Annotated in this window: 55 protein-coding genes (2 of these 55 running past the window's edge); 24 read left to right on the top strand and 31 right to left on the bottom strand. The window is 71.1% G+C overall.

From position 1 onward, the window contains the following. From ABZ194_RS10220 to ABZ194_RS10250, 7 genes are all read right to left on the bottom strand, one after another. On the bottom strand, positions 1-603 hold the 5' portion of the coding sequence (locus ABZ194_RS10220; protein WP_355594451.1) for a MerR family transcriptional regulator. Its footprint begins 18 nt before the window's first position; only the first 603 of its 621 coding nucleotides appear in the window; the start codon lies at positions 601-603; its stop codon lies off the left edge, out of view. A 144-nt stretch (positions 604-747) separates the two neighbouring features. Further along, the gene (locus ABZ194_RS10225) at positions 748-1,218 is read right to left on the bottom strand and encodes a bifunctional nuclease family protein (protein ID WP_355594453.1); all 471 of its coding nucleotides are present in this window, start codon (positions 1,216-1,218) and stop codon (positions 748-750) included. 79 nt (positions 1,219-1,297) lie between these two features. Continuing rightward, positions 1,298-1,933 carry a MerR family transcriptional regulator gene (locus tag ABZ194_RS10230; RefSeq protein WP_355594455.1) on the bottom strand — a complete coding sequence of 212 codons (636 nt, stop codon included), beginning with the start codon at positions 1,931-1,933 and terminating at the stop codon, positions 1,298-1,300. 41 nt (positions 1,934-1,974) lie between these two features. Beyond that, on the bottom strand, positions 1,975-2,487 hold the full coding sequence (locus ABZ194_RS10235) for an FHA domain-containing protein (protein ID WP_355594457.1): 513 nt from the start codon (positions 2,485-2,487) through the stop codon (positions 1,975-1,977). Between the two features lie 296 nt (positions 2,488-2,783). Then, positions 2,784-5,285 carry a mannose-1-phosphate guanyltransferase gene (locus ABZ194_RS10240; protein WP_355594459.1) on the bottom strand — a complete coding sequence of 834 codons (2,502 nt, stop codon included), beginning with the start codon at positions 5,283-5,285 and terminating at the stop codon, positions 2,784-2,786. 3 nt (positions 5,286-5,288) lie between these two features. Continuing rightward, positions 5,289-5,885, bottom strand: coding sequence for a CDP-alcohol phosphatidyltransferase family protein (locus tag ABZ194_RS10245; protein ID WP_355594461.1), 597 nt, complete (start codon positions 5,883-5,885; stop codon positions 5,289-5,291). A 193-nt stretch (positions 5,886-6,078) separates the two neighbouring features. Continuing rightward, on the bottom strand, positions 6,079-6,498 hold the full coding sequence (locus ABZ194_RS10250; protein WP_355594463.1) for a hypothetical protein: 420 nt from the start codon (positions 6,496-6,498) through the stop codon (positions 6,079-6,081). A 285-nt stretch (positions 6,499-6,783) separates the two neighbouring features. Between ABZ194_RS10250 and ABZ194_RS10255 the strand changes: the two genes are divergently transcribed. Further along, positions 6,784-7,392, top strand: a complete 609-nt coding sequence (locus ABZ194_RS10255; protein WP_355594465.1) for an NAD-binding protein — start codon at positions 6,784-6,786, stop codon at positions 7,390-7,392. Between the two features lie 34 nt (positions 7,393-7,426). On the opposite strand, the gene ABZ194_RS10260 is transcribed toward ABZ194_RS10255, so the two are convergent. Continuing rightward, a complete protein-coding gene (locus ABZ194_RS10260; RefSeq protein WP_355594467.1) occupies positions 7,427-8,116 on the bottom strand; it encodes a gamma-glutamyl-gamma-aminobutyrate hydrolase family protein in 690 nt (229 codons plus the stop codon). A gap of 492 nt (positions 8,117-8,608) precedes the next feature. Here ABZ194_RS10260 and ABZ194_RS10265 point away from each other — a divergent pair, with 492 nt between their 5' ends. Next, positions 8,609-9,721 carry an FAD-binding oxidoreductase gene (locus tag ABZ194_RS10265; protein WP_355594469.1) on the top strand — a complete coding sequence of 371 codons (1,113 nt, stop codon included), beginning with the start codon at positions 8,609-8,611 and terminating at the stop codon, positions 9,719-9,721. Positions 9,722-9,860: 139 nt separating this feature from the next. Further along, the gene (locus ABZ194_RS10270; RefSeq protein ID WP_355594471.1) at positions 9,861-10,175 is read left to right on the top strand and encodes a molybdopterin synthase sulfur carrier subunit; all 315 of its coding nucleotides are present in this window, start codon (positions 9,861-9,863) and stop codon (positions 10,173-10,175) included. Between the two features lie 171 nt (positions 10,176-10,346). Here the strand turns inward: ABZ194_RS10270 and ABZ194_RS10275 are convergent, their stop codons facing one another. Next, positions 10,347-10,793 (bottom strand): protein-tyrosine phosphatase family protein, encoded by a 447-nt coding sequence (locus ABZ194_RS10275; protein ID WP_355594473.1) that lies wholly within the window; start codon positions 10,791-10,793, stop codon positions 10,347-10,349. A gap of 359 nt (positions 10,794-11,152) precedes the next feature. Here ABZ194_RS10275 and ABZ194_RS10280 point away from each other — a divergent pair, with 359 nt between their 5' ends. From ABZ194_RS10280 to ABZ194_RS10305, 6 genes are all read left to right on the top strand, one after another. Next, positions 11,153-13,564: a M4 family metallopeptidase gene (locus ABZ194_RS10280; RefSeq protein ID WP_355594475.1), complete on the top strand. Its 2,412-nt coding sequence runs from the start codon at positions 11,153-11,155 to the stop codon at positions 13,562-13,564. Positions 13,565-13,733: 169 nt separating this feature from the next. Then, on the top strand, positions 13,734-14,102 hold the full coding sequence (locus ABZ194_RS10285; protein WP_355594477.1) for a DUF488 family protein: 369 nt from the start codon (positions 13,734-13,736) through the stop codon (positions 14,100-14,102). Positions 14,103-14,529: 427 nt separating this feature from the next. After that, positions 14,530-15,837: an ArgE/DapE family deacylase gene (locus ABZ194_RS10290; RefSeq protein ID WP_355594479.1), complete on the top strand. Its 1,308-nt coding sequence runs from the start codon at positions 14,530-14,532 to the stop codon at positions 15,835-15,837. Beyond that, positions 15,834-16,706 (top strand): FadR/GntR family transcriptional regulator, encoded by an 873-nt coding sequence (locus tag ABZ194_RS10295; RefSeq protein ID WP_355594481.1) that lies wholly within the window; start codon positions 15,834-15,836, stop codon positions 16,704-16,706. The genes ABZ194_RS10290 and ABZ194_RS10295 overlap by 4 nt, the downstream gene beginning before the upstream one ends. 55 nt (positions 16,707-16,761) lie before the next feature. Next, positions 16,762-17,580 carry an alpha/beta hydrolase gene (locus ABZ194_RS10300; protein ID WP_355594483.1) on the top strand — a complete coding sequence of 273 codons (819 nt, stop codon included), beginning with the start codon at positions 16,762-16,764 and terminating at the stop codon, positions 17,578-17,580. 16 nt (positions 17,581-17,596) lie between these two features. Continuing rightward, positions 17,597-19,069, top strand: a complete 1,473-nt coding sequence (locus ABZ194_RS10305; protein ID WP_355594485.1) for an APC family permease — start codon at positions 17,597-17,599, stop codon at positions 19,067-19,069. A 37-nt stretch (positions 19,070-19,106) separates the two neighbouring features. Here ABZ194_RS10305 and ABZ194_RS10310 read toward each other — a convergent pair whose 3' ends face one another. Further along, complete coding sequence (locus tag ABZ194_RS10310) at positions 19,107-21,395, bottom strand: FdhF/YdeP family oxidoreductase (RefSeq protein WP_355594487.1); 2,289 nt, start codon at positions 21,393-21,395, stop codon at positions 19,107-19,109. A 307-nt stretch (positions 21,396-21,702) separates the two neighbouring features. On the opposite strand from ABZ194_RS10310, the gene ABZ194_RS10315 reads away from it, so the two are divergent. The 7 genes from ABZ194_RS10315 (at position 21,703) to cas2 (ending at position 28,033) form a co-directional block, all read left to right on the top strand. Next, a complete protein-coding gene (locus ABZ194_RS10315; RefSeq protein WP_355594489.1) occupies positions 21,703-22,644 on the top strand; it encodes an HEXXH motif-containing putative peptide modification protein in 942 nt (313 codons plus the stop codon). A 5-nt stretch (positions 22,645-22,649) separates the two neighbouring features. After that, positions 22,650-24,047, top strand: a complete 1,398-nt coding sequence (locus ABZ194_RS10320) for a pitrilysin family protein (RefSeq protein ID WP_355594586.1) — start codon at positions 22,650-22,652, stop codon at positions 24,045-24,047. Beyond that, entirely contained in the window at positions 24,044-25,390 is a 1,347-nt protein-coding gene (locus ABZ194_RS10325) for a pitrilysin family protein (RefSeq protein WP_355594491.1), read from the top strand. Before ABZ194_RS10320 ends, ABZ194_RS10325 begins: the two co-directional genes overlap by 4 nt. A 113-nt stretch (positions 25,391-25,503) precedes the next feature. After that, on the top strand, positions 25,504-26,565 hold the full coding sequence (locus tag ABZ194_RS10330) for a LuxR C-terminal-related transcriptional regulator (protein WP_355594493.1): 1,062 nt from the start codon (positions 25,504-25,506) through the stop codon (positions 26,563-26,565). Next, entirely contained in the window at positions 26,555-27,175 is a 621-nt protein-coding gene (locus ABZ194_RS10335) for a 2'-5' RNA ligase family protein (protein ID WP_355594495.1), read from the top strand. The genes ABZ194_RS10330 and ABZ194_RS10335 overlap by 11 nt, the downstream gene beginning before the upstream one ends. A gap of 189 nt (positions 27,176-27,364) precedes the next feature. Beyond that, positions 27,365-27,763, top strand: a complete 399-nt coding sequence (cas1, locus tag ABZ194_RS10340) for a CRISPR-associated endonuclease Cas1 (protein ID WP_355594497.1) — start codon at positions 27,365-27,367, stop codon at positions 27,761-27,763. 6 nt (positions 27,764-27,769) lie between these two features. After that, positions 27,770-28,033: a CRISPR-associated endonuclease Cas2 gene (gene cas2, locus ABZ194_RS10345; protein ID WP_355594499.1), complete on the top strand. Its 264-nt coding sequence runs from the start codon at positions 27,770-27,772 to the stop codon at positions 28,031-28,033. Positions 28,034-28,319: 286 nt separating this feature from the next. On the opposite strand, the gene ABZ194_RS10350 is transcribed toward cas2, so the two are convergent. Both ABZ194_RS10350 and ABZ194_RS10355 read right to left on the bottom strand, forming a co-directional pair. Then, on the bottom strand, positions 28,320-28,862 hold the full coding sequence (locus tag ABZ194_RS10350) for a GNAT family N-acetyltransferase (RefSeq protein ID WP_355594501.1): 543 nt from the start codon (positions 28,860-28,862) through the stop codon (positions 28,320-28,322). Next, positions 28,859-30,166 (bottom strand): helix-turn-helix domain-containing protein, encoded by a 1,308-nt coding sequence (locus tag ABZ194_RS10355; RefSeq protein ID WP_355594503.1) that lies wholly within the window; start codon positions 30,164-30,166, stop codon positions 28,859-28,861. Before ABZ194_RS10355 ends, ABZ194_RS10350 begins: the two co-directional genes overlap by 4 nt. A gap of 176 nt (positions 30,167-30,342) precedes the next feature. Between ABZ194_RS10355 and ABZ194_RS10360 the strand changes: the two genes are divergently transcribed. Both ABZ194_RS10360 and ABZ194_RS10365 read left to right on the top strand, forming a co-directional pair. Then, positions 30,343-31,185 carry an SAM-dependent methyltransferase gene (locus ABZ194_RS10360; RefSeq protein WP_355594505.1) on the top strand — a complete coding sequence of 281 codons (843 nt, stop codon included), beginning with the start codon at positions 30,343-30,345 and terminating at the stop codon, positions 31,183-31,185. After that, positions 31,182-31,433 carry a hypothetical protein gene (locus ABZ194_RS10365; RefSeq protein ID WP_355594507.1) on the top strand — a complete coding sequence of 84 codons (252 nt, stop codon included), beginning with the start codon at positions 31,182-31,184 and terminating at the stop codon, positions 31,431-31,433. The genes ABZ194_RS10360 and ABZ194_RS10365 overlap by 4 nt, the downstream gene beginning before the upstream one ends. 76 nt (positions 31,434-31,509) lie before the next feature. Here the strand turns inward: ABZ194_RS10365 and ABZ194_RS10370 are convergent, their stop codons facing one another. The 3 genes from ABZ194_RS10370 to ABZ194_RS10380 all read right to left on the bottom strand — a co-directional run bounded on the left by ABZ194_RS10370 (position 31,510) and on the right by ABZ194_RS10380 (position 33,510). Beyond that, positions 31,510-32,304, bottom strand: a complete 795-nt coding sequence (locus ABZ194_RS10370) for an AAC(3) family N-acetyltransferase (protein WP_355594509.1) — start codon at positions 32,302-32,304, stop codon at positions 31,510-31,512. Between the two features lie 44 nt (positions 32,305-32,348). Continuing rightward, a complete protein-coding gene (locus ABZ194_RS10375) occupies positions 32,349-32,513 on the bottom strand; it encodes an ATP:cob(I)alamin adenosyltransferase (protein ID WP_355594511.1) in 165 nt (54 codons plus the stop codon). A gap of 88 nt (positions 32,514-32,601) precedes the next feature. Then, on the bottom strand, positions 32,602-33,510 hold the full coding sequence (locus ABZ194_RS10380) for a phosphotransferase (RefSeq protein WP_355594513.1): 909 nt from the start codon (positions 33,508-33,510) through the stop codon (positions 32,602-32,604). 352 nt (positions 33,511-33,862) lie between these two features. Here ABZ194_RS10380 and ABZ194_RS10385 point away from each other — a divergent pair, with 352 nt between their 5' ends. Both ABZ194_RS10385 and ABZ194_RS10390 read left to right on the top strand, forming a co-directional pair. Then, entirely contained in the window at positions 33,863-34,738 is an 876-nt protein-coding gene (locus ABZ194_RS10385) for an NAD(P)H-binding protein (protein ID WP_355594515.1), read from the top strand. Positions 34,739-34,987: 249 nt separating this feature from the next. Next, on the top strand, positions 34,988-35,497 hold the full coding sequence (locus tag ABZ194_RS10390) for a DinB family protein (protein WP_355594517.1): 510 nt from the start codon (positions 34,988-34,990) through the stop codon (positions 35,495-35,497). Positions 35,498-35,662: 165 nt separating this feature from the next. Here the strand turns inward: ABZ194_RS10390 and ABZ194_RS10395 are convergent, their stop codons facing one another. Then, a complete protein-coding gene (locus tag ABZ194_RS10395; protein WP_355594519.1) occupies positions 35,663-37,849 on the bottom strand; it encodes a polysaccharide lyase 8 family protein in 2,187 nt (728 codons plus the stop codon). Positions 37,850-38,357: 508 nt separating this feature from the next. Between ABZ194_RS10395 and ABZ194_RS10400 the strand changes: the two genes are divergently transcribed. From ABZ194_RS10400 to ABZ194_RS10410, 3 genes are read left to right on the top strand one after another with little or no spacing between them, the layout of a single operon-like run. Continuing rightward, the gene (locus tag ABZ194_RS10400; RefSeq protein WP_355594521.1) at positions 38,358-39,419 is read left to right on the top strand and encodes a carotenoid biosynthesis protein; all 1,062 of its coding nucleotides are present in this window, start codon (positions 38,358-38,360) and stop codon (positions 39,417-39,419) included. Beyond that, a complete protein-coding gene (gene crtI / locus ABZ194_RS10405) occupies positions 39,412-40,842 on the top strand; it encodes a phytoene desaturase family protein (RefSeq protein ID WP_355594523.1) in 1,431 nt (476 codons plus the stop codon). Before ABZ194_RS10400 ends, crtI (ABZ194_RS10405) begins: the two co-directional genes overlap by 8 nt. After that, on the top strand, positions 40,839-41,963 hold the full coding sequence (locus tag ABZ194_RS10410; RefSeq protein ID WP_355594525.1) for a glycosyltransferase family 2 protein: 1,125 nt from the start codon (positions 40,839-40,841) through the stop codon (positions 41,961-41,963). Before crtI (ABZ194_RS10405) ends, ABZ194_RS10410 begins: the two co-directional genes overlap by 4 nt. On the opposite strand, the gene ABZ194_RS10415 is transcribed toward ABZ194_RS10410, so the two are convergent. After that, positions 41,905-42,510, bottom strand: coding sequence for a glycerol-3-phosphate acyltransferase (locus tag ABZ194_RS10415; RefSeq protein ID WP_355594527.1), 606 nt, complete (start codon positions 42,508-42,510; stop codon positions 41,905-41,907). The two genes, ABZ194_RS10410 and ABZ194_RS10415, sit on opposite strands and share 59 nt — an antisense overlap. On the opposite strand from ABZ194_RS10415, the gene ABZ194_RS10420 reads away from it, so the two are divergent. Next, the gene (locus tag ABZ194_RS10420; protein WP_355594529.1) at positions 42,485-43,210 is read left to right on the top strand and encodes a spheroidene monooxygenase; all 726 of its coding nucleotides are present in this window, start codon (positions 42,485-42,487) and stop codon (positions 43,208-43,210) included. The genes ABZ194_RS10415 and ABZ194_RS10420 overlap by 26 nt on opposite strands. Before the next feature lie 92 nt (positions 43,211-43,302). Here ABZ194_RS10420 and plsX read toward each other — a convergent pair whose 3' ends face one another. From plsX to ABZ194_RS10490, 14 genes are all read right to left on the bottom strand, one after another. After that, a complete protein-coding gene (gene plsX / locus ABZ194_RS10425) occupies positions 43,303-44,274 on the bottom strand; it encodes a phosphate acyltransferase PlsX (RefSeq protein ID WP_355594531.1) in 972 nt (323 codons plus the stop codon). An 83-nt stretch (positions 44,275-44,357) separates the two neighbouring features. Further along, complete coding sequence (locus ABZ194_RS10430) at positions 44,358-45,257, bottom strand: phytoene/squalene synthase family protein (RefSeq protein WP_355594533.1); 900 nt, start codon at positions 45,255-45,257, stop codon at positions 44,358-44,360. After that, entirely contained in the window at positions 45,254-46,714 is a 1,461-nt protein-coding gene (crtI, locus tag ABZ194_RS10435; RefSeq protein WP_355594535.1) for a phytoene desaturase family protein, read from the bottom strand. The genes ABZ194_RS10430 and crtI (ABZ194_RS10435) overlap by 4 nt, the downstream gene beginning before the upstream one ends. Before the next feature lie 210 nt (positions 46,715-46,924). Next, positions 46,925-48,073 (bottom strand): hydrogenase expression/formation protein HypE, encoded by a 1,149-nt coding sequence (hypE, locus tag ABZ194_RS10440; RefSeq protein WP_355594537.1) that lies wholly within the window; start codon positions 48,071-48,073, stop codon positions 46,925-46,927. A 153-nt stretch (positions 48,074-48,226) separates the two neighbouring features. Beyond that, positions 48,227-49,354, bottom strand: a complete 1,128-nt coding sequence (hypD, locus tag ABZ194_RS10445) for a hydrogenase formation protein HypD (protein WP_355594539.1) — start codon at positions 49,352-49,354, stop codon at positions 48,227-48,229. Between the two features lie 6 nt (positions 49,355-49,360). Continuing rightward, positions 49,361-49,612 (bottom strand): HypC/HybG/HupF family hydrogenase formation chaperone, encoded by a 252-nt coding sequence (locus tag ABZ194_RS10450; RefSeq protein WP_355594541.1) that lies wholly within the window; start codon positions 49,610-49,612, stop codon positions 49,361-49,363. Further along, entirely contained in the window at positions 49,587-49,979 is a 393-nt protein-coding gene (locus tag ABZ194_RS10455; RefSeq protein ID WP_355594543.1) for a hydrogenase maturation nickel metallochaperone HypA, read from the bottom strand. Before ABZ194_RS10455 ends, ABZ194_RS10450 begins: the two co-directional genes overlap by 26 nt. A gap of 208 nt (positions 49,980-50,187) precedes the next feature. After that, positions 50,188-50,691 (bottom strand): hydrogenase maturation protease, encoded by a 504-nt coding sequence (locus ABZ194_RS10460; RefSeq protein WP_355594545.1) that lies wholly within the window; start codon positions 50,689-50,691, stop codon positions 50,188-50,190. Then, entirely contained in the window at positions 50,688-52,070 is a 1,383-nt protein-coding gene (locus tag ABZ194_RS10465) for a hypothetical protein (protein WP_355594547.1), read from the bottom strand. Before ABZ194_RS10465 ends, ABZ194_RS10460 begins: the two co-directional genes overlap by 4 nt. Continuing rightward, complete coding sequence (locus ABZ194_RS10470) at positions 52,067-52,699, bottom strand: DUF6084 family protein (protein WP_355594549.1); 633 nt, start codon at positions 52,697-52,699, stop codon at positions 52,067-52,069. The genes ABZ194_RS10465 and ABZ194_RS10470 overlap by 4 nt, the downstream gene beginning before the upstream one ends. Next, positions 52,692-53,396, bottom strand: a complete 705-nt coding sequence (locus ABZ194_RS10475) for a DUF5947 family protein (protein WP_355594551.1) — start codon at positions 53,394-53,396, stop codon at positions 52,692-52,694. The genes ABZ194_RS10470 and ABZ194_RS10475 overlap by 8 nt, the downstream gene beginning before the upstream one ends. Next, positions 53,393-53,950 carry a NifU family protein gene (locus ABZ194_RS10480; RefSeq protein ID WP_355594552.1) on the bottom strand — a complete coding sequence of 186 codons (558 nt, stop codon included), beginning with the start codon at positions 53,948-53,950 and terminating at the stop codon, positions 53,393-53,395. Before ABZ194_RS10480 ends, ABZ194_RS10475 begins: the two co-directional genes overlap by 4 nt. A gap of 58 nt (positions 53,951-54,008) precedes the next feature. Beyond that, positions 54,009-55,811, bottom strand: a complete 1,803-nt coding sequence (locus ABZ194_RS10485; RefSeq protein ID WP_355594554.1) for a nickel-dependent hydrogenase large subunit — start codon at positions 55,809-55,811, stop codon at positions 54,009-54,011. Between the two features lies 1 nt (position 55,812). After that, positions 55,813-56,334: the 3' end of a hydrogenase expression protein HypE gene (locus tag ABZ194_RS10490; protein WP_355594556.1), read on the bottom strand. 555 nt of this gene lie beyond the right edge of the window; only the last 522 of its 1,077 coding nucleotides appear in the window; its start codon lies beyond the right edge, outside the window — the gene reads right to left on this strand; the stop codon is at positions 55,813-55,815.

Here is a 56,334-nt window from a genome sequence, read left to right on the forward strand (position 1 = left end):
TCGCCGACGACGGGCCAGCTCATCCGCGTGGTGCTCGCCTAAAGGGCCCTGGCCTGACTCCGCCCGCTCGCCGGGAAGATCCGCGAGGGAGCCCTCCACCTCCTGCCAGACCCGGCCGAGCGCGATGCCGAACACTCCCTGACCGCCCTGGAGCAGGTCGATGACCTCGTCGGGCGACGTGCACTCGTAGACGCTCACCCCGTCGCTCATCAGGGTGATCTGGGCGAGGTCGTTGACGCCGCGGTCGCGCAGGTGCTGCACGGCGATGCGGATCTGCTGCAGGGACACGCCGGTGTCGAGCAGCCGCTTGACGACCTTGAGCACCAGGATGTCGCGGAAGCCGTACAGCCGCTGGGAGCCCGAGCCGTGCGCGGCCCGCACCGTGGGCTCGACCAGGCCGGTGCGCGCCCAGTAGTCCAGTTGCCGATAGGTGATGTCGGCCGCGGCGCAGGCGGTGGGGCCGCGGTATCCGATGTCGGCGGGCGGTTTCACCGGCTGCCCGTCGAACAGCAGACCCTCTTCACCCGCGCGCTGGCGTGCCGACTGGCGCCGTTCCGGGTCATCCTGGTCGGCGTTTCTACCCTCGCCGCTGCTGACCGCCACGCGGACCTCCGGCTTTCTCTCATCCCACGGCCTGATCTGGGGGTTTGTGCACGACCGCGGGTTTCACTTGCACCGTAGGACTGGGGCCAAGATCAGTCAACGACCCTACCCGGCGCGTCGTGAAGCGTAAATGCACCGAAATACCTACCCCGCGCGGCCGAAGTCCTCGGGCGTGATCGTGTCAAGGAACTCCCTGAACTTCTCCACCTCGTCCTCCTGGTCGTCGGGAAGGATCACCCCTGCCTCCCTGACCACATCCTCGCTGGCGAAGATGCGGGCACCTGTGCGGAGTGCCAGGGCTATGGAGTCGGACGGACGGGCGCTCACCTCGACCCCGTTGGAGAACACGAGGTCGGCGAAGAAGATCCCGTCCCGGAGCGCGACGATGTTCACCGTGCTCAGCCGTACACCGAGCGCGTCGAGCACGTCACGGAACAGGTCATGGGTGAGCGGCCGGGGCGGCGGCTCGTCTGCCTGGGCCATGGCGATCGCCGTCGCCTCCGCCATGCCGATCCAGATCGGCAGGTAGCGCTCCCCATGTGCTTCCTTCAGCAGGACAATAGGCTGGTTAGAGGGCATTTCAACCCGAACGCCCACGACCTCCATCTGCAACACGGGCTGCTCCGTCTTCGCTGGATTACGACCGGTTCGTTCAACGTAACACTCGTAGGGGTACGAGTGGCTGGTCAGGTTCTCACCGGCCCAGAACCCCACGCACGCCGGAACGCAGCAGGGAGGCGTGTAATTCCAGCAGGAGGCCGGAAATCTCCCTGGCCGTCTCATCGGCCCGATCGATGGCGCCGGGTCCCCTGCGGCGCAGCAGCGGCGCGACCGCCTGCTCCACGAGCCCGGCCTCGCGCTCGGCCGCGGCCTTGACCGCCCGCAGATGACGCGCGCGCAGCCCGAAGGCGGCCAGGGCCCCGACACTGCGGGCCACGGCCAAGGCCTCGGCGTCGTAGTAGCGGGCCACGGCCGCCAGCAGGCCGAAGTCCTCAAGCTCGGCGAGGGTCTCCTCGTCGAGCTCGGCGGCGGCCAGCAGCTCCTCGCGGGTGAGGCGGACCTCGGTGGTCACGTCGCCGGGGACGGCACGCGGGCGGGCGACCGGGCGCTCGTCACGGTCGGCGGCCTCAAGCCGGTCCTTGATCACGCGGAGCGGCAGGTAGCGGTCACGCTGCTCACCGAGGATGTAGCGGAGCCGCTCGACGTCGGCGTAGCTGAACTTCCGGTAGCCGGAGGGACTGCGCTCCGGCTCGATCAACCCCTCGCCCTCCAGGAAACGGATCTTGGAGATGCTCACGTCGGGGAACTCACCCTGCAGGAGGGCCAACACTTCCCCGATGCTCATGTGCGAACGAGCCGCCTGGGAGCTCATCATCCTCCAGCGGCGCCACGGGTGAGGAAGACCAGCCGGAACTTGCCGATCTGCACCTCGTCGCCGCCGTACAGCGGAACCTCCTCGATCCGCTCGCGGTTGACGTAGGTGCCGTTCAGGCTGCCGACGTCACGGACGGTGAACACGCCGCCACCACGCCGGTAGAACTCCACGTGCCGGCGCGAGACGGTGATGTCGTCGAGGAAGATGTCACTCTCGGGGTGACGGCCCACCGTGGTGAGGTCGCTGTCGAGCAGGAAGCGGCTGCCCGCGTTGGGACCGCGCATGGCGACCAGCAGGGCGGTGCCCGGCGGCAACTGCTCGACCGCCTGCCTCTCGGCGAGAAGCGTCTCTCCGGTCTCCGCCTCGTAGGCCTCGATCCCGGAGAGGGAGATCGTGGAAGTGCTGTCTCCGGGGGTCTCGGTCCTGGTCAGCGGCGACCCGCACCGTGAACAGAAACGGGCATCCTCAGGATTGGCATGACCGCACTGCGTGCAGTAGACGCTGGGCATCGATCGGCTCGGCCTCCTACCGCGAAGACGCGGCAACGGTACTCAGTGATGCGCGCCTCGCTATCATCGCTTCTCACGTATTTGCTCAGACTGCGAATGCCGCAACATACACCGATGAGACGCAAAGATCAAGGTAGACGCTCGACCGCGGGTTCGGTCGGTGACAAAGTTACCGCCGGTCGGCGTCCCGGGTCCATGCCGCCGCGCTGGGTTTTCGCACTCGGCCCGCCGGAGAGGGACCGGATCCGCCCGCCGGGACTCCCGCGGGCCCCGGATGCACCCGCCGGGACGGCCCGTCAGCTGGCCGCGGCCTCCTCCACGATCCGGGCCCAGTGCTCCAGCAGGCTCTGCGCGGAGTCGGCGTCGCCCCCCTCGGCCCACAGGTGGGTGACCGCCTCGGCCGGGTCGGGCAGCACCAGCGCCCAGCTCCCGTCCTCGGCGACGACCCGCACCCCGTCGGTGGTGTCTATCCGGTAGCGCTCGGCGGCCTCGACGACCGAGCGCATCACCGCCCCCTTGGCGGCCCAGGGGGTCGGGACTGTACGGCGCAGCAGCCTGGCCTCCGGGATCCTGGCGTCGATCTGGCTGAGCGAGAGCCGGGTCCTGGCGACCAGGCCGAGCAGGCGCAGGAAAACCGCCATGCCGTCCACCCTGGGACCGAACTCCGGCACGACGAAGCCGCCGCGGCCGTCGGCGGCGAAGATCATGCCCTGCTCCCCGGCGGCGGCGGTCAGCGCGTCGGTCGCGGTGGAGGTCCACTCGACCCGCACCCCGTGGAACCGGGAGACCTGCTCGGCCACCCGGGTGGTGGTGACCGGCAGCGCCACCCGGCCACCGCGCCGCTCGGCCGCGACCAGGTCCAGCACGACCAGCAGGGCACGCTCCTCGCTGATCAGGTGACCCGTCTCGTCCACGAGGGCGACCCGCTCCCCCACCGGGTCGAACCGCACCCCGAAGGCCGCCCTGGAGGAGCCGACCAGCTCCGACAGCCGTTGCAGGGCACGGCGGCGCTCGGCGAGGGTCTCGGCGGGCGACGCCTCGTCCAGCCGGTTGTTGACGGTGAGCACCTCCACGCCGACCCGGCCGAGAAGGCTGGGCAGCGCCAGCGAGGAGGTGCCGCCCGCGCAGTCCACCACGACCTTCATCCCGGCGTCGCGGACCCCGTCGACGTCCACGCGGCGCAGCAACTCGTGGGTGTAGTCCTCGATCGCCCTGGCGGGAAAGCCGAGCTCGGCGATCTCCCCGGGGAACGCGCGGCGGTACTCCTGGCGGGAGAAGACCCGGTCCAGCCGGCGCTGGGCCGCCGGGGACAGGTCGGCGCCGTGCTCGTCCATGAAGACGATGTCCACGCTCTGCGGGTCACCGGGGGTGGTGCGCAGCGCGATGCCGCCCACCGCGTTCTCCCTCGCGGTGTGGAAACGGGCGACCGGCAGCGGGGCCGCCTCCAGGTCGAGCACGTTGATCGCGCTGGCGTTCAGGGCGCTGATCACCGCCCGCTTCAGCGCCCTGGCGGCCCTGGAGGAGTCCCGGGAGGTGATGACCGAGGCGCCCTTGCGCAGCGTGGTGGCGTAGGCGCCGGCGAGCCGTACGCACAGCTCGGGGGTGATCTCCACGTTGACCAGGCCGGACACCCCGCGCGGGCCGAACAGGCTGCGCTGGCCGCGCGGCTCCCAGATGAGGCTGGTGTTGATCACCGCCCCCGCCTCGATGGTCTTGAAGGGATAGACCTTGACGCCCGAGGAGACGTACGCCTCGGCCTCGATGACGCACTCGTCGCCGACGACGGCGCCCTCCTCGATCCTGACCCCGGTCATCAGGTCGGTGTTCTTGCCGACGACGCAGCCGCGCAGGTGGGCGCCCGGCCCCACGTAGACGTTGTCGTGGATGACCGCGCGATGCAGGAACGCGCCCCCGCGGACCACCGCGTTGCTGCCGAGCACCGTGTACTCGCGCAGCTCGGCCCCCGCCTCGACCTTGGCGTAGTCGCCGATGTAGAGCGGCCCCTTGAGCACGGCGTCGGCGTCCACCGATGCCCCCTCGGCCACCCAGACGCCCGGTGAGACCTCAAAGGCGTCGATCTCCACCTCGACCCGGCCGGACAGCGCGTCGGCCTGGGCCTTGAGATAGCTCTCGTGGGTGCCTACGTCCTCCCAGTATCCGTCGGCGACGTAGCCGTACAGCGGGGCGCCGCGCGTCAGCAGGCGGGGGAAGACGTCCGCCGACCAGTCGACCGGCAGGCCCGCGGCGATCTCGTCGAGAACCTCCGGCTCCATCACGTATATGCCGGTATTGACGGTGTCGGAGAAGACCTGGCCCCAGGTCGGCTTCTCCAGGAAGCGCTCCACCCGGCCGCGGTCGTCCACGATGACGATGCCGAACTCCAGAGGGTTGGGCACGCGTTTGAGCCCGATGGTGACCAGGGCGCCGTTCTCGCGGTGGAACCGGACCATGTCGGTCAGGTCGATGTCGGTGAGCGCGTCACCGGAGATGACCAGGAAGCGGTCGTCACGCAGCCTGTCGGCGGCGTTCCCGACGCTGCCCGCGGTGCCGAGCGGAGTCTCCTCGGTGGCGTAGTACAGGCTCACGCCGAGCTCGTCGCCGTCGCCGAAGTAGTTGCGGACGAGGGGCGCCAGGAACTGCACGGTCACCACGGTCTCGGTGAACCCGTGCCGTCTCAGCAGGCGCAGCGCATGCTCCATGATCGGCCGATTGACCACAGGTAGCAGCGGTTTGGGCTGGTTCGCGGTCATGGGCCGGAGCCGTGTTCCCTCCCCGCCCGCCATCACGACGGCCTTCACACATCACCTCTTAATGCGTCTGGCTCCTCGGACGAGCTGACGCACCTGTACCCAATACAGCACCCCCGACCACCAGTACAGGCCGGTGCCCCAGATGGCCAGCGACCATCCCACGATCCGGGCCGGGTCGGCGTACCAGGCGTCGTGGTGGGCGAGGAAGAGCAGCGGGAAGGCGTAGAGCAGGTTGGCGGTGGCGGCCTTGCCGAGGAAGTGGACCGGCAGCGCCGGGCCGTACCCCAGACGGCGCAGCACGAGCGGGATGCCCAGCAGCATGACGTCCCGCAGCGGGATCGCCAGCGCCAGCCACCAGGGGATGATCTCGCGCATGGCCAGCCCGAACAGGGTCGCCAGGATGTAGAGGCGGTCGGCCAGCGGGTCGAGCAGGCGGCCGAGCCTGCTGGTCTGGTTCCACGCGCGGGCGATCTTGCCGTCGAGCCAGTCGGAGAAGCCCGCCAGCATCAGCAGGGCGACCGCCCAGCCGTCGGCCTTGGGGCCCAGCACCAGCCAGAGGAAGACCGGCACGCCGAGCAGCCTGGCCAGGCTCAGCGCGTTGGGAACCGTCCAGACGCGGTCTTCCGCCGCCGATGCCTCCGGCTCCACCCGTGCCTCCCTCCCCGGACCTGATGCCGACCCTACTGCGTCGGATCGCGGTGCCCGCCAGGTGGCCGGGAAGGACCCGGCGGAGACCGGGGCCCGGGGACGCGGGCCCGGGTGGGGCCGGAGCGCCGCGCCCGGGGCACGGAGGCGGGGAGGCGCCCCGCCCGGGGGCGGGGCGTGCCGGGGGCTGGGCGGGTCAGGAGCGGCGGACCCCGGCGCGCGGCGACCAGACCCAGACCAGCACGGCCACGGTGAGACCGAACAGGGTGAGACCGCTGGGCACGTGGGCGCCGAGCAGGTCCCAGCTGAAGTGCTGGCCCATGCCCACTAGGAACAGGCCGAGGCTGGCCAGGGCGGGCCAGCCGGCGCCCCGGCCCGGCCGCCAGACCAGCACGGCCGCGACGACCTGGAGCAGTGCGATCAGGTGCACCACCATCCCGGCCATGACGTGGGTCTCGGCCGGATCCGCCCCGCCCCGCACGGCCTGGCCCGCGAAGGAGGCCGCGACGACCAGGGCGACCGCCTGGGCGGTGACCAGGACGCGCAGGCCGTACAGCAGGCCCGCGGAGACAGAGGGGCCCTGGGACGCGGGCACCTGGGAGATGACCTCCTGCATGAGATGTGTCCTTCCTGTGGTGATCGATGAACACATCGTGGCCACGGGTGACCCGCCGGGTCGTCAGCCTGGGGGCTGACCGCCCGATCCGCCTCGTGGTGGATTCACCGCCGCCGCACCGCCCGCCGGGCCGCGGAGGTTCACGGTCGAATCATGGGGAAAAAATGACCGGACCGCGGGGAGGGCTCCTCCTCCTGAGGTAGGGGGCGGATCCTCCTCCGAACGGCCGCGAAATCGGCCGAATGGCTGGGTCACACGCTCGATTCAGCATCTACCCTTCACACCATGACCAATGACACCACGCTCTTTCTGGGGCAGTGGCTACGTTCCCCGGGGACCGTCGGGGCGGTGGCGCCGAGCTCGCAGCGGCTCGCCGAGACAGTGACCACCCCGGTCCCCCATAGGGGCGACCCCGTGGTCGTCGAGCTCGGTCCGGGAACGGGGGCGTTCACCGGGGAGATCCAGCGGCGGCTGGCCGGCCGGGGGCACCATCTGGCGGTTGAGATCAATCCGAGGCTGGCCGCCTTTCTGGCGGCCCGGCATCCGGGAGTGGACGTCGTGGTCGGCGATGCCGCGCGGCTGCCTCAGCTGCTGCGGGAGCGCGGTCTCGACCGGGCGGACGCGATCGTGAGCGGGCTGCCCTGGGCGGCGTTCTCCGAGGAGACGCAGGCCGGCCTGCTGAACGCGGTCACCGCGATCATGGGGCCGAACGCGGCCTTCACCACCTTCGCCTACAGCTTCGCCAAGCGCATGCGGCCCGCGCGGCGCTTCCGGCGGCGTCTGCACGACACCTTCGAGGAGGTCGTCGCGGGCAGGACCGTGTGGGGCAACCTTCCCCCCGCCTTCGTCTATCACGCGCGCAGGCCGCGGACCTCCCCCGCCGAGCCCGCCTGAGGACCGGGGCGGGCGGCGCGGCCGGCCGCCACGGTCAGCGCCCGGCCGCCTCGACCAGCGCCTCGACGAGCCGGTTGTCCTCGGTGCGCTCCGGGTGCCACTGGACGCCGACCGCGAACGGGTGTCCCTGAAGTTCGACGGCCTCGACGATCTGGTCGTCGGCCCACGCCACCGCGAGGAGGTCCGCGCCGAGCCGTTTCACCGCCTGGTGGTGTGACGCGACCACCTCGGCGTGGTCGCCCATCGCCTTGCCCACCTTGCTCGACACGCTGATCTGGACGAGGTGCGTACGGCCGGCCTCGGCGTGGCGGTCGTGCCCGACCTCGTCGGGCAGCCACGGGATCAGGGAGCCGCCCTGGGCGACGTTCAGGACGTGCATGCCCCGGGCGACGGCGAGCAGCGGCAGACCGGCCCGGACGGCGGCACGGGCCAGGGCCAGCTCGAAACGGTCGCGATGGGGCTGCGGCTCCTCGACCCGTTCCTCGTGGGCCGCGCCGTACAGGGTGGGGTCCAGTTCGCCGCCCCCGGCGAGGATCAGGCCGGACAGGGTCCGTACGTAGTCGTCGATGCCTCCGAGGTTCAGCGGGGGCAGCAGCACCGGGGCCCCGCCCGCCCTCTCGACCACGCGGGCGTAGGAGGGTGGCGACAGGGCGGCCTCACGGACTCCGTCGCCCCAGCGGGCGGCCTCAAGGTAGGCGGTTATACCAATCAAGGGTCGGGACATGCGTTCTCCAGAGGGCCATGCGGAACGCGGTGCCTCCTGTTCCGGGCGGCACCCATCCCATCTCCAGCAGCTCCCCCATCATGGCGTACATCATTTCGGTTATGTCACGCATTTCGGATATCAGTGTCGTCTCACCTGGAGCCGGCCCGGCGTCCGGGACCGGGCTGACCGACCTCCGGGCACCCCCGCGGAGCGGCACGACAGAGATCCACAGAGCGGATAAATCATGGGTCGCGAGTAAATGTCACCTTTACTCGCCCAGCTCTACCACCACACAATGACATGGTCACTCAAAATCACATATCAATTACAGATAGTTTTAACCCCTATCATATTGCCGAGAAACCATTGTGACCCCCACAAGGTGATGGAAGACTCAAATTTGAGCGTTCTGGTGCGCCGGGGCCGCCGGACGCTCTTCACCCGGAGCCGTCAGGAGGTTGATCTGCGCGACCGGATTTCGGTCCGGTCGATTAGGGTGGGTTCTATTCCATGTCTTTGAATCCGCGTCTCGTCAAGGAAAGCTTCGCCGTCGTCGAACCCGTCGCGGACAAGGCCGCGGCGTACTTCTACGGCCGCCTGTTCGCCGAGAGCCCGCACCTGCGGGGGATGTTCCCGCCGGCGATGGACATCCAGCGCGACCGCCTGTTCAGCGCACTGACCAGGATCGTCTGGAGTCTCGACAGCCCGGACAGCCTGTCCCCCTTCCTCAACCGGCTCGGCAGGGACCATCGCAAGTACGGGGTCGTCGCCCAGCACTACACCGCCGTCGGCAACGCGCTGCTGGCCACGGTCCGGCGCTTCGCCGCCGAGATCTGGAACCCCGAGATCGAGGCCGCGTGGGTGGCCGCGTACAGCGCCGCGGCCACCATCATGATCGACTCGGCGGAGTCGGAATCGGACTCCCCCGCCTGGTGGCCGGCCGAGGTGATCGACCACGAACTCCGTACCCCGGACATCGCCGTGATCACCCTGCGGACCGGCGAACGCCTGCCGTACCTGCCCGGCCAGTACGTCAACGTGCAGACCCCGCGCTGGCCCCGGGTCTGGCGCGCGTTCTCCATCGCGAACGCGCCCAGAAAGGACAACACCATCCGCCTGCACGTCAGGGCGGTTCCGGGCGGCTGGGTCTCCACCACCCTGGTCGGGCACACCCGGGTCGGCGACACCCTGACGCTCGGCTCCCCGCTCGGCGCGATGACCCCCTCGGGCTCCGGGCGCGACATCCTGTGCGTGGCGGGGGGCACCGGACTGGCCCCGCTCAAGGCCATCCTGGAGCACGTGATCGAGTCGGGCCGGCGGCCCAGGGTCCACCTGCTGCACGGCGCGCGCACCGCGCGCGAACTCTACGACCTTCCCGACCTGACCAGGATGGAGTCGGACTTCCCCTGGCTGAGGGTGGTGCCCGTGGTCTCGCGCGACCCCCGCTACGACGGCGTGCGAGGGCAGGTGCCCGAGGTGATGGAACGGTTCCACCACTGGAACGGCCACGAGGTCTATGTCTGCGGTCCCGCCGCCATGGTCGACGAGACGGTCCGCAGGCTCCAGCGGAACGGGGTGCCGTCCGCCGACATCCGGCGAGACCTCGTCCCCGGCGAACGCTGAGGACCGTTCCAGGTTCGGCACCGGGCCGGCTCCGGCCGGTTGACCGGCCGTCCCGGGCCCCGCCGCGTGATTCGCCGGGCCCGGGACGGGACAGGTCGCGACATGGCAGCATGAGACCGCATCCGGAGGGAGATGGTCGATGGCCAGGCCCGTCACGCTCGTGAGGTTCGTGCTCCCCTCCGCCCTGGGCCCCTGGGCGGGCGACATGGTGGAGGTCCGCCTCTTCGCCGTCGCCGACCGCGACGGCGGCCACCCCACGCTGGGCGCCGCCCTCGACAGGCTCCGCCGTACGCATCCGTCGCTGGAGCGGCGGATCCGCGACGACCGCGGAGACGTCCGCCGCCACATCAGCGTGTTCGTCTGCGGGGAGAACGCCCGGGATCTCGGCGGCCTCGACTGTGCCCTGCCTCCGGCCGCCGAGATCTACGTGCTGCCCGCCCTCAGCCGGATCTAGAGCGCCGGTCGTGTGACATCCCCCGTGTAAGGCGCTGGGGGTGATCGCGCATCGGCCGCCGAAGACCGCCGGGCCCGCCACCGCGGCGCCCGCAAGAACCTGCTCGACCCGCTCCGCACCGCCGTGGTCCACACCCTCCGCGCCGTCGCCCGGCAGCCGGCCGCCTGACGGCTACATGAACGGCGCCCCAGGGTCGAAGCGACTGACGAAGCGACGTTGCCAGGGGGTCTCCACCGCGTGCCGGGCGTAATGCTCCCGGACGTAGGCGACCGCCTCCCCCGCGGGCACCCTGTCGAGCACCGCCATACAGGCCAGCGCCGTTCCCGTCCGCCCTCGCCCCCCGGAGCAGGCGATCTCCACCCGCTCGCCCTCGGCGCGCTCCCACGCCTCCCGGAGCGCCTCCGCCGCCGCGCCCGGGTTCGACGGCAGCCAGAAGTCCGGCCAGCGCACCCACCGGCTCTCCCACTCGACATCCGGCGGCCGGCGTCCCAATAGATAAATCCCAAAGGCCGGCTTGGGCCCGGGAGGAAGCGGCCGGCGCAATCCTCGTCCCCGTATCAATCGCCCCGACGGGAACCGCAGAACACCCGAACCCTCCGAATCCCAGGTGATGCCCATCGCGTCAGCCTAGCAACGCCATAGGACACCCGGGCGGAACCTTCCCTCCGGGTTAGGGCCGGCGCGGCGACCGCGGGCCGCCTTCACCACGCCGGACCGGCACGGCGCAGCGGGTAACAAATTCACTCATAAACCGTGAATTTCACACTATTGATTGAAATATTGACACAACTCTGCGAAGAGAGTCAAATGCGGATCAGCCCCATCAGAACCAACGGGCCCTTCCGCCCCACCGCGCATGGTCACAAGCACATGGCATCCGTGGACGCGCCGACGGGCTCGTATCCCGCTCATCCGACGGGTCGTGATCCCCCACCGGCATCGGACCGTGGCCCGTCGCTCATCAGAAGGAGCACCGCGTGAGAAGCTCTCTCGCGTTTGCGCTAGTGGCCACCTCGACAAGCGTGGTCGTGGCACTGTCCACCGCATCGGCCGGAGCCTCGGGACTGACCGCTCCCGCCCCGCCCACCGCTCCTCCCGTCGCCGCCGCCCAGTCGGCCGACCGCCTGGTCGAGGCCCGGCCGGCCGCATTGCGGGCATCCGCCAAGGACCGCTTCCTCCGCCGTGACGCCGTCGCGGGCAGGGGAGGGCTCACCTACGTCTCCTACACCCGCTCCTACTCCGGCCTGCCGGTCCACGGCGGTGACTTCGTCGTCGTCACCAACGCGAGCGGCGGCGTGCTGAGCACATCGATCGCCCAGACCGAGAGGCTGAACGTCGGAACCACCCCGAAGGTGCGGGCGCGGCGGGCCGCGGAGATCGCCAAGGCCGAGATCGACAAGGCCGCCCAGGTCTCCACGCCGAAGCTGTCGGTGATGGCTCAGAGCTCGGGCCGGCTCGCCTACGAGGTCGTCGTCAGCGGCACCAGCAGAGGCCGCGAGAGCAGGCTGCACGTCTTCGTCGACGCCCTGACCGGCAAGGTCGTGGAGAAGTCCGACGAGGTCATGGACGGCCAGGGGACGAGCTACTACAACGGCCCGGTCACCATCGGCACGAGCGGCTCCGGCGGCTCGTACTCGATGACCGACCCGGTCCGCAACGGCCTCGGCTGCGGCGAACAGGACGGCTACGCCTACACCGGCGTCACCGACGTCTGGGGCAACGGTTCCGGGACCGACCTGGAGACCGCCTGCGTGGACGCGCTCTACGCGGCCCAGCAGGAGTGGGACATGCTGCGCGACTGGCTCGGTCGCGACGGCATCGACGGCATCGGCGGCGGCTTCCCGGCCCGGGTGGGCCTGCCCGACGTCAACGCCTACTGGAACGGCAGCTACACCAACTTCGGCCGTTCCCAGGACGGCGGCCGCCAGGCGACGCCGATCGACGTGGTGGCCCACGAGTACGGCCACGCCGTCTTCCAGACCACGCCCGGCGGCTCGAACGGCGGCAACGAGAAGGGCGGCCTCAACGAGTCCACCGGTGACATCTTCGGGGCGCTGACCGAGTACTACGCCAACGAGCCCGCGCAGTACGACCCGCCGGACTTCAGCGTCGGCGAGGGGGTCGACCTGGTCGGCAGGGGGCCGATCCGCTACATGCACAAGCCGTCACAGATCGCCGGTCACCCCGACTGCTACTCCGCCTCGGTTCCGAACCTGGAGGTGCACGCCGGAGCCGGCGTCCAGAACCACTGGTTCTACCTGCTCTCCCAGGGCACGAACCCGACCGACGGCCAGCCGGTCAGCCCGACCTGCGACAACTCCACCGTCGCCGGGCTCGGCATCCAGAAGGCCGGACAGATCTTCATGGGGGCGCTGCAGCGCAAGACCACGACCTGGACCCACCAGCTCGTCCGCAAGGCCTCACTGGAGGCCGCGATCCAGCTCTTCCCCGGATCCTGCAACGAGTTCAACGTGACCAGGGCCGCCTGGACCGCGGTCAACGTCCCGGCCGCGGCGGGCGAGCCCACCGGCTGCGCGGCGGCCGGCGACTTCTCGCTGACGCTCAGCCCGGCCTCGGCGAACGTGCAGCCCGGCGGGCGGGCGGCCACGACGGTCAGCACCCAGACCACCTCGGGGGGCGCGCAGAGCGTGGCGTTCTCCGTGTCCGGCCTGCCCACCGGCGCGACCGCCTCCTTCGACCCGGCGTCGATGTCCTCGGGCGGCTCCTCCACCCTGACGATCTCGGTTCCGGCGGATACCGCGCCCGGCTCCTACAACGTGATCGTCACCGGTAACGGAACCGGCGTCGACAGGACGGCGACCTTCGGGCTCACCGTCGGCTCCACGGCCGGCGCCGTCTTCGGCGACACCTTCGAGACCGGCCTCGGCTGGGCGGCGAACCCCTCCGGCACCGACACCGCCGTCAGCGGAGCGTGGGAGCGCGGCGACCCCGAGGCGACCGCCTCGGGTGCCACGGCCCTCCAGCTCGGCACGACCGTCAGCGGAACCAACGGGCTGGTCACCGGCCGCCTGGCCGGCGTCTCCCCCGGTGACCACGATGTCGACGGCGGGGTGACGAGCATCCGCTCACCCGAGATCGTACTTCCCGGCGGCACGCCCACCCTGTCGTTCTCCTGGTATCTCGCGCACCTCAACAACTCCGGCAGCGGCGACTACCTCCGGGTCCGTGTGGTGTCCGGCTCGGCGAACAGCGTGGTGTTCCAGCAGCTCGGCGCCGCCTCCAACCGGGCCGGTGCCTGGCGGGCCGCGACGGCCGACCTCTCCGGCTTCGCAGGGCAGCCGGTCCGCATCCTGATCGAGGCGGCCGACACCTCCACCCCGAGCCTCCTGGAGGCCGGAGTCGACGACGTGAAGATCACCAATTCCTGACCTCCCCCGCGGCCCCGGTTCCCTCCCCAGGGAACCGGGGCCGCGTCGTACCCGGCCCCCGATCACGCCTCCCGGGTGCCGACGTGTGACGCGGACGGCACGTGGTCGCACCCGCCTCGCGGCGTACGGGTCCTGGGTAGGCGCGGGAGATCCTGGGTAGGCAGGCAAGATGGGGGACATCATCATCAGCCGGGCGTACGGTACGGAGCCGACCGAGGGGGCGGTGTTCCTTGTCGACGGGATCTGGCCTCGCGGCGTCCGCAAGGAGGATCTCAAGCTCGCGGGATGGGCGCGTGACGTCGCCCCCTCGCCGGAACTGCGGCTCTGGTTCGGGCACCGCCCGGAGCGTTTCGACGAGTTCCGCCTCCGCTACCGGCGGGAGCTGGACGGGAAACCGGACGCGGTGCGCCCGCTGCTGGAGGCCGCGCGTCAGGGGCCGGTCACCCTCCTCTACGGGGCGAAGGACACCGAGCACAACAACGCCGTGGTGCTGAGGGAGTTTCTCCGGGACCGGCTCACGGCGAGCGCCCGGCGCTGAACCCCGGCGGGGTCTTCCGGCACTCGTCCGCCACCTCGCCCCGCCGTCGGCACGGGTGAGACACCGACGTCACGGGGAGACATCCGGTGACGCCGCCGCCTCCGCCGGCCCGCGGGATACCCGTGCGACCGGCCCCACCGCCGCTCATATCGCCACCCACATCTCCGGACCGCCACCGGGGCGCGAGCCGATCACCGACGGCGGGTGTTTTCCCTCCCCCCGGCCCGCGTGGACCCTGCTCCGACCCATGAGGACTCCGTGCCGCCCTGCGGGGCCACCGCGGGGGGGACCGCGCGGTCCCGGGGCCGGGGTCGAAGGCGGCTTCGTCGGCCGATGTCGAAGTCCGCGGCCGAGACGTCTTGACGACCCTTCCCAGCCCATGGATTAATAGCCTGAACTTTGGACCATTTAGCGAGACGGGGTTTCCATGAGGGGCGCGCTCTCCGAGCGGGACGTAACACGGGTCGACGACGCCGTCACCCGGCACGCCGAAGACGCGTTCGGCTTCCTGGAGCGCCTGATCGCGGCGCCGAGCACCGTCGGTCAGGAGGCCGGGGCGCAGGAGGTGGTCGCCGAGGAGCTCGCCCGCCTCGGCTTCAAGGTGCGCAGCGTCCCGATCCCCGCCTCGATCACCGACGACCCCGCCTCGGGTGTGCCGCAGATCCCCTACACCGGTCAGCACGACGTCTACGGCGCCACCGGCGGTGACGGCGCTCCGAGGCTGCTGCTGAACGGGCACATCGACGTGGTGCCCGCCCAGGACGCCGACCTGTGGGGATCCTCCCCCTTCGTGCCCGTCCGGCGCGACGGCTGGCTGTACGGCCGGGGCGCGGGCGACATGAAAAGCGGGTTCGCGATGGCCGCCCTCGCGATCGACGGGTTACGGCGGGCCGGAGTCGGCCTGCCGGGGCCGCTCGGTTTCCTCAGCGTGGTGGAGGAGGAGTGCACGGGCCACGGGACGCTCGCCGCCGGACGTGCCGGCATCCTGGGCGACAACGTGCTGCTCATGGAGCCCACCGGTCTCGACATCCTGGTGGCCGGGATCGGGATTCTCTGGGTCGACGTCGAGGTGGGGTCGGCGGGCGGTCACGCCGAGGTGGCCGACCGCTCCGGCAACCCGGTCGCCTCCCTCATCCTGCTCCTCGACGCCCTGCGCCGTTTCGAGCGCCGGCTGAACGAGGAGACCGCCGACCCGGTGTTCGCCTCGATCGCCCACCCCTACAACATCAACATCGGCAAGGTGTCCTCGGGCGACTGGACGTCGAGTGTTCCCGCCCGCGCCCGGGCGTCGGTCCGGATCGGATTCCCCCGGTCCTGGTCACCGGCGCGCGCCGAGGAGACGGTGCGCGAGGCGATCCTCCGGGAGGCGAAGTCCGATCCCTGGCTCGCCGAGCACCCGCCGACCGTCCGCCCCTCGGGCTTCAGGGCCGAGGGCTACTCCCTGGACCCCGGCCACCCCCTCGTCACCGCGGTCGCCACCGCGCACCGGGCCGCGCACGGCACCGTCCCGCGCGCCTACGCGATCGGGTCCACGACCGACGCCCGCTTCTATCTCAACCAGTTCGGCCGCCCCGCCCTCTGTTACGGACCGAACGTGCGCAACATGCACGGTGTGGACGAGGCCGTGGAGCTCGCGAGCATCGTCGCGGGTGCCCGTACCCTCGCCCGCCTCATCCCCACCCTGCTGTCGGAGGACACCCGCCTCCGGCACCACGAGCGTGAGGACGCCCGGTGACCACGACCGACTCCCCCACCCCGCCCGGCGGCCCCTCCGCCGAGATCTCCGGATCCTCCGAGGCGCCGGCGACCGGGGACCTGTTCGCCGAGATCTTCGTCGAGGCCGAGCCGACGGGCATCGACGCGCTGCTACAGCCCCTGGACATGCCCTCGGCCGGGGAGCGGATCGCCGACCGGCTCGTCACCGCGATCGCCCTGGGCGGTTTCGTGCCCGGTCAGCGCCTGCCCAGCGAACGCGAACTCTCGGCGATGCTCGGGGTGAGCCGCTCGTCGGTCCGGGAGGCGATCCAGCGCCTGGCCGCGGAGGGCTACGTGACCGTACGGCGGGGCCGCACCGGGGGCGCCTTCGTCGCCACGGCCTGGGGCCCGAACTCGCCGCAGAAGATCCGCAGGACACTGCTGCCGACCTGGCGGTCGATGGAGGAGATGCTCGACTGCCGCGCCTGCGTGGAGGAGATGATCGCCGGGGTGGCGGCCCGCCGCAGGACCGGCGAGGACGTGGCCGCCATCGAGGGCGCGCTCAGGGCGTACCGCGAGGCCGGTGACGACCGGGAGGCGTCCCGCGCCGCCGACGAGGCCCTCCACCTGGCGATCGCCCGGTCCACCCACAACCCCTACCTGGTGAAGCTGAGCCAGCGCATGCGGGACGCGGTCAACCTCGGTTTCCGGAGCGAACCGTACAACCTCGACCTCCGCCGGGCCGCGCTGGACCAGCACGCCGCGCTGGCGGAGGCGATCATCGAGGGACGTGACCAGGCCGCGGGCACCATCGCGGCCCAGCACTTCACGCTGACCACCGAGTCCACGCTCCGCGACCTCGTCGCGCGGATCCGCGACGAGGAGCCCCACCCGGGTGAGCCCACCTGAGATCACCCGCCCGACACCCCCGACCCACCATCCGGCCCGACAGAGAGGAATCCCCGTGCCAGTCGCGGCGGTCAACGACATTGAGATCAACTACCGGCTCGAAGGAGACGGGCCCGAGACCATCGTCCTGGTCAACGGCTTGGCCGACGACCTGACGACCTGGGACTACCAGGTCCCGGCTCTCCTTGAGGCGGGCTACCGCGTCCTGCGTTTCGACAACCGGGGCGTGGGCCGGACGAGCAAGCCGGCCGGCGCCTACACCAGCCGGATGCTCGCCGATGACACCAAGGCGCTCGTCGACCGTCTCGGCGTCACGGACTTCCACCTGATGGGCACCTCGATGGGTGGCATGATCGCCCAGGAGTACGCCATCAACCACGGCGCCGACCTGCGATCCCTCGTGCTGTCGTGCACCTACGCCGAACCGGGCCCCTTCTGCTCCCGCCTGTTCAAGGGGTGGGAGGAACTCGCGCCGGTGAAGGGCGTGCCGTTCATCATGCGCGAGGTGACGCTCTGGGCGTTCACCCAGGACTTCTTCGAGACCCGCCCCGCGGATCTCGCGGAATTCGAGACCGAGATGGCCGCCATGCCCTGGCCGGTCGAGGCCTATCTGTCCCAGCTGAACGTCATCCAGCGGCACGACACGACGGACCGGCTGCCGGGAATCACCGTCCCGACGCTGGTGCAGGCCGGTGAGGAGGACATCCTCATCCCGGTCAGACTCTCCCGCCGGCTGTGCGAGGCCATCCCGGACGCCGAGTGGGCGACCACTCGCGGGGGTCACGCATGTCTGTGGGAGCACCCCCAGGAGTTCAACGCCGCACTCCTCCAGTTCCTCACCAAGCACCGCCGCGCCGACTCACCGGCCGGATGAAGCAGGGAGCACCACCTTGTCACAGCAACCGACCCTCGAAAACGAGGAGGAGTTCGAGCACCGCAAGCTCGGTCTCCTGGGGGTGATGATGCCGGGCCTGGCGCAGGTCGGCCCGTTCTTCAACATCCTTTTCAGCACAGTACTGGTAGCCGGACTGGTGGGGGTGTCCACTCCGCTAGTCTATCTCATCGCCATGTTCGGGATCGGCGCGACCGCTAACACCTTCGCGCAGTTTTCCCGTAAATATCCAAGTTCAGGGTCCTTTATCACCTTCATCACCCGAGCCCTGGGCGCGCCCATGGGCGTGGTGGCCGGGGTGGTGGCCCTGCTCGGCTACATCATCGCCTTCGGCGGCATCTACGTCTTCGTCGGCGACTACATCCGCGAGAACATCCTGGGCGGCCCGCAGTTCAGCGGGGCGACGGCGCTCATCACGATCGGCTACGGCGTGATCGTGCTTCTGCCGGCGATCCTCGGGCTGAAGTTCGGCATGCGCACCACGATCGCGCTCTACGTCGTGGAGATCGTGGTGCTGGCCGTCTTCATCATCGGCGTCCTCATCCAGGGCGGGAAGAACGGCCTCAGCCTGCTGCCCTTCACCCTGGACGGGGTCACCGACCCGAAGACGCTGGCCCTGGCGCTCTCGCTCACCGTGCTCGCCTACGGCGGATTCGAGGCGGCGGCGCCCTTCGCCGAGGAGACCGCGAACCCCCGGCGGAACGTGCCGATCGCGCTGCTCTCCAACGTGTTCGTGAGCGGCCTGGTCTACGTCCTCGGCTCCTACGCCCTGGTGATCGCCTTCGGCACGGACAACATCGACGCGATGACCAAGGACGCCAACCCGTTCGTGACCGCGAGCCACGTCTTCGTGCCGTTCATCGCGGTGATCGTCACCTGGGTGTTCATGTCGAGCATCACCAGCTCCTACATCGCCGCCAACCTGGAGACCTCCCGAGTGATCTTCGGTGGTGCCCGGGGCGGCCTGTGGTGGCGCGGTCTCGCGCGGCTGCACCCGAGGTTCAACACGCCCTGGATCGCGGCCATCGCGTTCGTGGTGCCCAGTGTCGCGATCGGGGCGCTTTCCACCCTGTTCACCGACTCGGGTACCGCCTCCAGCTTCCTCGGCACCTACGGGACCATCGGCTTCCTGCTGATGTACGTGATGACCAACATCGCACTCGTGGTGGAGTGGTTCAAGGACCGCCGGGCCGGCGAACGGGGTCATGTGTTCACACGGCTCATCTCCCCGATCGTCGGTGTCGCCGTACTCGCCATCCCCTTCTGGGGCGACTTCCAGCCGGGCCAGGACGCGCCCTACAGCTACCTGCCCCTGCTGACGGTCGCGCTGATCCTGGTCGGCGTGGTCTACATGCTGGTGCTGCGCAGCCGCCGCCCCGAGGTCATGGCCCGCGCGGCCGACCTGCTCGTCGGCGAGGCCGACGACGCCGGCGACGGGAGGGGGCCCGGCACCGCCCGGACGGCGGGCTGACCGGTCCCCGGCGGCGTCGGCCTCGCCGCCGGGGAGGTCAGCCGCCGGCCGGGGCGCGGCGGCTGAGCCTGACCACCACGCTCTTGGAGGTGGGGGTGTTGGAGGTCTCCGCGACCGAGTCCAGCGGCACGAGCACGTTGGTCTCGGGGAAGTACGCCGCGCAGCACCCGCGCGCCGTCGGGTAGGCGATGACGCGGAACGCCTCGGCCAGGCGTTCCCCGTCGGGCCACTCGCCGACCAGGTCCACCGTGTCCCCGTCGGCCAGGCCGCGCTCGGCCAGGTCGCCGGGGTGGACGAAGACGACGCGGCGTCCCCCCTTCACCCCCCGGTAGCGGTCGTCCATGCCGTAGATCGTGGTGTTGTACTGGTCGTGGCTGCGGACCGTCTGGAGCAGCAGCCGTCCCGGCGGGACGCGGAGCACCTCCAGCTCGTTGACGGTGAAGTTGGCCCTGCCCGTCGCGGTCGGGAAGCGCCGCTCGTCGCGGGGGGCGTTCGGCAGGGCGAACCCCCCGGGGGCGCGGACGCGGGCGTTGAAGTCGTCGAATCCGGGCACCACGCGGGCGATGCGGTCGCGGATCGCGTCGTAGTCGTGCTCGAACTCCTCCCACGGCACGTGGGGGTCGGCGCCGAAGATCTCGCGGGCCAGCCGGGAGACGATCGCCACCTCCGGCAGCAGGCCGGCGGAGGCGGGCTTGAGCCGGCCCCGGGAGGCGTGGACCAGCCCCATGGAGTCCTCGACCGTGACGAACCGGTCGCCGTCGCGCTCGGTGCGCCCCAGCGTCGGGAGGATCAGCGCCTCCGCGCCGCAGACGGCGTGGGAGCGGTTCAGCTTGGTCGACACCTGCACCGTCAGCCGGGCGCGCCGCATCGCCGCCTCCGTCACCGCCGTGTCGGGCGTGGCGGACACGAAGTTGCCGCCCATCGCGAGGAACACCTTCGCCTCCCCGGAGCGCAGCGCCCTGATCGCCTCCACGGTGTCCATGCCGTGGCGGCGGGGCGGTTCGAATCCGAACTCGTCGCGGAGCGCGTCGAGGAAGCCCTCCGACGGTTTCTCGTAGATGCCCATGGTCCGGTCGCCCTGGACGTTGGAGTGTCCCCGCACGGGGCAGACCCCGGCGCCCGGCCTGCCCACGTTCCCGCGCAGCAGCAGGAAGTTGACCACCTCCCGGATGGTGGCGACGGAGTTCTTGTGCTGGGTGAGGCCCATCGCCCAGCACACGATCACCGATCGCGCCCCGAGCACGTCCCGCACCGCGTCCTCGATCGCGGGCCGGTCCAGCCCGGTCGCCTCCTCGACGTCCGCCCAGTCGAGGTCGCGGACGCTCTTCTCCCAGTCGTCGAAGCCGTGGGTGTGGGTCTCGACGAACTCCCGGTCGACCACCGTGCCGGGCGCCCGGTCCTCGGCCTCCAGCAGCAGCCGCGACAGGGCCTGGAAGAGCGCCAGGTCACCGTTGAGCCGGATCTGCAGGAACCGGTCGGCCAGCGTGGTGCCGGATCCCATCATCCCTGAGGGCCGCTGCGGGTTCTTGAAGCGGAGCAGCCCGGCCTCGGGCAGCGGGTTGACCGCGATGATCCGCGCCCCGTTCCGCTTGGCCCGTTCCAGCGCCGACAGCATGCGCGGGTGGTTGGTGCCGGGGTTCTGGCCGACCACGAAGACGAGGTCGGCCTGGTGCAGGTCCTCCAGTGACACCGTGCCCTTGCCGATGCCCAGGGTCTGGGTGAGCGCCGAACCGCTGGACTCGTGGCACATGTTGGAGCAGTCCGGCAGGTTGTTCGTGCCGAAGCGGCGTACCAGGAGCTGGTAGGCGAACGCCGCCTCGTTCGAGGTGCGGCCGGAGGTGTAGAAGAGCGCCTCGTCCGGGTCGGCGAGCGCGCGCAGTTCCCGGGAGACGACGGCGAACGCCTCCTGCCAGGTCACCGGTACGTAGTGGTCGGATCCGGCCGGCTTGTGCATCGGCTCGGTGAGCCGCCCCTGCTGGCCCAGCCAGTAGTCGGTGCGCGCCGCCAGTTCGGCCACGGAGTGCCGGGCGAAGAAGTCGCGGGTGATCCTGCGGGTGGTGGCCTCCTCGGCCACCGCCTTCGCGCCGTTCTCGCAGAACTCCGCCGGGCTGCGGTGCTCCCCCTCGGGCCAGGCACAGCCCGGACAGTCGAAGCCGTCCTTCTGGTTGACGCGGGCCAGGGTCAGGAGTGTACGGCCCGCGCCCATCTGGGCGTAGGACATCAGCAGCGACCGGGTCACCGCCGGGACACCCGCCGCCCACTCCTTGGGCGGGCCGACCTCCAGGCCGTCCTCGGTGACGTCCTCGCGCGGAGCCTTCCTGGCCATCCCGGTACCTCTTTCCCGATCACGTGTGCTCGTAGCCCGCCCGGTGGGACGGGCGGTCGTGGCACGCTCCGGCCCGATCCTCACCGGGTACCGGTGTCCTGTCCACGGCGCGGGCGCGGAAGCCCGCCACCACACGCCCTCTTTCCGCCACCTTGAAGTCTTTCATGTTGAAGTGACAGGTAGGCGAGGGGTATGGCCGGTTCTGTCCCGGAGGTGCGGACGGCAGGAACTGACCACTTCCTGGGCCGGTGCCGACCGGGAAAACTGGGCGGGAGATCATCCACTCCAGCGGTCGCAAAGGGGCGTCATGTCAACGGGAACGTCGATCGACCTGCACGGCCAGATCACCCTCTTCGAAGCCGATCCGCGTGCCGTCCGGCGTCTCACCGAGATCTACAGCCACGACCTCGCCCAGAAGCTGTGCGCCCACCTCGGTGTGGGGTGCCCGCCGATACGGTGGCTGCACCCGAGGACGGTCCGGGCTGCGCGGGCCGTCAGCCGAGCGGGGGCGGACCAGGCGGACCTGGATGTCTCCGAGATCATGTCGGATCTGGAGCGGGGCCGCCTCGCCGTACCCCCGCGGGAACATCTGGCGGCGGGCACGCCGCAGACGTGGTGCCACGAGGGCCTGGCGAGTCTGGCGCGGGACGTCGGGAAGGTGGACGACAGCTACACCCTCGGGCCGGCCGAGGTGCCCATCGCCCCGGTCCGGGCGCGCGTCGAGGAGGCCGCGGGCGTCCTCCGCAGGGTCTGGCCGGAGGCCGCCGCCGAGCTGGACACGCTGGTCCGTGTGATCGTTTACGTCGACGGGGCCGGATTCCGGTCCGCGACGCTCCGCGAGACGTTCGGCGCGGTGTACGCCGGGGTCGGCTTCCTGGACAGCGTCCCCGCCTGCTTCGAGATGCTGCTCCACGAGTCGGGGCACCACTCGCTGTACCTGCGCAACGCCTTCACCGTGTTCGTCACGAACACCGCCGAGGTGGCGGCCCATCCGCTGCGGCCCGACCCCCGGCCCATCGGCGGGATCGCCCACGCCGCGCACGTGCTCGCCCGGATGGCGACGGGCCTGGACCGATGGTGCCGCGAGCCCGGCGCGCCCGAGGAGGCGCGGCGCCGCCGCGAGGACGCCCTCGACCGGCTCTCGCAGACCCTGCGGGTGCTCGGCGACCGGGCCCGCTGGACGCCCGCCGGGGAGCGCTACTTCGCCGAGCTGCTGGCCCGTGAGACCGCCCTGCGGTCCGGGGCGTGACGCGGATGCCGGCCCGGGAGCCCGCCGCGGTCCCCCGCACCGGTTACCGGATCGAGCGCTTCACGCTCGGCAACGGCCTGCGCGTGGTGCTCGCACCGGAGGACGGCTCCCCCGTGGTCGGGGTCGCCGTCGTGTACGGCGTGGGCATCCGCTCGGAACCGGAGGGCCGCACCGGCTTCGCCCACCTCTTCGAGCATCTTATGTTCCAGGGCTCGGCGAACCTAGATAAACTCGCGCACTTCCGGCACGTGCAGGGAGCCGGCGGCACCTTCAACGGCTCCACCCACCTGGACTACACCGAATACGTCCAGACGGTGCCCGCCCACGCGCTGGAACGCGTGCTGTTCCTGGAGGCCGACCGCATGCGCGGGCCCCGGCTCACCCCGGAGAACCTGCGCAACCAGGTCGACGTGGTCAAGGAGGAGATCCGGGTGAACGTCCTCGGCCGGCCCTACGGCGGCTTCCCCTGGCTGAGGCTCCCGCCGGTGATGTTCGACACCTTCCCCAACGCGCACGACGGCTACGGCTCCTTCGAGGACCTGGAGGCGGCCGGGGTGGAGGAGGCGGCGGAGTTCTTCGACCGGTACTACGCCTGCGGGAACGCCGTGCTGAGCCTCACCGGCGGATTCTCCCCCGAGGAGGCGCGGCGGATGGTGGAGCGGCACTTCGGCGACGTTCCCGCCAGGCCCGCCCCGCCCCGCCCCGACCTGTCCGAGCCCGGCCTGTCCGGACGCGCCCCGCACCGGCCCGGCCCTCCCGACCCCTGCCGGCCGGAGGCCCGGCTGTCCGGATCCGGCCGGCCCGGCCCCGCGGGCGGACGCCACCGCTCCTACGTGGACGAGGCCGCGCCGACGCCGATGGTCGCCGCCGCCTGGCGGGTGCCGGATCCGGTCGCCGACCTCGCCGGCTACCTGCCGTACGTGGTCCTGGCCGAGGTGCTCACCGACGGGGTCTCCTCCCGGCTGGTCGAACGGCTCATCCTCAAGGACCGCCTCGCCACCGGCGTCAGCGGCTACATGGGCTTCATGGGCGACGCCTTCGACGCGTACGATCCCACGGTGCTGCTCCTCCAGGCGAACCTGCCCGCCGGGGGATCGGCGGAGCGTGCGCTGAAGGCGGCGGACGAGGAACTTGACCGGCTCGCCGACGGCGGGCTCCCGGAGAGCGAACTGGCACGGGTGCGGGCGCGGATGATCACGCTCCTGCTCCGCCAGGGCGACGCGGTGATCCACAGAGGGGTGCGAATGGCCGTACTGGAACTGCAGCGCGGTAACCCCGCCCTGCTCAACGAGCTGCCCGCGCTGCTCACCTCGGTGACCCCCGACCAGGTCACGGCCGCAGCCGCCCAGCTGCGCCCGCACCGGCGGGCCTCGATCGAGGTCGTCGCGGGGAGGCGGGGATGAGCGCCGACGCGAACGGGCGCGAGCACGCCCTTCCCGACCTCGGCCCCGCGGCCCCGCTCGCCCTGCCCGTCCGGGCGGAGACGGTGCTTCCCTGCGGGCTGACCGTCGTGGCGATCGCCCGGCGCACCGCGCCCCTGGTGGAGCTGCGCCTCTGGGTGCCGATGGCCCTGGTGGACGTCGCGGCCGGCGCCCTGCTGGCCCAGACGCTGTTCTCCGGCACGGGCACCCGGTCCGCCACCGAGATCGCCGTGGAGCTGCAGGCCGCCGGAGGCACGCTCGGCGGCAGGGCCGACCCCGACCGCTGGCTGGTCAGCGGCCACTGCCTGGCCTCCAGACTGGACCGGCTGCTGGAGGTGCTGGCGGATGTGCTCGGCGACGCCGCCTACCCCGAGTACGAGGTCTCCGTCGAGCGGGGAAGACTCGCCGACCGGGCGCGGGTGGCGCTGAGCCAGCCGTCGCACGTGGCAAGGGCCGAGCTGCTGAAACGGCTCTACGGTGATCATCCGTACGCGGTGGAGACCCCGGGGCCCGAGCGGGTGAACGCGGTCACCGCCGAGGAGGTGCGGACCCTGCACGGGCGGCGGATGTGCCCCGGCGGCGCCACCCTGGTGCTGGTCGGCGACCTGGACCCCGACGACGCCGTCGAGCTCGTGGCCCACCGGCTGGGCCGGTGGACCGGGAGCTGCGGGGACACCCGGATGCCGGCCGCCCCGCCGCCGTCGCCCGGACCGCTGCTGCTGATGGACCGGCCGGGCGCGGTGCAGTCGTCGATGCGGCTCGCGCTGCCCGCCCCGGTCCGCGACCATCCGGACAACGCCCCCCTGCAACTCGCGAACCTGATCTTCGGTGGTTACTTCTGCTCCCGCTGGATGGAGAACCTCCGCGAGGACAAGGGCTACTCGTACGGGCCCAGCTCGGTGATCGACCACTCGCTCGGCGGGTCGGCCGTGATGCTCTCGGCCAACGTGGCCACCGAGGTGACCGCGCCCGCGCTGGTGGAGACCCTCTACGAGCTGGGGCGGATCGCCGCGCTGCCGCCGAGCTCCGCGGAGGTCGAGCGGGCGCGGCGGTACGCCGTCGGCACCCTGCAGGTGGGGATGGCGACCCAGGCGGGGCTGGCCGGGCTGGCCGGGACGCTGGCAGGGTTCGGGCTACGGCTGGACTATCTGGCGCTGCACGCCGAACGGCTGGCCTCGGCGACGGTCGAGGACGTGCACCGGGTCGCCGTGACCTATCTGGGGCCGGGCCACGCCTCGGGAGTGGTGCTCGGCGACATCGAGCGGATTGGGCGGGGTATCGCGGCGGTCACCCCTGTCGAGATCAGGCAGGGATCACCTATCTAATGGTGAATTATTTTAACATGAAATGACATAGTCGGAATTTTCTCCATTGAAACTTGAGTGAGGCTGATTGGATCGATTACATTCTGAGGACGCCATGATCCTTTGGGAGCGCGATGTTCGAGGCACTGGGACTCAGCCGTCTCGCTGAATCCGTGTATCTGACGATGCTTGAGTTTCCCGAGGCCGGTGTGGAGGACCTCGGTCGCGTTCTCCGCCTCGACGACGGACAGGTCCGCGAGGCGCTCAACGACCTGGCACGCATGTCCCTGCTCCGTACGCCGCCGTCCGGCGCGCCGGCGTCCGGCACCCAGCCCCCGCGGCCGGTCAGCCCGGAGGTCGGCCTGTCGATGCTGCTGGCCCGCCGCCACGCCGAGGTGGCCCGCCACCAGCAGGAGATCGAGGAGAGCAGGGCCGCCTTCGAGACGCTGCTGGCCAAACACGCCGAGTCCCGGCCGAAGAACCCGGGGCCCGAGGTTCGGCGGGTGGAGGGCATCGAGGCGATCCGGGCCCGGCTGCGCGAGCTGGCGGACTCCTGCGTGTGGGAGGCCTGCTCGTTCACGCCGGACGGCGCGCAGTCGGCGGCGAGCCTGGAGGCCAGCAGGGCCCTGGACGCCGAGGCGATCGCCCGGGGCGTGCGGCTGCGGACGGTCTACCTGGACAGCGTACGCAACGACCAGCCGACCCTGGAGTACGCCCAGTGGCTCACCGAGCTGGGGAGCGAGGTGCGGACCACGCCGACGCTGCCGGTGCGGATGCTCATCGTCGACCGGCGGCTGGCGATGGTACCGGTCGACAACGACGACAGCGCCTCCCTGGCCCTGGAGATCTCCAGCCCCGGCGTGCTCAGCGGGCTGGTCGCGCTGTTCAACTCCGTGTGGAAGAACGCCGTCTCGCTGGGCTCGGCACGGCGGCGCGACGACGAGGGCCTGTCCGCCCAGGAACGGCAGGTGCTCCAGCTGCTGGGCGAGGGCCACACCGACGAGATGATCGCGCGGAGGCTGGGGGTGTCGGTGCGCACGGCCCGCCGGATCGCCTCGAACCTGCTCTCCCGCCTGGACGCGCAGAGCCGTTTCCAGGCCGGCGCACGGGCCGTCGCCCGGGGCTTCAGCCCCGCGGATTCTTGCCCTCCCGTGGGGAGACAGTTCGATCTGATGGGATCACAGTATGAGCAATGAACAGCGGATGGCGGATCACTGGTGGTGGCGGCCCGGATGGAGGGAGGGGCGCCGGTTCTACACCTGGCACCTGACGTTCGGTGACGCACCGGACGTTCACCGGATCGCGCAGCAGTACCGGAAAGGTCTGAGCAGCTTAGCGGGCCTGGACTTGGTCCCGAACCAATGGCTGCACCTGACCATGCAGGGATTGGGGTTCGTCGATGAAGTGACAGAGGAGGACGCACGAGTAATCGCTGAGGCTGCGGCCACTCGCCTGGCCAAGATCCCCGCATTCGCGCTGGAGCTGAATCGTCCGCAGATCACTTCTGAAGCGATCCGCTGGGAAGCGGCCCCCGCCGCTCCGCCCGCAGCCGTACGGGCCGCGATCCGAGCTGCGATTGGTGACGTGTGGTCGCATGTTCCGGAAAAGGCGGAAGGCTTCGCTCCGCACGTGACGATCGCCTACAGCAACGCGAAAGGCCCAATGGAACCGATCTCCGCTGCGTTGGACGCAGTCGAGGCTACTCCCGCGACGGCAAGGATACGGAGTGCGGAGCTGATCGTGCTGGGGCGGGATCGCCGGATGTACGAGTGGGAAACCTTCGCCACCGCGCCCCTGGCTAAGTGACACATCCGGCACAGAAAAGCAGCGGCCCCGGTGTAGGGAAGGTGTATTCCAGGGGCCATCGCGCCTTGCCCGTACCCCATCGGGAACCTTGTCTCATTCATTCCGCCCCCCCTCTGACTAGTCACTCTTTGTGTGTTCATAAACACAGAGAGTGATATTGATTGCAATTAGGTAAGTCTTTTGAGGTGATTGGTTTACGCGCGCCTGCTGTCGGCGATACGGCTCACCCCGCTGCACTCGGGGGTGGCATTCCTGCACAGCACCATGGAACGGCAGCGCCACTCCCTGGTCCTCGACCTGGCCGAGGTGTTCAAACCCCTGTTCGCCGAACGGCTGCTGCTCCGTCTCGCCGGTCGGGGACAGCTCAAACCCTCCCACTTCGATGTCGAGGTCAACCAGGCGATGCTGAGCGAGGCGGGCCGCAAACTCGTGGTGCAGACCGTCCGGGACGAGCTGGCCGTGACCATCCAGCACCGCGCCCTGGGCCGTAACGTCGCCTACGACGAACTGCTCTACCTTGAGGCCCTGCAACTCACCCGCACATGCCTGGAGGGCACGCCGTACAAGCCGTTCAAGATCTGGTGGTGAGACGTCGTGTACGTCGTGGTGGTCTACGACACCCTGGCCAAACGCAACGCGGCCATCCTGCGACTGTGCCGCCGGTATCTCCATCACGTACAGCGGAGCGCGTTCGAGGGAGCGCTGAGCCCGGCACAGCTCCGGAGGTTCCGCCACGAGGTCGAAGACGTGATCGACGCCGGATACGACAGCGTCCTCGTCTTCACCTTCCCCCCGGGAACAACCCCCCAACGCCAAGAATGGGGCATTACTCAACCCGCCCCCAGCGATATCCTGTGACACCCGTGAGCCCATGATGATCGCCCCGATTTGCAACAGACCCGCCGGGTTTTCCGCTATCACCCCCGTGGCCTCAACCCGCCGGACCCTCCTGGAGCCGTTGCGACCCCTCGTAGGGGCGATGAGAACCCCAGGGTAAAGACGCAGGTTGATTGGCGCAACAGTGCGGGCCGGAGGCGGTGTTTTGCAGTGAACCTCCGGTTGTGCGGAAAACCCCGGAGGTTCGCTGCAAAAGCATGATCGAAAAGCTCTTGTCCATGAGGGGCACGGTGCGTCAGGAAGCACCTTATGCCGGGGGTGGCGTCTTCAGCACGAGCGCGTCGGAGGTTCCCGAGTCAGGGGCGGGCCGTACGGTGCCGACCACCTGCCAGCCCCAGCGCCGGTACATGGCGTGAGCCGGAGCGTCCGGGTGGGCCAGCAGGACGGCGTACGGCGCGGCCCGGTCCGTCAGCAGGTCTTCGAGTAGCCGCCGACCGATCCCCCGTCCCCGATAGGCGGCGTGAACCCCCAACTCGATCACGGCGAACTTCTCGGCGGCGACGACATTCGCCGGTCCCGGGCTGGCATCCCCTCCCCACCATCGTCCGGCGGGGAAGGGCAGCCCGAACGCGAACCCGGCCAAGGCGGGACCGTCGTGCGCCGAGACCAGGGTGAACCCCTCACGCCGGACCTGACCGGCCGTGCGGTGGATGAATCGTTCTCGGGCGTACAGCGGCCCGGACAGGTACGGCGGCTCGGCGTGGATCTCCTCGTATAGATCGACGTACGGACCACTCAGCACCTCGGCGGCCCAATCCCCGATCGCCCTGTTGACGACGATCTGATTCACGTGGCCGCCCTGGGCAGCACGAGCCCTGCCCGGTAGTCCCGCACCACCTCACGGGCCCGCTCCTGCGCGGGTACGGCGTCGGCGACCATCGAAGCGGTCTGAACCACCCACTGGGAGACGTTGGAGCCAAGATCCGCCATGATGCGGCGAGCGTGCTCCAGCCCGTCTGCGACGTCCCCGTTCCGCACAGCGGACATCGCCCCGTGCAGCCGTAGCTGAGCCTCTCCCCGAGGCACACCGGATGGGTGGGCCTGGAGCGCCTCGCGCTGAGCCTGTTCGGCGGCCGGATGTGCCGACAGAGTGTAGACAAGAGAACGGGTATGCAGCAGCCTGCGCTCCGTCCAGCCGTCCGGTGACAGCTCGTCGGCCGTGACCTGGTCGGGAAGGGCGTCGAACACGCGGGCCAGCCGGTCCAGACTGCTCTGTGCGCCGACGTGGTCGCCCAGCAGGGTCAACACTTGAGCCCGGGTGGCGAGCGCCCCCACGGTGGCCAAGATCGGGCGCCCCTGCGTCAGAGCGAGGGCGTCGTCCAGGCGAGAGAGCAGCAGCGCCGGTGGCCGCCCCTCGTAGAACCCCTGAATCACCTCGCCACAGTCCACCATGGCGACGGCCTCGTTATCACTGGTCTGCTGAGCGGCCCGCCGTGCCGTCGCCCACCAGGTCCAGGACTCCTGGCGCTTCCCGGCCTGGCCGAGCACGGTGGCCAGCAGAAACGTCAGGCGGGCGTTGACCCGTGCCCACCGGGACAACTCGTCGCCGGGGGCTCCCGCCACGGCCTTCTGGAAAGCGAGCAGGTCCAGCGACAGGTCCGCGACCAACGAGACGGGAGCACGGGAGGGAAGCTGCAGGCCGTACTCCCAGGCCCGTTCCTCCCATTCGGCGATATCGGGTGCGCCCACCCGGTGATCGATGACGGCGCGGAGCTGGTCAAGCCCCTCCACCGGTGGCACCACCGCTGACGCGCCCAGCGCGGCGAGTCCCGCGAGGAGGGTTCGGCGTATGTGATCCATGCTGTCAGCATCCGTCACCGCCGGGCTTCCCGCCACCGCCGCAGCCGCCTGCCTGGTGACAATCGCGTGCAGCGCGACCAGGACGCCTCCGGCGTTCAGGTAGGTGTCGAGGCGGCGTACGGCGTCGGCGGGTGCGGGACGAACGCCGCGCTCCCAGCGGGCCAGCAGGGAGTAGTCCACCAGGACCTTGCCGCCCACCTCCCGCAGGGGCGTGCCGGACACCTCCCGGTAGTGATGCAGCACCGCGCCGAACAGGTGCAACGGCGACCGTGCGGGGTCGATGGAATGGGACACGACAACCTCCTGGCGTGATGGTCGACGTGGTCAAGCGCCTTGACCAAGCGATGTTCCTGGATGACCCCCCGGTTGGCCTCCACTATGACACGCGGAAGCCTATTGGTCACAGAGAGTTAAAGACTCCCCGCCCAACGGATCCGCCTACCCCGACCCCGCGTCCCCTCAGGAGTGTCATGGCCAGCCGACCCACCGCCGGAGAGACCGCCGACCGGTCACACGGCGCCGACCACGTCATCGATACGCTGTGCTTCAGCCGGCCGAGCGCCCCGCGCGTCGATCACTATCTGCTTGGCGGCGAGGCCGTCTACGAGCTTGACCGAGCGGCCGGAGACGCGCTGCTCACGGCGGTTCCGGGCCTGCGTGACATGGTCAGGGCGCGCCGGGCGTTCGTCGCCCGCTGCGTGCGTCATTTCGTCGAGAGCGGTCTCGACCAGATCGTCGATCTGGGCTGCGGGCTGCCCACCGCCTGGAATGTCCACCAGGTCGCCCACGCCGTCAACTCCGACGCCCGCGTCCTCTACGTCGACCACGATCCGGTCGTGCTCCAGTACGCCTGGACCTATCTGGCCGGGCCGGGCGCGGAGGTGGTCACCGCCGACGTGCGCGACACCCGCCTGCTGCTGGCCGCCCTGCACGAGGAGGGCATGCTGGACCTGCACCGCCCTGCCGGAGTGCTGCTGACCGGGGTGCTGGACGTCGTCACCGGCCACGACCTGATCGCCACCCTGACCGGCCTGCGCAAGAGTCTGGCCTTCGGCAGCCGCCTGGCCCTGACCCACCTGTGCGCCGACCGTCTGACCGGCCCCGAGGTGGCGAGGCTGACCGAGGTGTACGGGCGGACACAGACACCGATCCACCTGCGCGGCCGTACCGCCATCGAGAGCATGCTGACCGGGTTCGACATCGACGAGCCGGGACTGGTCGAGCTCTACCCGTGGGGACCGGACGAGGGCGGTTGGCCGGTGGACAACAGCTTCATCCTGGGCGGCACCGGCACCCTCCGTCGGATCGCGTGACCCCGCCCCGGCGCAGAGCCGCCACCCCCACCGGAACAATCACCCCCGACGTCCCGAGTGCCCTCGACGGACCGGCCGCCGAGGTTCTCACCGATCCTCCGGTCGGCGGGTGGCGGGAAACGGCGTGCCCATCGGACGCGGCCGACCAGCCCATGACGCCGCCGTACGGGTATCCGCCGTGGCCGCCGTACGACCTGCCCGGCGTGGCGGCCGTGCTCAACGGCATCTGGGGACTTGATCCTCCTTGACGGGCAACCTGCCGTGACCCGTCAGAGGCGATGAGGATCCCACGGTAAAGGCGCGGGTGACCTGCCCGGCCGACCTTCACACCACGGGCCGGTGGACGGCCATCCAGGCCGTGGCGAAATCGACCAGGGCGCGCTGAGACATCAGACGGGTGGTCGCGCCTCCGACCTGGCCGATCGATGGTCCGACGGCGGCTTCGAAGGCCGCGCCGAGCTGTTCGAAGTCGTCCTCCTTCTCCATGACGTCGGTCCAGGTGGTCCACCGGCTTGTTCCGTCGGGCTGCCGGATCGACGCGCCGGTGACGCCGCGTGGTGGCGATTTCTGCCGCCACTCGGCCAGGTGTAGCGACGTGTTCGAGTCGTGCCCGCATCCCAGCAGCAGTACCTTCCCGTCGAGTCGGTAGACCGCGCCCAGCGGGGAGCGTTCGCCCAGCGCGTCGTCCAATTGGTGCGTGCCGGTGATGTCGGCCGCGTGCGCGCCGAGCGCGGCGAAGGAGAGTCGTGGGTGGTCGCTGCGCAGCGCACCGGGCCACGTGCGGACCGTCTCGGCCATGACGCCCATCCACCGGCTCGGGGTGCGGGACGGATCGAAGCCGGGCGTCTGCTCCCGGATCGCCGGCCACCACTCCTCGGGGACCGGCGGGTTGCGCCAACCGGCCGGATCGGAGTTGTCGGGCGTGTGGGTCGGCACCACGACGGTGCCTTCGGGCCCGATGACGTCGAGTAACGCCTGTACCATCGCCTGGGTGCCGCCGACGACGAAGCCGAGGCTCCTGGTCGAGGAGTGGAACAGCACGACGTCGCCGGATCTCACACCGAGCGCGCGCAGATCCGAACGTAAGGACTGGACGGTGTGGGGAACAGGTTGATCCATTGGGCTGACCATACCCATCGCCTTCCCGCGCCGCCGCGGCTTTTTCACCAAGCCGGGCCAGGTATGTCCTGGGCGCCGCGACGATCTGCCGGGGGCGGGATCTCGTCCGGGAGGCCCCCTGCCGCGATGGCCACGCCGGTCGCGGAGTTCGCCTCGTCCACGTCGGCGTAGGCCGCAAGCCTCTTGTCCGGCTTGCTCGTTCTGCCCATGTCACCAGGAGCGGTGGTGCCGTCTTCGTGTAGATGCGGGTGAGGTTCACGATGACGTACTCCAAGAGATTCGAAGTGAAATGAACTGTTACGCGTGACGTGCGACCACCCTGAGTGCGAGTTCTCGTGCGTGGTCGGCTGCCGCCGGTCCACGGATCGGGTCGGGCGCCTCGGAAAGAAAGACGAGAGCGAGCATCAGCGCGGCGTCCAGTCGGCACACCAACAGGCAGGGATCGCTGTCAGACGGAACCGTCGCCGTCCTCGCGTATCCACCGCGGATCGCTTCCACGTCGAGCTCGTTCTCCGGATACCGGGCGTACTCGACCAGGCGTCCGAATTCCACCGAGGGAGACCCGAGCAGAGCATTCGACCAGTCCAGCAGGGCGACGGTCTGCCCCTGGCGGCGCCGGATGTTGTCGCTGCGGACGTCGAGGTGCAGGAGGCCGTCCTCGGCGACGCCGGTGAGATGTCCGGCGACGAGGGAGGCGTCCGGCGGTTCGGGCCAGTCGTCGAGGTGGTGGCCGACCTCTGACCAGCGGCGCCGGATGCGTGCGGCGATCGCTCTCGCCGTGGGCACTCCCTCCGACGCCACGGGCGTCAGACGCGGCGGCGGCACGTGATGAAGCCGCGCGAGGAGCCGCCCGAGAGCGAAGGAGTCAAGATCCGACCCGTCATCGGGAACGTACGCGGACAGAAGTACGTCAGGGGATGTCGGCTCGTCCGCCAGGACGAGTTCCTTCGCCTCCGCGATCGGCAGACCGTGGGCGGCCAGGTGCCTCGCGATGCCGTACTCCTGCAGGAGCAGGGCTCGGGTGTCCACATGGGGGTCATTGGCGTTCGAGTCGAACCGCCGGTGCGCGAGACGCACCGCGACGGGCTGCCCGTCGCGCCCCCGCGCCCGGTAGACGGAGAACTCCAGACCCTTGCCGACCAGCTCCAGGCCTCTCAGACCCCACCGCTCGGCCAGGCTGTCCAACCCGGCGAATCGCTCACTCACCACGTGCTCCCTTGGGGGTCTTGCGGTCGTCGGTGACACCGGCAGACCGTGCGCGGCGCGAAAAAAGTCTCCCGTTTCGCGGGAAATCCCATTTCAGCGAGGGTTTCCGGGGAGAAAAATGCGTATTCGGCGCCAACCGAGCAAACATGTTTCCGCAGGTCAAAGCCGAATGTGAATAACGTGTTCACGTTTGCCCAATCCGCTTTCCGTGGTCAAAGATGAACCTTCGCCGGCCGGGCCCCGGGCTCGGGGTTTCCCTGACCGCGGCCGTTGACATCCGGCGGCTCACCGCCCGGCACTCCGCACGAGCGTCCACGAGAACGCTCCGGCACCCGCAAGAGGAGAGAGCGACATGACGATTCTGGTGACCGGGGCGACGGGGAACGTCGGCCGGCTCGTGGTCCGGCGGCTCGCCGAGGCGGGTGAGGACGTCCGGGTGCTGACCCGCGCCCCGGAGACGGCCTCGTTCCCCGAGGGGGTGCAAGTGGTTCAGGGCGATCTCACCCGGCCCGAGACGGTACGGCCCGCCCTGGAGGGCGTCGAGCGCATGTATCTGTTCCCGGTCACCACGACCGCGCGGGAGGTGGTCGGCCTGGCGGGCAAGGCCGGGGTACGCCGCATCGTGACGCTCTCCTCCGGGGCCGTCACCATGGGCGTCGACACCGATTTCCACCTTCCGGTGGAGCGGGCGGTGGAGGAGTCGGGGCTGGAGTGGACACACGTACGGCCCGGCGAGTTCATGCTGAACAAGCTGTGGCTGTGGGGACCGTCCATCCGGGCGGAGAGTGTGGTCCGCGACCCCTTCCCCGAGATGGCCTGGTATCCCGTACACGAAGAGGACACCGCTGACGTGGCCGCCGCCGCTCTGCTCGAAGACGGTCACGACGGCGCCGCCTACACGCTGAACGGTCCGGGGCCGATCACGAGGCGCGAGCAGGTCGACGCCATCGGGTCGGCGATCGGCCGCGCGATCCGATTCGAGGTGGTGACCCCCGAACAGGCGCGTGAGCTCTACCGGAGGCAGGGGGGCTTCGCCGCGCAGAACGCCGACTTCCTGCTGGGCTTCGCGGACTACTCGGGGGCGGAGACCGACCTGGAGGCCGTCGTGGAGTTCGCGCCTGCGGCCCCGGGGCCGATGCCGACGGCGGAGCAGGTCACCGGCAGGCCCGCCCGCACCTTCGCCGAGTGGGCGCACGACCACGCCCGCCACTTCCTCGCCGGCCGGTGACCCACGAGCCCCCGCGGGTGCCGCCGGTCCGGCCGCTGCCCGGCTCCGGGCGCCTCCTACCGGGCCGGACCCTGCCGACCCTCGACTTCCCGTGCACTCCGGAAAAAGGCTCGACACCATGCCCGCCCCCTCCCCCGCCGCATTTCACGATGCGGCGGCGCCATACCGGTCATGGCCTCTGGACGGGCCGGAAAATGTCGGTGGAGGGCTCTAGTCTGAGGTGACCAGATGACGTGGGAAGGCGGCAATATGATCACAGGTGAGAAGATCACGACCGGCGAGCGCACCGACCTGCTGCAGGCGATGGCGAGGCACCGGTGGTTCCTCCGTCAGACGGTTCAGGACCTGACCGACGAGCAGGCCGCGCGGCGCACCACCGTGAGCGCGCTCTGCCTGGGCGGCCTGATCAAGCATGTGACCCTCGTCGAGGCGAGCTGGACGCGGTTCGTGGTGGGGGGCGCCGAGGCGATGATGAGTGAGCCCGTCGACTGGGAGGGCCAGTTCCGCATGGCCGAGGGCGAGACGCTGGCCGCCCTGCTTGAGGCCTACGAGCAGGTGGCCCGCCATACCGAGGAGCTGGTGTCGACTCTGCCCGACCTGGACGCCTCCCACCCGCTCCCGGAGGCGCCGTGGTTCGAGCCGGGCGCGAGATGGTCGGTGCGCCGGGTCCTGCTTCACATCATGGCCGAGACCTCCCAGCACGCCGGTCACGCCGACATCATCCGTGAGGCCCTGGACGGTTCGAAGACCATGGGATAGCGATCCGCCGCGGGGCGGGCGACGCGGGATCCGGTCCGGCCCCTCGTTCATCGGGCGGGCCTGGCCGTCTCCGGTCCGATCAGGGGTCCTCCGATGGGGCCGTCCCATCGCCGCCAGGTCGCCGGTGGGCGGTGAGCGACCCGGCGGACGTTCCCGATCATCGCGTCAGCCGAGCCGTACGGTGACCGTCTTCGAGCCGCCGCCCTGGTCCGACAGCCGCCCGAAGGTGAGTGTGAGCCTCGTGCCGGTCGTGGCGCTCACCAGGAGCGGGTCTCTGTGGAGCACCTCGGTGACCGGCCGTTCCCAGGTCACGGTCAGCTCGCTCAGGTCGCACGGAGGGTCCGACACGGTCACCGTGGCCGTGCCGTCGCCGCTCTCCCTGACGAGGACCGAGCAGGGGGCGGAGGCGGCCAGGCCGCCGGCGGCTCCGTCGCTCCAGAAGTTGACGGCGGTGATCCCGAGCGACGGCACCTGGACCCCCTGCTGGTGGGCGGTGTTGGCGAGCACCCGCGCCCAGCCGGGGTCGGCGGCGCGGGCCCGGGTCTCGGCCGGGCTCGCCCCCGGCAGGAGCAGGTAGAGGTAATCGGCCGAGCCGGGGTCGACGCCGTGGTCGAGCCAGAGGGTCACGTAGCTCCGGGTCACCGGCAGTTCGGGCTCGGTGCGTTTCTCGCGCAGCGTGCGCAGGTGGGCGCCACCGGGCAGGACGTAGCCGCCGTGGCCCTCCAGGTGTGCCCAGCCCGCCCTGGCGTCCACGGTGAGGAGCGCGTTGGTTCTGCGGTTGTCCACGACGGTCTCGACCGGCACGCCGTCCTTGCCGGTGATCCCGGCGCCCAGGCAGACCACCGCGTCGTCGAGGAAGAACCACGACTTGAAGGCCTCCACCGTGCTCTCGAAGCCGTTGAGGTGCTGGCCGACCGCCGCGTACACGCCGTCGGTGGCGCCGCCCACCCAGCGGGCCTGCGGGCAGGTGTCTCCCCAGTCCTTACCGGCGCCGTCGGCCAGCCGCAGGGTGGAGACGGTCGTGCCGGGCAGCCGGTAGGGGTCGACGGTGGGCCAGAAGGAGTCGGAGTACTGGTCGCCGTGGCCCTGAGCCCACCAGTAGAGCATTCCCGAGCCGGTGTGCCAGCCGCGGGGGTTCTCGCCGTTGCCGTGCTCGTAGTGGCCGATCCGCCAGGAGGCCATGCTGAGTCCCGCGCACCAGTTCGGGCGGCGATGGACGGCGCGGGCGCTCATCGGCAGCAGCCGGTGTCCCACGGGTTCGTCGGCCGCCGGGATCGTGTCGTCGGCCAGGATGGCGGCGAGGCGGGCGTGGAACCCCAGGTCGTTGCTCTCGGCCGCCTTGAGCATGGGTTTGGGGGTGTCGCGGCGCGCCCACCCCTTGACCATGGCCTGCCAGCGGGCCCGCTCGGCGGTGGAGGCCGCGTCGCCCAGCAGCAGGATCGCGAAGGCGATCCCGCGTCCTTTCTCGTGATCGCCGTAGGGTTTTCTGCCGATGCCACGGCCGCTGACGAGGTCCATGCAGAAGCCGTCGTGGATGAACGGCGCGAACGACCCCTCAACGGTGTCGAAGACGATCTGCCTGTTCGGGTCGGTGATGTCCCAGGGTGAGCCGCGCAGTACCGCCAGCAGTGTCGCGAGACCGGACAGCAGCACCGCTCCGTAGCCGCCCTGGTAGGGGACGGAGGTGTGCTGGATGAACGAGCCGTCCCGGTAGAACCCGTCGCCCTCGGAGACGTAGGGGAAGACCGGCGACAGCGCCGAGGCGGCCAGTACGGCCTTGGCCGGGTCGGAGCCGAGGACGGCGCGCAGCAACGTCACCGTGCACAGGTCCACCCGGTTGGCGCCGGTGCTGGTGCCCTTGTAGTCGTTCAGGACGCGCTCGGGGACGAAGTGGTCCACCGCTTCCCTCAGCGCCCCGTTCTGCTGGTCCGTCAGGTGCGAATCGATCAGCACGGCCGCGTCGAGGAGCTTCTTGGGAACGCCGATCTGCCAGTTCCACCAGTTGCCGACCGGGTCGGCGCCCGCGGCGTACACCTGCTGCCGGTAGTGGTCGACGCCGCCGGCGACGGCCGCCGCCAGGTTCGCGTCGCCGGTCAGGCCGGTCCCGGGCAGGGCGTAGGCGCGGGCCATGGTCTGCAGCCTCGCCGGGGTGTCGGCGAAGGAGGGGAACGTCAGATCGGGCCAGAGCGACGTGTCGGACGGCGCCATGGTGTCCCGGTGTTCGGCCGCCGTCGTTCCCATCTTCGCCAGCCGGGTCCGGTACGGCTCGGCCGCCGCGTCGAATCCCGACCCCGCCGTCACGTCCCGCCAGTTGCGGCGCAGCAGGGCGAAGGAATCGCTCTTCGTGGGCACGGTATACGTCCCCGGGATCAGCGCTCCAGCCGCGGTGACACCGCTGAGCTGGAGAAATAATCGCCTTGAATATCCATTCACGCGTAGATTATTACGCACAAATCCAATGGCGGGGATTAAATTGGTTTACTTGAGCTCTCGTCGTCTTATCCCCTTGGATCTCCAAGCGCACGGCTCCCTTGTCACCACCCCCAGGCCCTTAATCACGTGGCCTTACTACAGGGAAGCCACCCCGACCAGGAAAGCACCTCGACATTCCCGTCACCCCTACCATGAGAACGCCGGAGTGGCCCGGCCTCCATCACCCCCGCAAGGGGCGCGATCGTGGCTGACGAATGGTCACACCGCGTCGGCTCCCTCCACCGGCGCCTGCTCTTTGCCGGACCGGCGGAAAGCGCCTGGCGTCTGGGCGGGGCGCGCCCGCGTATCGACTGACTCGTCGTCCGTGACGTGGGGTTGGGGAGATCCAAGTGAATCTGACCGGGGGGTGACGCTCGAATGACCCTTCGTGGGGCAGAGCGATGAGGTGAGCAGCGGACGGGCCGGTCTTGGCGCGGTGCGGGACGCGCTGCGCGGTGTGATGCGGAACCCGGCGAAGGGCCGATCAGGGGACGCGCCGGACAGATCGGTGAGCGACTCGGTGGAGAACACACCGGACGGCGCGCCGGACGACCCGGCGGGGCGCCCACCGGACGGCATGGCGAACAGCCCGGCGGGGAGCGCGCCAGACGGGTCGACGGGTGGGCTGAGGCCGTGGGGGGCGCTGGGCTCGTGCCTGCTCGTCGCGGTGGTGGTGGCGCAGGTCATGTCCGGGTTGCAGCCTCGGCCGATCCTGCTGACCAGCGTGATCGTGCTCCTGCTGGCGGCGGGCGCCCTGGCCTTCGCGGCCGGCGTTCACGGTCTCTCCCGGGCGGTCGCCGCGTTCGCCGCCACGGTGGCGGTCGGGTACGCGGCCGAGTGGGTCGGCATCAGGACGGGCCTGCCGTTCGGGGAGTACGGCTACACGGATGTGCTGTGGCCGCAGCTCGGCGGGGTGCCGGTGATCGTGGCGATGGCGTGGGGCGGGATGGGACTGGCCGCCCACGCGACGGCCTCGGCGGCGGCTCCGGGCGGCCGGGCGGCGCGAATCGTGCTGGGCGCGCTGGCGCTCACCGCCTGGGACCTGTTCCTGGATCCGCAGATGATGCGGCTGGGCCTGTGGTCCTGGGAGGAGAACGGCCCCTACCGGGGTGTTCCGATCAGCAACTTCGTCGGATGGCTGGTGGTCTCCCTGCTGGTCATGGTGTTGATCGACACCTTCCTGGCCGACCCTGCGGCCCGGAGCGCCGGGCTGGTCTCGGTCTACACCGTGATGGCCGTCATGGAGACCGTGGGCTTCGCGGCGGTCTTCGACCCGCCTGACCCGCTGGTCGCCGTCACCGGGGGGATCTGCATGGGGGTGTTCGTCGTGTCGGCCTGGGGGCGGTGGGGACCGCGAGGACCGGGGAAACCGGGGGGACATGAGAGATCGAGGCGGCCGGGGGAACCGTGGGACGTGAACGAGGTCGGGGCTGGAGGGGCGGATGGCTGAGGTCATCGTGGTCGGGGGCGGGGTGGGCGGCATGGTCTCCGCCCTGCTGCTGGCCCGGCAGGGGCATCGGGTGCGCCTGTACGAGCGGTTGCCCCGGCTGGGCGGAAAGCTCGCCGAGCACCGGCGTGACGGTTTCACCTTCTCCCTCGGCCCCTCCCTGCTGACCCTGCCTGCCCTCTTCGGCGAGCTCGGCTTGGAGCTGGACCTCATCCAGCCCCGGGAGCTGTGCCGTTACCGCTTCGCCGACGGCTCGACGCTGACGGCGCGGCGCGACCCGGCCGAGATGGCCGCGGAGGTGGAACGGCTCGCGCCGGGAGAGGGCCGTAACTGGCTGGCCTTCCACGCGTGGGGCCGGGCCTGCTTCGAGGCGGCGAACCGTACGTTCTTCGCCGGGCCGCTGAACCGGCCGCCTGCCGAGGCGCGGCCGTCCGACCTGCTGGCGGTCGCGCCGGGCCGGACGCTCGACGGCCTGGCCCGCCGTTTCTTCACCGATCCGCGTCTGCGCCAGTACGTCGGCCGTTACGCGACCTACGCGGGTTCCAGCCCGTATCGGGCTCCGGCGGCGCTGGCCTCCGTCCCGGCCATCGAGCACGGAGAGGGCGGCTGGTACGTCTCCGGGGGGCTGCCCCGGATCGCCGACGCGCTGGCCGTGCTGCTGGACAAGGCGGGGGTCGAGGCCGTGCTGGGCGCCGAGGTGGAGGAGGTGCTCGCCGACGGCGACCGGGTCCTGGGGGTACGGCTGGCCTCCGGGGAGCGTGAACGCGCCGACGTCGTGGTCGTCAACACCGACGCGGCGGCGCTCTACGGGATGCTGCTGCCGGACCGGCGGCGGCTGCGGCGCATCGCCCGCCTCGGCACCTCCTCGTCGGTGTTCCTGCTGCTGGCGGGGGTGGAGGGCAGGACGGACGGCCTGGCGCACCACTCCATCGTCTTCTCCGCCGACTATCGGCGGGAGTTCGCCGACATCTTCGACCGGCGCAGGCCCCCGGAGGATCCGACCGTCTACATCGGCTGCTCGGCGGTGGACGACCCGTCGCAGGCGCCGGACGGGATGGAGAACTGGGTGATGCTGATCAACGTCCCGGCCCGTGATCCCGGGCGGTGGCCGATGTCACCCGAGGCGTACCGGGACCTGGTGCTGGAGCGGCTGGCCTCCCGGGGGCACGACCTGTCGGGCCGGCTGCGTTCCGTGGACCTGTTCACCCCCGCCGACCTGCGGGACCGCTACGGCGCGTGGGGCGGGGCGATCTACGGCGGCGCCTACGACGGCCCGTTCGCGACGTTCCGCCGTCCGGGGAACAGGGGGCCTCGGCGCGGGCTGTATCTCGTGGGCGGCTCCGTGCATCCGGGCGGCGGGCTGCCGCTGGTGGCGATGGGCGGCCGAATCGTCGCCTCGCTGGTGCGAGAGGATTTCCCGCCGTGAGGCCGCTCACGGTGCTTCAGGTCGCCGCCGCCGTCGCCGCCGGAGTACGGCTCGCCCGGGGGCGTGACCGGCTGCCGCCGCTGGCCCCCGTCGAGACGGCGGCCACGCGGATCTCGGTGGTGATCCCGGCCCGTGACGAGGAGGACCGCCTCGGCCCCTGCCTGTCGGCGGTGCTCGCCGATCCGGCTGTCGCGGAGGTGCTGGTCGTCGACGACGAGTCACGGGACGGCACCGCGCGGCTCGCCGCCGACCTGGGCGCCAAGGTCGTCGCGGGCGCTCCCCTTCCGCCGGGGTGGGTGGGCAAGCAGTGGGCGCTCCGGCAGGGGGTCCAGGCCGCGGGTGGCGACGTCGTGGTGACCCTCGACGCGGACGCCCGGCCGTCGCCCGGCCTGTTCGGCGCGGTCGCGGCGGCGCTGGACGGCCACGACCTGGTCACCGTGGGGCCCAGGTTCGTCTGTGACGGGGTGGCCGAGCAGGCGTTGCACGCGTCCTTCCTGGCGACGCTGGTCTACCGGTTCGGCCCGATCGGGCCGTCCACTCCCCCGCCGCCGCACCGGGTGGTGGCCAACGGCCAGTGCATGGCCTTCCGCCGTACGGCGATGCTGGACTCTGATGGGTTCGCACGGATTCGCGGGCACATGACCGACGACGTGGCGCTGGCCAGGACGCTGGCGGCCGACGGCTGGGCGGTCGGGTTCCTGGACGCGGGCGGCCTGCTGGAGGTCGACATGCACGAGTCGGCGGGCGGGGTGTGGCGGGAGTGGGGGCGGTCGCTGCCGCTCCGCGACGTCACCGGTCCCGGCTGGCGGGCCGCCGACCTGGGGGTGGTCTGGCTCACCGCGGCACTGCCGGTCCTGCGTCTGGCCGTGGGCCGGCCGACCGGGCTTGACCTGGGGTTGCTGGTCGTACGGCTGCTGCTGGCCGGTGCGCTGCGCGGCAGCTACATCCGGCCGGGGCCCGGTGTGCTGCTCTCGCCGCTGCTGGATCCGCTGGCGGCCGTACGGCTGACGCAGGCGACCCTGCGCCCGGTGCGTCACTGGCGTGGCCGCACCTATCCCGGGGTCACGGGCGGCGCGGCGTTCCGGCGGCCCGGGCGGCCTGGCCGAAGCGGAGACCGATGAGGCACATCAGCGCCCCGGTGCCGGCCACCTGTTCGACCGGCGCGAAGAGGAGCTGCAACAGCGGGATGCCGAACACCCCGGCCCGCGCCCCGATGGCGAAGGACCTGGTAAGCAGAGCGCTCGCGGTCAGGACGGCGACACCGAGCAGGAAGGCGGGCGGGCAGATGACGGCGAACCCGCCGACGAAGGCCAGGACGGACCGGCCGCCCCGGAATCCGGCGAACACCGGCCAGGCGTGCCCGATCATCGCGGCGGCCACCGCCAGGTACACCGGCAGAACGCTCTCGCCGGTCACCGCGCCGAGCCCCGTGGTGTGCGGGCCGCTCACCACCAGGGCCAGCAGCCCGGCGAACGTGCCCTTGAGCGTGTCGCCGGCGAAGACGGGCGCGGCGGCACGGCGGCCGAGGTGCGCCCTGACGTTCCAGAAACCGGGGTTGCGGTCGCCGGACTCACGGGGGTCGAAGCCGTGCGCCCTCCCGACCAGCACCGCGACCGGCACGGATCCGAGAAGGTAGCCGCCGATGACCACGACGAGCAGAGGGACCATCGCCTCGTTCCACCTCACCAGGTACGCGGAGCTGGGGGCCATGCGTCACATGGCGTTCGACCGGCCGGTGCTGCGGAGCACTCCGGGACTGCTGTTCTGGCGGCTGCTCGGCTCCGGCCGGGGCACGTCGATGAGCCTGGGCGCGGACCTGCGCCGCTGGGCGATGCTGGCGGTCTGGCGTGAGGAGCGGGCACTGGACGACTTCCTCGCGACCTCCCCTGTGGCGGCGCGCCGGCGGGACGAGGCGCTGGAGTCCTGGCACGTACGGCTGGTCCCGCTGGGTTCGCGCGGCCGGTGGGGCGGGGTCGAGCCGTTCGGCCCGGCCGCCGGGGAGGGTTCGGTGGTGGACGGCGGGCCGGTGGCGGTGCTGACGCGGGCGTCGATCCGGCCCTCGCGGCTGGTCCCGTTCTACCGGTCGATCGCGGGGGTGGACCGCCTGCTGCGGGAGCAGGACGGCTGCCTGGCGTCCGTCGGGGTCGGCGAGTGGCCGCTGGCGCGGCAGGCCACGTTCTCGCTCTGGCGTGACGCCGGCGCGGTCCGGGAGTTCGCCTACCGCGGTGGCGCGCACCGGGAGGTGGTCGGACGGACCCGGGCCGGGGGATGGTACTCCGAGGAGTTGTTCGCCCGGTTCGCCCCGTACGGCAGCGAGGGGACCTGGAACGGGATCGACCCTCTCCGGCACGGCGGTCACAGCCTCTGAACGGGGCTGCGGGGGTTTCCCGGCGGCGGCCGGAGCCGGGGGGTGCGGGAGACGGGGTCGGGTGAGCGGGTGCGGGCGCCGTACCGGGCCGGTCAACGCACCGGCTCCGCAGCGAAGTGGTCCCCGACCCGGGCCGTGACACCGCCGTCGGCCAGGTCGCGGGCGACCACACAGGCTCGTGCGATCGTCGCGGCCCGGGAGGAGCCGTGCGCGACGACGACGGTGCCGCTCAGCCCGAGCAGCGCCGCCCCGCCGTGGGTCTCGGGGTCGTAGCGGCGCGCCACCTCCCGCAGCCCCTCCGGCTCGGCGACCCCGGACCTCGCCATCAGGGTCAGCACCGCGCGGACCGAACCCTCGACGTTCTTCAGCACGATGTTGCCGGTGAAGCCGTCCGTGACGATCACGTCGACCGTGCCGGCCAGCACGTCGTGGCCCTCGACGTTTCCGTGGAAGCGCAAGGGCAGCGCGGGCAGCAGTTCCTCGGCCCTGCGGGTCAGCCGGTTGCCCTTGCCCGGCTCCGAGCCGATCGACAGCAGGCCGACCGACGGATCGGGCACGCCGAGTACGAGCTGGGCGTAGGAGACGCCGAGCAGCGCGAACTGGGCGATCATCTCCGGGGTGGGGTCCGAGGTCGCCCCGGCGTCGACCAGCACGGTGGCACCACCCGCCGCCGAGGGCAGCGCGATGGCCAAGGCGGGCCGGAGCACGGCCGGGGCCCGGCCGACGCCGCGGAGCGCGCACGAGACGATCGCCCCCGTGGAACCGGCCGACACCAGGGCCGAGGCCGCCCCCTGCCCCACCAGCTCGCAGCCGACCCGCAGGCTGGAGGCGCCGAGGGCGGCGGCTCGGGCACCAGGCTCGTCCATCGGGACGATCTCCTCGGCGTGCACCACGTCGATCTCGCCCACGGCGTCGTGACGGGCCAGTTCCCCGCGGACCTCTCCGGCGCGGCCGACGAGCACGACGGGAACACCGTGCTCGCGCCGGGCGGCCACGGCTCCACCGACCGTCTCGGCCGGCCCGTGGTCTCCGCCCATGGCGTCGACGACCACCGGATTCGACATGAGATCCTCCTGATGACGGTGACAGACGGGTTGGACGGGGGGCGGGGGCTGGAGACCGGGACGGACGGGCGGGCCGGTCCGTCTCAGGGCACCTGTACGGTCACCCGGCGTTCGGCCCGGTCGGCCGCCGACGCCGCGAGCAGGTGCCGGGTGAAGATGGCGAGCCTGCGGCGCCGGGGCACGGTGACCCGCCGTCCGAGGACGTCGTGGTGGGCGGCCTCGATCCGGTTGAGGATGCCGCCGTACAGTTCGCAGGCCGCGCGGACGCACGGCCGCGAGGAGGGGGTCAGCAGGTCGGGGCCCGCCAGTGCCTGCCGGTAGTGGTCGCGCGCCCGCTCGACCTCGAAGGCCAGCAGTTCGCGCACGGCGGGGGTGGGGGCGCGGCGTCCCAGGTCGGTGACGCGTACCCCGAACCTGTCCAGGTCCTCAAGCGGCAGGTACACCCGGCCCCTGGCCAGGTCCTCGGTCACGTCACGCAGGAAGTTGGTCAGCTGGAAGGCCAGTCCGAGCCGGCGGGCGGGCTCGCGCGCCCGCCCCGCCAGGCCCGGCAGCGGTTCGAGAACGGGCAGCATCATGGTGCCGATGACCGCCGCCGACCCCTCCATGTAGCCGAGCAGGTCGTCGTAGGTGGCGTAGCGGCCGACGGTCAGGTCCGCGCGCATCGAGCGGAGAAAGGCGTCGATGTCGGCGTGGTCGATGCCGAACGAGCGCACGGTCTGGGTGAACGCGGGGAGCACCGGGTCGTCGGTGTGGGCGCCGTCCAGCGCCAGGGCCAGCCGGGCGGTCAGGCCGTCGAGCGCCGCCGCCCGGTCGCCCGTCATGGTGAAGGAGTCCACGATCTCGTCGGCGTAGCGGGCGAAGCCGTACAGGGCGTGCACGTGGGGGCGTTTCCAGGCGGGCAGCAGCAGGGTCGCCAGATAGTAGGAGCGGCCGTGCCGCGCGTTGAGCCTGCGGCAGAACTCGTAACTGGCGGTCAGGGTCATCGGGGGGTCTCCAGGATGCGTTGCGCGGCCAGCCGGCCGGAGATCAGCACCGGCGGCACCCCGACGCCGGGCGCGGTGTGCATGCCCGCGAAGTGCAGGCCGGGGACGCGCCGGGCCCGTCCCGCGGGCCGGAACCAGGCCGTCTGGGAGAACCGGTGGTCCAGGGCGAACGGGGTGCCCGCCGAGTGACCGCGGCGGGCCCAGGTGAGCGGGTCGAAGGTGAGCCTGGGGGCGTCCGCCAGGTCGCCGTAGCCGAGGTCGGCCAGCCTGCCGAGCAGGCGGTCCTCCAGCTGCGGGGTGAGCCGGTGCCAGTCGTTTCGGCCGTCCAGGTTGGCGGTCGGCTCCAGCACGGTGAGGGTGGCGTGGCCTCGGGGCGCGGCGGCGGCGTCCGACTCGGGGTAGGTGACCAGCAGGCTCGGGTCGGGCTGGGGCCTGCCGGCGCTCAGCGCCGAGAAGGTGGACGCCCACTGACGGCCGAAGTGCAGGGTGTGGTGGGCCTGGCCGGAGAGTTTCCGGTCGAGGCCGAAGTGGAGCACCAGGCAGGACGGCGAGTGGCGGGGACGGCGGAGCCGCCAGTCGCCCGCACCGGCGGGCAGCAGCCCGGCGTGGGCGCGGGGCAGGTCGCAGGCGACCACCACGTGCCGGGCGGCCAGGCGTTCCCCGGTGTCGAGCCGGACGGCGCGGACCCCGGAGGAGTCGGCCTCGACCTTGACGGCCCGCGTGCCGTACCTGATCCGCGCGCCCGCCTTCTCCGCCACGGCGGCCAGGGCCAGGGGGATGGCGTGCATGCCGCCGTGTTCGGGGAAGAAGACGCCGCCGACGGTGTCCATGTGGGCGATCACGGCGTAGATGCCGAGGGCCTGCCGGGGCGACAGGCCCACGTACAGGGCCTGGAAGGTGTGCGCCTTGATCAGCCGGGGGTCGGTGAGGTGTGCCTCCACGAGCCGGTCCAGCCGTCTGAAACCGCCCAGGGCGGCCAGCCGCGCGAGGACCCCCGGCTGGGCCAGGCCGCGCAGCCGCGTCATGTCGCGGTCGATGAACGAGGGCCATTCGGCGGCGAACAGCTCGCCGAGCCGGACCCTGAACCGCCGGTACCGGTCGGCCTCGGCGGCCCCGCACAGCTCGCGCACCCGCTCCGTCATGGCCTCCTCACCGGGCACGATGTCCAGGTGGGAGCCGTCGTGGTAGCGGAGCCGGTAGTACGGGTCCAGCCGCCGCAGCGGGAGCAGGCGTTCCATGTCCTCACCCGCGGCGGCGAAGACGTCGGCCAGCACGTCCGGCATGGTCAGCACCGAGGGGCCGGTGTCGAAGCGGTACTCCCCCAGGTTCGCGGTCCCGCAGCAGCCTCCCGGCGTCTCCAGAGCCTCCACCAGCGTGACCTCCCGTCCGGCCGCGGCCAGCCTGACCGCCGCGGCCAGGCCGCCGAGCCCGGCGCCGATCACCACGACCGGGCTCACGAACCCTCCCCAGCAGTCGGGCGCGCCGGCCCGTCCGGTCCCGGATCGGCTCCGGCGGGTCTGCCGGCGGTGGTGACCATCACATCGCTCCTCTGCGTCGATGGAGATAACTTCGCGGGCGGGACCGCGTTCGGATGCGCCCGGGCGACGACGGGCCGGGCAGGCCGATGATCGGCGTGCCCGCGGCGGGCCGGAACCCGCCGCGGGCGGTCAGCAGATTCTCGGCAGGGGGTCGCCGACCAGCAGGTCGACGATGCGGGTGCCGCCGAAGGAGGTCTTCAGCAGAACCAGCCCCGGAGGGTCGTCACCGATCCGCCCGATGACGGCCGCCGCCGAGCCGAGCGGGTGGGAGCGGAGGGCGGAGAGCGCGGCCTCGGCCGACCGCTCGGACACCACCGCGACCATCCGGCCCTCGCAGGCGACGTAGAGCGGGTCGATCCCCAGCAGCTCACACGCCCCGCGTACGGGCGGGCAGACCGGGATCGCCTCCTCGTCGAGCACGACCGCGACCTGCGACGCCTCGGCGATCTCGTTGACGATCGTCGCCACCCCGCCCCGGGTGGCGTCGCGGAGGCAGCGGACCTCCCCGTCGTCGCAGGCGTCGAGCAGCCGGGCGGTCAGGGCGTTGAGGGGCGCGGTGTCGGAGGCGAGGTCGGCCCGGATGTCGAGCTCGCCCCGGGCGAGCATGACGGTGACGCCGTGCTCGCCGACGGGGCCGGACACGATGACCGCGTCACCGGGGCGGGCCGAGGCGGCGCTGAGCCGGATCGGCCGCTCCAGCGTCCCGACGCCCGAGGTGGTGATGTAGCAGCCGTCGGCCTTGCCCCGCTCCACCACCTTGGTGTCGCCGGTGACGATCGACACGTCCGCCGCCCGCGCCGCCGCCGCCATCGAGGCGGTGATGCGCCGCAGGTCGGCGATGGGGAAGCCCTCCTCCAGGATGAAGGCGGCCGACAGGTGTCTGGGGCGTGCCCCGCACATCGCCAGGTCGTTGACGGTGCCGTTGACGGCCAGGTCGCCGATGTCCCCGCCGGGGAAGAACAGCGGCGTCACCACGTACGAGTCGGTGGTGAAGGCCAGCCCGTCGACGGTCGCGCCGTCCTCCAGCGGCTCAAGCAGCGGGTTGCGGAACGCCTCCAGGAACACCGCCTCGATCAGGGTGTGGGTGGCCTTGCCCCCGGCGCCGTGCGCGAGCGTGACGCGGTCCTCCCGAACGCGGGCCCTGCGGCGGCGCACCCGGGAGATCCGCGCCAGGACCTCCTCCTCCCGGCTCGGGCGCGCGGCCTCTTTCGGAGCCCGTGTCCCGGTCCGGCCCGTCGTGGTCTCCGCCCGCAGGGCGGTGCATTCATCGGCGTCCATCGAAAATCCGTCGTTTCCTCTCGCTGGGCCGCGCCGGGCGGATCCCGTCCCGGTGCCGCTCTTCGGACGGCCTCCCCGTCCCCACCCCCGTGCCCCGATGTCCCCGCGTCCCGGCGTCCCCGGCGCCTCGCGCCGGGGACGCCGGGACGCGGGTCAGCCCCGGGTCGCCTCCCTGACCCGTTCGCGCGAGAACCGGCCGAAGTTGTAGTACGCCGCGCACGCGCCCTCGGACGAGACCATGCAGGTGCCGATCGGGGTCTCCGGGGTGCACGCGGTGCCGAACACCTTGCACTCCCACGGCTTGAGCACGCCCTTGAGCACCTCGCCGCACTGACACGCCTTGGGGTCGGCCACCCGGCTGCCGGGGATCTGGAAGATCCGTTCGGCGTCGAAGGCCGCGTACCTCTCCCGCATCCTGAGCGCCGAGTGCGAGATGAACCCCAGCCCGCGCCACTCGAAGTACGGCCTCGGCTCCATCACCTCGTTGATGACGCCGAGCGCCTTGAGGTTGCCCTCCCAGGGGACCACCCGGGCGTACTGGTTCTCCACCTCCGTCCGCCCCTCGGCGAGCTGCACCAGGATCCGGTAGACCGAGTGCAGCACGTCGAGCGGCTCGAACCCGGCCACCACCAGGGGCTTGCCGTAGTCCCCGGCGATGAACCCGTACGGCAGGCAGCCGATCACGGTGGAGACGTGGCCCGGCCCGATGAACCCGTCCAGGCGCAGGTCCGGGGAGTCCAGAATCGCCTTGATCGCGGGAATGATCGTCACGTGGTTGCAGAAGACCGAGAAGTTGCCGATCCCCTCGGCCTCCGCGCGCAGGACGGTCATCGCGGTCGAGGGCGCGGTGGTCTCGAACCCGATCGCCATGAAGACCACACGCCTGGCGGGATTCCGCCGGGCGATCTTCAGGGCGTCCAGCGGGGAGTAGACCATGCGGATGTCCGCGCCCCGCGCCTTGGCGTCGAGGAAGGACCCGTTCCCGCCGGGCACCCGCATCATGTCGCCGAACGACGTCATGATCACGTCGGGCTGCCCGGCGATGTGGACGGCGTCGTCCACCCGCCCCATGGGGATGACGCAGACCGGGCAGCCGGGGCCGTGCACCAGGGTGACGGCCTCGGGAAGGTAGTCCTCCAGCCCGTGCCGGTAGATGGTGTGGGTGTGCCCGCCGCACACCTCCATGAACTTGTAGGCACGGCCCGGCTCGCAGAGCGCGGCGATCCGGGCTGCGAGGGCCTCGGCCTTCTCGGCGTCGCGGTACTCGTCGACGAAACGCATCGGACCTCACTCCTTTTCGATCATGGATTCTCTGAGGGCCTCGATCTCGTCCTCGTACGCCTGGCCGATGCTTTCGAGGAAGTCAAGAGCCGCCTTGGCCTCCACCTCGTCGATCTTCGACAGCGCGAACCCGACGTGGATGAGAATCCAGTCGCCGGGCAGGAGGGACTCGTCCTCCAGCAGGCCGACGTTGATCGCGCGCTGGACGCCGCTGACGTCGACCATCGCCAGATCAGGACGGTCCGCCAGGATTTCCACGATCTCCCCGGGAATCCCCAGGCACATGAGCCGCCTCCGCCATCTGGATGGATTCGAGGACGAGATCGTCGCCGCCCTCGGTTTCGATATCGGTGCCACCGCACTCGGGGCAGGTGACGAAGGGGTCCACGGAGGACGCGGTCTGGCCGCAGGAGCGGCAGACGAGCTGTACCGGGACGATGACCAGGTCCACCTGGGCGCCCTCGGCCAGCGAGCCGTCGGCGACCATGGCGAAGGCGTGGTTGATCGCCGGCTCCGTGACGCGGAGCATGGCGCCCGCCTGTACGCGCGCGCGCCGTACCCGCCGGCCGTCGGCGCGGTTCTCCACCGCCGCGAGGATCGCCTCGGCGATCCCGAACTCATGCATGACTGACTTCACCTCGTTTGTTGTCGAACATTTCTTGCTGGACGCCGGGTGCGGTCCCGCCGGGCCGTGCGCCGCGGCCGGTGCCGGACGGTCCCGCGGACCCGGAGCCGTCACATGTTCCGCATCTTCAGATAGCGTTTGACGTCGGGCAGGGTCTGGTAGGCCACCACGGCCACCCCCACCACCAAGGCCACTATGACCAGGCGTTTCAGCATGATTTTTCCTCCTTCCGGCCTGCGCTGGTGAGCATCGTCGCGATCTGTTCCCGGATCAGCCCGGCGACCAGATCCGCCGCCGGGCCGACGGCGCCGGCGACCGGTTCGCTCAGTTCCATGCCGGGCGAGAGGTCGGCGCCCTCGCAGCCGACGAGCAGGACCCCGCCGGTCTCGCCGCCGAGCGTGCCGGCCAGCGCCAGGACCGCCTCGGGCGTCATCGCGTGCGCGTCGACGAAGGACTCCGGGCGGTCGCCGGGCCGCGGCTCGATCACGTACAGCGTGCCGGGCGGGCCGCCGCGCGAGACGACGTCGACGAGGATGACGAGGTCGTAGCCGCCGCCGGTGAGCTCGTAGGCGAGGTGGACGCCGCGGATGCCGAAGTCGGTGACCACGACCCCGTCGGGGAGCTCCGCGGTGGCCAGGTGCCCGGCCACCGCGACGCCGAAGCCGTCGTCGCCGAGGAAGACGTTTCCGACGCCCGCGACGAGGATCCTCACGCGCTGACCTCCTCGTCCCCGAGCGCCCCGAGCGTGCCGGGCGTGCCGGGTGACTCCAGCGGTTCGACCTCGTCCGGGGCGAAGTAGAGGAACCGCCCGTGGGAACGGTGCAGGTCGGCCCCCGGATCCTCCTCCAGGGTGACGGCCAGGTGCCGCGCCCCGTCCAGATCGAGGAGTACGGCCTCCACCAGCGCGGTCCGGCCGGCCAGGAACATGTCGTGGGCGTCGGCCCGCCGGGTTCCGGGGGCGAGCCGGACCCGGCTGCCCTTCGCGACCGCCACCCCGGCGACGATCACGCTGTCGGTCTCCGGCGACACACCGGGGTCCGCCGCGGGATCCCACCACGGCGTGCCGGGCCGCCGGGCGGGCTCACCCAGGTAGCGGATCACACCGTGCAGCCGCTCCACCATCTCGGGCGGCATGTCGCCGACCATGTCGATGAGCCGGGCCGCCCGGGGATCGGTCGCGCGGGCCTGGCGCGTCTCCTCGTCGGTGAGGGTGAGCGTGCGCAGGTGGAGGATCTCGTCGATCTCGGTGGAGTCGAACAGCTCGCCCGGACTCTCCGGGGCGATGTCCGGATAGTCGGACAGGATGATCGGTGACGACAGCACCACGTCGCGGTGGCCGGGCTCGCCGACCAGGACCGGCCAGGCGCGCTCGTTACGGCAGGCGTCGGCGGCCCGCCGGGCCCACTCCGGGGGGTCGGTCAGCGAGACGAAGGCCCCGCCGTCCACCCCGATGATCAGGTGCGCCGAGATCAGCGAGCGCCGCAGCGCGTGCTCGCGCGGGGCGTCCGGCTCGTCCCAGCTCACGGTGTTCTCCACCTGGACGCGCAGCCGGGTGAGACCGTACGGCCCGGCGTTCCGGTCGATCCCGATCCTGAGCAGCGCCCGCACCGGCAGATGCTCGGAGACCACGCGGCCCTCCTGCTCACCGGAGGGCGACAGGATCGGCTCGGCCGAGCGGTCCCCGGGAACGCGCACCTCGGCCGTCCGCTCGCCGTCGAGCAGGGCGGCGAGCGGGAGCACGACCTCGGTCTCACGCTCGGTCGCCTCGTCGAAGGTGAGGTAGTCCATCCCACCGCTGGTCAGCTCGGCGACCGGCCGGTAGCCGCCGTCCTCGGCGCGTTCGACGGAGCGGGCCTTGACGTGGAGGAAGCGCAGGCACAGGTGGAGCGTGGCGTCCTCGGCCCGTTCGAGCAGGCACTCGGTCACGCTGAACGAGGGCTCGGCGGTGGCGGTGAAGCCGGGCGGCACGAGCACCCCGAACTGCCAGCGCACCCGGTTCTTGGCGGCCGAGGCCCGGTAGGGGTAGAGCAGGTACCCCTCGTACAGCACGGCGTCGGCCACCCTGCGGGCGATCTTCATGGGCACGCTCATCCGGGCGTCTCCTTGAGCAGCACTTCCACGGCCTCGTCCCAGGTGGCCAGGGCGCGTTCGGACTTGAACCGGTGCAGGGCCCGCAGGACGTCCCGGCGGAGCCGTAGCCAGCCGGTCTCCGGGAAGTAGCGGTCCATCAGTTCCCGCCAGACGGGCACCGGCAGCCGGTGGCGCGTCTCGCAGTGCCAGGGCACCTGGCCCACGGTGAAGCCGTGCTCGGACCTGGCGAACACGGTGCCGCTGAAGAGCATGAGCAGCGGGATCTCGCCGTCGTCGAGGGCGGCGAAGTACTTGCCCGCGGCCACCTCCAGGTCGTAGCTGCAGGGCACGGGCACGTCGATCTCGGTGACCCCCCTGAACGAGGGGACCATGATCGAGACGTTGGCGAACTGCAGGGGCTTCAGCGTGTCGCCCCACCGCGAGGGATCGCCGAAGAGGTCTCCGAGCAGCTCGACCTCCGCCGGGCCGTACCGTCTGAGGTGGGGTTCCACTCGGATCTGGCAGCGCAGCGCGACGGCGTGCACCCCGTCCGGGGAGGGTTCGGTGACGCGCAGCCGGAAGACCAGCGTCGGGAAGGCGGCGTGGGGCTCCGCCCGCGCGCCCAGGCAGTCGAAGTGGAGCTCATTCACCCTCGTCGTCCTCTCTTGAGGGCACGGGTGCCGGCGGCACCCTTCTGGACGCCGCCCTTCTGGACGGCGCGGGGTGACCTCGGCGGCGCAGCTCCGCGAAGAAACCGTCGATGGCCCGCCACGCCTCCTGGCCGCCGTCGAACCCCTTCCAGTGCAGCCGGACCAGGCCGACCAGCTCGTAGCAGGCGTCGATCGGCACCAGGTGGCACGCGAAGCCGCCCTCGGGGCCGCGATCCACCAGCAGCGCCTCCACGTCGGGCCGGACGCCGGCGAGCACCGGGTTCTCCGCCGTCACACGCTCCCAGGTCTCCAGCGGCAGCAGGGACTCGGTGGCTCCCGCGGGGCTCGGATAGAGGGCGACGGTCCGGTCCAGGACGGAGTTGCGGAAGAAGAACGCGGTGCGGACCGGGATCTGGAGTTCCTCCCAGTCGGCCGAGGTCAGCCGGAACGACGGGAGGTGCAGGTAGCGGTCCGGGACCGAGCGGTGGCGGCGCCGGCCCGTCTGCTCGTGGGTGAAGAGCAGATAGCAGCTCCGGCAGGCGCACAGCAGCGCCCGGCTCTCGGTGTTCACCACGTGGCCGTGGCTTCCACCGGCCGGTTCGGCGCACAGGTCGCACCGCGCCGCCTCCGCCCTGGTCTCCGTCTCCGTCTCCGTCTTCGGCGGCTCGCGGAACCGCCGTAGTCCGGTGGCCGTCACGCGACCCCCTCCGGTACCGGGTACGGTCCCGGAGGACGGCGCCGGATCTGCAGCAGCGGGGCGGGCCCGGCGGCCATCCCCTCGACGTCCACCCTGGACACCTCGGGCGCGGCGCGCGCGACGGCGCGTTCGATCGCCCTGGTCACGGCGGTCCGCGAGGAGGGGCAGCCGGGGCCGGCGCCCCGCAGGCGCAGCCGTACCACGCCCGTCTCCTCGACGGCCACCAGCTCCACGTCCCCGGCGTGGCCGCCCAGGTGGGGCCGGACCTCTTCGAGGGCCGCGCGGACGCGCTCCTGAGTGCTCAGCGGGTGCAGGTCGTGCAGCACCAGCAGGCCCGCGACGAGGTCGTCGGCCGTGAGACGGTGCAGGATCCGCGCCGCCTCGGCCTCGGTGACGATCTCGACGACGCGCTCCAGGCCGGCGCCGTACAGCTCGACGAGGGCCCGGACGAGCTCCTCGGCCTTGGCCCTGGCCGGCTCGCCGAGCGTGGCGAGTTCGGCGAGCAGCGCCTCGACGCGGTTCCCGGCGGCCTGGACGTCATGGGCTGGCGGCATCTGCTCGGGCCTCCTCTCCTGACGCCGGAGAGCGGGCGGCTCCCCGGCGTCCGACGGGTCACGTGGTGTTGAAGGCATGGGGGCTGTGCAGTTTGCGGAGTTCCTTGCCGCCGCCGAGGTACATGTGCACCCCGCACGGCAGGCAGGGGTCGAAGCTGCGCACCGTGCGCATGATGTCGATGCCCTTGAAGCTCTCCGGCGGGTTCTCCTCGAAGATCGGGGTGTTCTGCACCGCGTCCTCGTAAGGACCCGGCACCCCGTTGACGTCCCGGACGCTGGCGTTCCACGGCGTCGGCGGGTACGGATGGTAGTTGGCGATCTTCCCGTCCCGGATCACCATGTGGTGCGAGAGCACGCCGCGCACCGCCTCGGTGAACCCGCAGCTGATCGCCTCGTCCGGCACGGTGAACGGCGCCCAGGTCTCGGTCCGGCCGCCCCGCACCTCCGCCAGCCCCTGCTCGGCGAAGTACAGCGCGCTCGCCGCGGCGTAGGCCTGGAAGTAGGTGCGGGCCCGGTTGCGCTCCAGCGCGTTGGAGAGCGGCCGGCCGTTGTGCTGGGGAATAGTCCACTCGAACGTCTTCTCCGGCATGGTGGCGGTCTTCGGCAGGTTGATCTGCACGCTGTGGCCGGTCGCCTTGACGTAGCCCATGTCGACCCGGCCGGAGAGCGCGGTCGACCAGAGCCTGGCGATCGGCCCGCCGCCGGTGTCCAGGGCGAGCATGTCCTTCCCGTCGAACCAGCGCGGCGACATCACCCAGCTGTACTTGTCGTTGAAGTCGCGTTTCTGCGGGTGCGGGATGGTGTGCTGGTTCCACGGGTGGCGAATGTCGACGGGGTTGCCCAGCGGGTCGTGGGTGACGAAGGGCTCCTGGCCCTGCCAGTCGTCGTAGTAGGAGCTGCCCAGCAGGATCCGGATGCCCAGGTTGATGTCGACCAGGTCGCTGGTGACGAGCCTGCCGTCGACGATCACGCCCGGGGTGACGAACATCCGCCGACCCCAGTCGCCCATGTTCTGATAGGTGAAGTCGCAGTGCGCCGGGTCGTTGAAGCTGCCCCAGCAGCCGAGCAGCACCCGGCGGCGGCCGACCTCCTCGTAGCCGGGCAGCGCCTGGTAGAAGAAGTCGAACAGGTCGTCGTGCATCGGCACGACCCGCTTCATGAACTCCACGTACCGCATGAGCCGCGACAGGTAGTCGGTGAACAGCTGTACGGTGGCCACCGTGCCCACCCCGCCGGGGTACAGGGTGGACGGGTGGACGTGGCGGCCCTCCATCAGGCAGAACATCTCCCGGGTGAGCCTGCTCATCTGGAGCGCCTCCCGGTAGAACTCCCCCTCCAGCGGGTTCAGCGACCGCATGATGTCGGCGATCGTCCTGTAGCCGTGGTCGGCCGCGTGCGGGCACTCGGTGCGCTCGGCCAGCGTCCACACGCCGGGGTTGGTCTCGCGCACCATCTTCTCGCAGTAGTCGACCCCGACCAGGTTCTCCTGGTAGATGTTGTGGTCGAACATGTACTCGGCCGCCTCGCCGAGGTTCAGGATCCACTCCCCCAGTGCGGGAGGGCGCACCCCGTAGGCCATGTTCTGGGCGTAGACCGAGCAGGTGGCGTGGTTGTCACCGCAGATCCCGCAGATCCGGCTGGTGATGAAGTGCGCGTCCCTGGGGTCCTTGCCCTTCATGAAGATGCTGTAGCCCCGGAAGATCGACGAGGTGCTGTAGCACTCCGCCACCCTCCTGTTCTTGAAATCGATCTTGGCGTAGACGCCCAGGCTTCCCACGATCCGCGTGATGGGATCCCAGGCCATCTCCACCAGCTCGTCGCTCTGCTGCGACGAGCCGCTCCGCTGCGATGAGGTCGTCATGTCAGCTCCACGGCGCCTTGTATCCGGTGAGCAGCTGATGGCCTTTCCTGCGCCACTTCGGCTCCTTGTCGACTGTTCTGAGGGTGATGTCGCGTAGGGTGCGGATCACTCCGCCGTAGGCGGTGCTGACCGTCGAGGAGATCCGGGCCCCCGGCGGCTCGTCCATGAACGGCATGAACTTGTCGGGGAACCCCGGCATCGTGCACGCGATGCAGATCCCGCCCACGTTCGGGCATCCGCCGATGCCGTTCATCCAGCCCCGCTTGGGCACGTTGCACTTGACGACCGGGCCCCAGCAACCGATCTTGACCAGGCACTCGGGCGAGCCGTACTCGGTGGCGAACTGCCCCTGCTCGTAGTAGCCGGCCCGGTCACAGCCCTCGTGCACCGTCTGGCCGAACAGCCAGGTCGGCCGGAGCGCCTCGTCCAGCGGGATCATCGGCGCCTGCCCGGCCAGCTGGTACAGCAGGTACAGGATCGTCTCCGACAGGTTGTCCGGCTGGATCGGGCACCCCGGCACGTT

Origin of the sequence: Streptosporangium sp. NPDC006007 (genome assembly GCF_040614315.1) — a bacterium.
Classification (GTDB): domain Bacteria; phylum Actinomycetota; class Actinomycetes; order Streptosporangiales; family Streptosporangiaceae; genus Streptosporangium.

Excerpts from the sequence above, each read along its gene's own strand:
- crtI (WP_355594523.1), top strand. The coding sequence starts at position 39,412 with ATGGCTGAGGTCATCGTGGTCGGGGGCGGGGTGGGCGGCATGGTCTCC.
- ABZ194_RS10275 (WP_355594473.1), bottom strand. The coding sequence starts at position 10,793 with ATGGGCATCACCTGGGATTCGGAGGGTTCGGGTGTTCTGCGGTTCCCG.
- ABZ194_RS10265 (WP_355594469.1), top strand. The coding sequence starts at position 8,609 with ATGTCTTTGAATCCGCGTCTCGTCAAGGAAAGCTTCGCCGTCGTCGAA.
- ABZ194_RS10390 (WP_355594517.1), top strand. The coding sequence starts at position 34,988 with ATGATCACAGGTGAGAAGATCACGACCGGCGAGCGCACCGACCTGCTG.
- ABZ194_RS10480 (WP_355594552.1), bottom strand. The coding sequence starts at position 53,950 with ATGCCGCCAGCCCATGACGTCCAGGCCGCCGGGAACCGCGTCGAGGCG.
- ABZ194_RS10310 (WP_355594487.1), bottom strand. The coding sequence starts at position 21,395 with ATGGCCAGGAAGGCTCCGCGCGAGGACGTCACCGAGGACGGCCTGGAG.
- ABZ194_RS10485 (WP_355594554.1), bottom strand. The coding sequence starts at position 55,811 with ATGACGACCTCATCGCAGCGGAGCGGCTCGTCGCAGCAGAGCGACGAG.
- ABZ194_RS10290 (WP_355594479.1), top strand. The coding sequence starts at position 14,530 with ATGAGGGGCGCGCTCTCCGAGCGGGACGTAACACGGGTCGACGACGCC.
- ABZ194_RS10415 (WP_355594527.1), bottom strand. The coding sequence starts at position 42,510 with ATGGTCCCTCTGCTCGTCGTGGTCATCGGCGGCTACCTTCTCGGATCC.
- hypD (WP_355594539.1), bottom strand. The coding sequence starts at position 49,354 with ATGCGTTTCGTCGACGAGTACCGCGACGCCGAGAAGGCCGAGGCCCTC.
- ABZ194_RS10375 (WP_355594511.1), bottom strand. The coding sequence starts at position 32,513 with ATGGGCAGAACGAGCAAGCCGGACAAGAGGCTTGCGGCCTACGCCGAC.
- ABZ194_RS10360 (WP_355594505.1), top strand. The coding sequence starts at position 30,343 with ATGGCCAGCCGACCCACCGCCGGAGAGACCGCCGACCGGTCACACGGC.
- ABZ194_RS10385 (WP_355594515.1), top strand. The coding sequence starts at position 33,863 with ATGACGATTCTGGTGACCGGGGCGACGGGGAACGTCGGCCGGCTCGTG.
- ABZ194_RS10465 (WP_355594547.1), bottom strand. The coding sequence starts at position 52,070 with ATGAGCGTGCCCATGAAGATCGCCCGCAGGGTGGCCGACGCCGTGCTG.
- ABZ194_RS10270 (WP_355594471.1), top strand. The coding sequence starts at position 9,861 with ATGGCCAGGCCCGTCACGCTCGTGAGGTTCGTGCTCCCCTCCGCCCTG.
- ABZ194_RS10325 (WP_355594491.1), top strand. The coding sequence starts at position 24,044 with ATGAGCGCCGACGCGAACGGGCGCGAGCACGCCCTTCCCGACCTCGGC.
- ABZ194_RS10330 (WP_355594493.1), top strand. The coding sequence starts at position 25,504 with ATGTTCGAGGCACTGGGACTCAGCCGTCTCGCTGAATCCGTGTATCTG.
- ABZ194_RS10255 (WP_355594465.1), top strand. The coding sequence starts at position 6,784 with ATGACCAATGACACCACGCTCTTTCTGGGGCAGTGGCTACGTTCCCCG.
- ABZ194_RS10370 (WP_355594509.1), bottom strand. The coding sequence starts at position 32,304 with ATGGATCAACCTGTTCCCCACACCGTCCAGTCCTTACGTTCGGATCTG.
- ABZ194_RS10315 (WP_355594489.1), top strand. The coding sequence starts at position 21,703 with ATGTCAACGGGAACGTCGATCGACCTGCACGGCCAGATCACCCTCTTC.
- ABZ194_RS10285 (WP_355594477.1), top strand. The coding sequence starts at position 13,734 with ATGGGGGACATCATCATCAGCCGGGCGTACGGTACGGAGCCGACCGAG.
- ABZ194_RS10420 (WP_355594529.1), top strand. The coding sequence starts at position 42,485 with ATGACCACGACGAGCAGAGGGACCATCGCCTCGTTCCACCTCACCAGG.
- ABZ194_RS10235 (WP_355594457.1), bottom strand. The coding sequence starts at position 2,487 with ATGCCCAGCGTCTACTGCACGCAGTGCGGTCATGCCAATCCTGAGGAT.
- ABZ194_RS10260 (WP_355594467.1), bottom strand. The coding sequence starts at position 8,116 with ATGTCCCGACCCTTGATTGGTATAACCGCCTACCTTGAGGCCGCCCGC.
- hypE (WP_355594537.1), bottom strand. The coding sequence starts at position 48,073 with ATGGACGCCGATGAATGCACCGCCCTGCGGGCGGAGACCACGACGGGC.
- ABZ194_RS10335 (WP_355594495.1), top strand. The coding sequence starts at position 26,555 with ATGAGCAATGAACAGCGGATGGCGGATCACTGGTGGTGGCGGCCCGGA.
- ABZ194_RS10455 (WP_355594543.1), bottom strand. The coding sequence starts at position 49,979 with ATGCATGAGTTCGGGATCGCCGAGGCGATCCTCGCGGCGGTGGAGAAC.
- ABZ194_RS10430 (WP_355594533.1), bottom strand. The coding sequence starts at position 45,257 with ATGACCCTGACCGCCAGTTACGAGTTCTGCCGCAGGCTCAACGCGCGG.
- plsX (WP_355594531.1), bottom strand. The coding sequence starts at position 44,274 with ATGTCGAATCCGGTGGTCGTCGACGCCATGGGCGGAGACCACGGGCCG.
- ABZ194_RS10250 (WP_355594463.1), bottom strand. The coding sequence starts at position 6,498 with ATGCAGGAGGTCATCTCCCAGGTGCCCGCGTCCCAGGGCCCCTCTGTC.
- ABZ194_RS10320 (WP_355594586.1), top strand. The coding sequence starts at position 22,650 with ATGCCGGCCCGGGAGCCCGCCGCGGTCCCCCGCACCGGTTACCGGATC.